Annotated in this window: 55 protein-coding genes (2 of these 55 cut by a window edge); 29 read left to right on the forward strand and 26 right to left on the reverse strand. The window is 72.8% G+C overall.

What is annotated here, in order from left to right:
• A protein-coding gene (gene soxR, locus ACFVZH_RS24205) for a redox-sensitive transcriptional activator SoxR (protein WP_384900161.1) crosses the window boundary here: on the reverse strand, nt 1–210 show its 5' portion. 270 nt of this gene lie to the left of the window's left edge; only the first 210 of its 480 coding nucleotides appear in the window; it begins with the start codon at nt 208–210; its stop codon lies beyond the left edge, outside the window.
• A 104-nt stretch (nt 211–314) separates the two neighbouring features.
• On the opposite strand from soxR, the gene ACFVZH_RS24210 reads away from it, so the two are divergent.
• A complete protein-coding gene (locus ACFVZH_RS24210) occupies nt 315–776 on the forward strand; it encodes a MaoC family dehydratase (RefSeq protein ID WP_384900163.1) in 462 nt (153 codons plus the stop codon).
• Here ACFVZH_RS24210 and ACFVZH_RS24215 read toward each other — a convergent pair.
• The 3 genes from ACFVZH_RS24215 to ACFVZH_RS24225 form a co-directional block, all read right to left on the reverse strand.
• On the reverse strand, nt 767–1,393 hold the full coding sequence (locus tag ACFVZH_RS24215) for a TetR/AcrR family transcriptional regulator (protein WP_384900165.1): 627 nt from the start codon (nt 1,391–1,393) through the stop codon (nt 767–769). The genes ACFVZH_RS24210 and ACFVZH_RS24215 overlap by 10 nt on opposite strands.
• A gap of 60 nt (nt 1,394–1,453) precedes the next feature.
• On the reverse strand, nt 1,454–1,741 hold the full coding sequence (locus ACFVZH_RS24220; protein WP_366303920.1) for a YiaA/YiaB family inner membrane protein: 288 nt from the start codon (nt 1,739–1,741) through the stop codon (nt 1,454–1,456).
• A 123-nt stretch (nt 1,742–1,864) separates the two neighbouring features.
• Nucleotides 1,865–3,022, reverse strand: coding sequence for an acyl-CoA dehydrogenase family protein (locus ACFVZH_RS24225; protein ID WP_384900167.1), 1,158 nt, complete (start codon nt 3,020–3,022; stop codon nt 1,865–1,867).
• A 69-nt stretch (nt 3,023–3,091) separates the two neighbouring features.
• On the opposite strand from ACFVZH_RS24225, the gene ACFVZH_RS24230 reads away from it, so the two are divergent.
• The 4 genes from ACFVZH_RS24230 (at nt 3,092) to ACFVZH_RS24245 (ending at nt 6,726) form a co-directional block, all read left to right on the forward strand.
• Complete coding sequence (locus ACFVZH_RS24230; protein WP_384900169.1) at nt 3,092–3,754, forward strand: TetR/AcrR family transcriptional regulator; 663 nt, start codon at nt 3,092–3,094, stop codon at nt 3,752–3,754.
• Nucleotides 3,755–3,855: 101 nt separating this feature from the next.
• Nucleotides 3,856–4,551 (forward strand): ArsR/SmtB family transcription factor, encoded by a 696-nt coding sequence (locus ACFVZH_RS24235; protein WP_384900172.1) that lies wholly within the window; start codon nt 3,856–3,858, stop codon nt 4,549–4,551.
• Nucleotides 4,552–4,745: 194 nt separating this feature from the next.
• Nucleotides 4,746–5,660: a DMT family transporter gene (locus ACFVZH_RS24240; RefSeq protein WP_384900174.1), complete on the forward strand. Its 915-nt coding sequence runs from the start codon at nt 4,746–4,748 to the stop codon at nt 5,658–5,660.
• Nucleotides 5,661–5,874: 214 nt separating this feature from the next.
• Nucleotides 5,875–6,726: a TetR family transcriptional regulator gene (locus tag ACFVZH_RS24245; RefSeq protein WP_384900176.1), complete on the forward strand. Its 852-nt coding sequence runs from the start codon at nt 5,875–5,877 to the stop codon at nt 6,724–6,726.
• Here ACFVZH_RS24245 and ACFVZH_RS24250 read toward each other — a convergent pair.
• Complete coding sequence (locus ACFVZH_RS24250; RefSeq protein WP_384900178.1) at nt 6,676–7,344, reverse strand: TetR/AcrR family transcriptional regulator; 669 nt, start codon at nt 7,342–7,344, stop codon at nt 6,676–6,678. The genes ACFVZH_RS24245 and ACFVZH_RS24250 overlap by 51 nt on opposite strands.
• 123 nt (nt 7,345–7,467) lie before the next feature.
• On the opposite strand from ACFVZH_RS24250, the gene ACFVZH_RS24255 reads away from it, so the two are divergent.
• The 10 genes from ACFVZH_RS24255 to ACFVZH_RS24300 all read left to right on the forward strand — a co-directional run bounded on the left by ACFVZH_RS24255 (nt 7,468) and on the right by ACFVZH_RS24300 (nt 16,395).
• A complete protein-coding gene (locus tag ACFVZH_RS24255; protein WP_384900180.1) occupies nt 7,468–8,406 on the forward strand; it encodes a DMT family transporter in 939 nt (312 codons plus the stop codon).
• A gap of 23 nt (nt 8,407–8,429) precedes the next feature.
• Nucleotides 8,430–9,230, forward strand: coding sequence for an MBL fold metallo-hydrolase (locus ACFVZH_RS24260; RefSeq protein ID WP_384900182.1), 801 nt, complete (start codon nt 8,430–8,432; stop codon nt 9,228–9,230).
• 32 nt (nt 9,231–9,262) lie between these two features.
• On the forward strand, nt 9,263–9,964 hold the full coding sequence (locus ACFVZH_RS24265) for a DsbA family protein (RefSeq protein ID WP_384900184.1): 702 nt from the start codon (nt 9,263–9,265) through the stop codon (nt 9,962–9,964).
• 244 nt (nt 9,965–10,208) lie between these two features.
• Nucleotides 10,209–11,387: an aminotransferase class I/II-fold pyridoxal phosphate-dependent enzyme gene (locus ACFVZH_RS24270; protein WP_384900187.1), complete on the forward strand. Its 1,179-nt coding sequence runs from the start codon at nt 10,209–10,211 to the stop codon at nt 11,385–11,387.
• Complete coding sequence (locus tag ACFVZH_RS24275; protein ID WP_384900189.1) at nt 11,377–11,910, forward strand: DUF6190 family protein; 534 nt, start codon at nt 11,377–11,379, stop codon at nt 11,908–11,910. The genes ACFVZH_RS24270 and ACFVZH_RS24275 overlap by 11 nt, the downstream gene beginning before the upstream one ends.
• A gap of 80 nt (nt 11,911–11,990) precedes the next feature.
• Nucleotides 11,991–12,797: a dihydrodipicolinate synthase family protein gene (locus tag ACFVZH_RS24280; RefSeq protein WP_384900191.1), complete on the forward strand. Its 807-nt coding sequence runs from the start codon at nt 11,991–11,993 to the stop codon at nt 12,795–12,797.
• Nucleotides 12,794–13,663, forward strand: a complete 870-nt coding sequence (locus ACFVZH_RS24285; RefSeq protein WP_384900192.1) for an iron-containing redox enzyme family protein — start codon at nt 12,794–12,796, stop codon at nt 13,661–13,663. The genes ACFVZH_RS24280 and ACFVZH_RS24285 overlap by 4 nt, the downstream gene beginning before the upstream one ends.
• The gene (locus ACFVZH_RS24290) at nt 13,660–13,974 is read left to right on the forward strand and encodes a Rieske (2Fe-2S) protein (RefSeq protein ID WP_384900194.1); all 315 of its coding nucleotides are present in this window, start codon (nt 13,660–13,662) and stop codon (nt 13,972–13,974) included. Before ACFVZH_RS24285 ends, ACFVZH_RS24290 begins: the two co-directional genes overlap by 4 nt.
• Entirely contained in the window at nt 13,971–15,416 is a 1,446-nt protein-coding gene (locus ACFVZH_RS24295) for a purine-cytosine permease family protein (protein ID WP_384900196.1), read from the forward strand. Before ACFVZH_RS24290 ends, ACFVZH_RS24295 begins: the two co-directional genes overlap by 4 nt.
• A 55-nt stretch (nt 15,417–15,471) precedes the next feature.
• Nucleotides 15,472–16,395, forward strand: a complete 924-nt coding sequence (locus tag ACFVZH_RS24300) for a PDR/VanB family oxidoreductase (RefSeq protein ID WP_384900198.1) — start codon at nt 15,472–15,474, stop codon at nt 16,393–16,395.
• Nucleotides 16,396–16,442: 47 nt separating this feature from the next.
• On the opposite strand, the gene ACFVZH_RS24305 is transcribed toward ACFVZH_RS24300, so the two are convergent.
• The 10 genes from ACFVZH_RS24305 to ACFVZH_RS24350 form a co-directional block, all read right to left on the reverse strand.
• The gene (locus ACFVZH_RS24305; protein ID WP_384900200.1) at nt 16,443–17,531 is read right to left on the reverse strand and encodes a Zn-dependent alcohol dehydrogenase; all 1,089 of its coding nucleotides are present in this window, start codon (nt 17,529–17,531) and stop codon (nt 16,443–16,445) included.
• 19 nt (nt 17,532–17,550) lie between these two features.
• On the reverse strand, nt 17,551–18,951 hold the full coding sequence (locus ACFVZH_RS24310) for an aldehyde dehydrogenase family protein (protein ID WP_384900202.1): 1,401 nt from the start codon (nt 18,949–18,951) through the stop codon (nt 17,551–17,553).
• A 338-nt stretch (nt 18,952–19,289) separates the two neighbouring features.
• Nucleotides 19,290–20,087 carry a class F sortase gene (locus ACFVZH_RS24315; RefSeq protein WP_384900204.1) on the reverse strand — a complete coding sequence of 266 codons (798 nt, stop codon included), beginning with the start codon at nt 20,085–20,087 and terminating at the stop codon, nt 19,290–19,292.
• The gene (locus ACFVZH_RS24320; protein ID WP_384900205.1) at nt 20,074–20,814 is read right to left on the reverse strand and encodes a hypothetical protein; all 741 of its coding nucleotides are present in this window, start codon (nt 20,812–20,814) and stop codon (nt 20,074–20,076) included. The genes ACFVZH_RS24315 and ACFVZH_RS24320 overlap by 14 nt, the downstream gene beginning before the upstream one ends.
• Before the next feature lie 218 nt (nt 20,815–21,032).
• Nucleotides 21,033–22,457 (reverse strand): CitMHS family transporter, encoded by a 1,425-nt coding sequence (locus ACFVZH_RS24325; protein WP_384900207.1) that lies wholly within the window; start codon nt 22,455–22,457, stop codon nt 21,033–21,035.
• A gap of 119 nt (nt 22,458–22,576) precedes the next feature.
• Nucleotides 22,577–24,778, reverse strand: a complete 2,202-nt coding sequence (locus tag ACFVZH_RS24330; protein WP_384900209.1) for a molybdopterin-dependent oxidoreductase — start codon at nt 24,776–24,778, stop codon at nt 22,577–22,579.
• 100 nt (nt 24,779–24,878) lie between these two features.
• Nucleotides 24,879–25,679, reverse strand: a complete 801-nt coding sequence (locus ACFVZH_RS24335; protein ID WP_384900211.1) for a TetR family transcriptional regulator — start codon at nt 25,677–25,679, stop codon at nt 24,879–24,881.
• 37 nt (nt 25,680–25,716) lie between these two features.
• Nucleotides 25,717–27,021 carry a hypothetical protein gene (locus ACFVZH_RS24340; protein WP_384900214.1) on the reverse strand — a complete coding sequence of 435 codons (1,305 nt, stop codon included), beginning with the start codon at nt 27,019–27,021 and terminating at the stop codon, nt 25,717–25,719.
• Nucleotides 27,018–27,815 carry a hypothetical protein gene (locus ACFVZH_RS24345; protein WP_384900216.1) on the reverse strand — a complete coding sequence of 266 codons (798 nt, stop codon included), beginning with the start codon at nt 27,813–27,815 and terminating at the stop codon, nt 27,018–27,020. The genes ACFVZH_RS24340 and ACFVZH_RS24345 overlap by 4 nt, the downstream gene beginning before the upstream one ends.
• Nucleotides 27,812–29,875, reverse strand: coding sequence for a right-handed parallel beta-helix repeat-containing protein (locus tag ACFVZH_RS24350; RefSeq protein ID WP_384900217.1), 2,064 nt, complete (start codon nt 29,873–29,875; stop codon nt 27,812–27,814). The genes ACFVZH_RS24345 and ACFVZH_RS24350 overlap by 4 nt, the downstream gene beginning before the upstream one ends.
• Before the next feature lie 213 nt (nt 29,876–30,088).
• Here ACFVZH_RS24350 and hmgA point away from each other — a divergent pair, with 213 nt between their 5' ends.
• From hmgA to ACFVZH_RS24365, 3 genes are read left to right on the forward strand one after another with little or no spacing between them, the layout of a single operon-like run.
• Complete coding sequence (hmgA, locus tag ACFVZH_RS24355) at nt 30,089–31,402, forward strand: homogentisate 1,2-dioxygenase (RefSeq protein WP_384900219.1); 1,314 nt, start codon at nt 30,089–30,091, stop codon at nt 31,400–31,402.
• Between the two features lie 40 nt (nt 31,403–31,442).
• Nucleotides 31,443–32,192, forward strand: coding sequence for a GntR family transcriptional regulator (locus tag ACFVZH_RS24360; RefSeq protein WP_384900221.1), 750 nt, complete (start codon nt 31,443–31,445; stop codon nt 32,190–32,192).
• Nucleotides 32,193–32,223: 31 nt separating this feature from the next.
• On the forward strand, nt 32,224–33,444 hold the full coding sequence (locus ACFVZH_RS24365; RefSeq protein ID WP_384900223.1) for a type ISP restriction/modification enzyme: 1,221 nt from the start codon (nt 32,224–32,226) through the stop codon (nt 33,442–33,444).
• 106 nt (nt 33,445–33,550) lie between these two features.
• Here ACFVZH_RS24365 and ACFVZH_RS24370 read toward each other — a convergent pair whose 3' ends face one another.
• The gene (locus ACFVZH_RS24370; RefSeq protein ID WP_384900225.1) at nt 33,551–34,273 is read right to left on the reverse strand and encodes a TetR/AcrR family transcriptional regulator; all 723 of its coding nucleotides are present in this window, start codon (nt 34,271–34,273) and stop codon (nt 33,551–33,553) included.
• A 63-nt stretch (nt 34,274–34,336) separates the two neighbouring features.
• On the opposite strand from ACFVZH_RS24370, the gene ACFVZH_RS24375 reads away from it, so the two are divergent.
• From ACFVZH_RS24375 to ACFVZH_RS24385, 3 genes are all read left to right on the forward strand, one after another.
• Nucleotides 34,337–35,275 carry an ATP-binding cassette domain-containing protein gene (locus ACFVZH_RS24375; protein ID WP_384900227.1) on the forward strand — a complete coding sequence of 313 codons (939 nt, stop codon included), beginning with the start codon at nt 34,337–34,339 and terminating at the stop codon, nt 35,273–35,275.
• Nucleotides 35,272–36,051, forward strand: a complete 780-nt coding sequence (locus ACFVZH_RS24380; RefSeq protein ID WP_384900228.1) for an ABC transporter permease — start codon at nt 35,272–35,274, stop codon at nt 36,049–36,051. The genes ACFVZH_RS24375 and ACFVZH_RS24380 overlap by 4 nt, the downstream gene beginning before the upstream one ends.
• 63 nt (nt 36,052–36,114) lie before the next feature.
• Complete coding sequence (locus tag ACFVZH_RS24385) at nt 36,115–37,311, forward strand: CaiB/BaiF CoA transferase family protein (RefSeq protein ID WP_384900230.1); 1,197 nt, start codon at nt 36,115–36,117, stop codon at nt 37,309–37,311.
• 168 nt (nt 37,312–37,479) lie between these two features.
• Here the strand turns inward: ACFVZH_RS24385 and ACFVZH_RS24390 are convergent, their stop codons facing one another.
• Nucleotides 37,480–37,752, reverse strand: a complete 273-nt coding sequence (locus tag ACFVZH_RS24390) for a hypothetical protein (RefSeq protein ID WP_384900232.1) — start codon at nt 37,750–37,752, stop codon at nt 37,480–37,482.
• Nucleotides 37,753–38,064: 312 nt separating this feature from the next.
• On the opposite strand from ACFVZH_RS24390, the gene ACFVZH_RS24395 reads away from it, so the two are divergent.
• Nucleotides 38,065–39,171, forward strand: a complete 1,107-nt coding sequence (locus ACFVZH_RS24395; RefSeq protein WP_384900234.1) for a serine/threonine-protein kinase — start codon at nt 38,065–38,067, stop codon at nt 39,169–39,171.
• Here ACFVZH_RS24395 and ACFVZH_RS24400 read toward each other — a convergent pair.
• Nucleotides 39,155–39,961: an SGNH/GDSL hydrolase family protein gene (locus ACFVZH_RS24400; protein WP_384900236.1), complete on the reverse strand. Its 807-nt coding sequence runs from the start codon at nt 39,959–39,961 to the stop codon at nt 39,155–39,157. The genes ACFVZH_RS24395 and ACFVZH_RS24400 overlap by 17 nt on opposite strands.
• Nucleotides 39,962–40,596: 635 nt before the next feature.
• Between ACFVZH_RS24400 and ACFVZH_RS24405 the strand changes: the two genes are divergently transcribed.
• From ACFVZH_RS24405 to ACFVZH_RS24420, 4 genes are all read left to right on the forward strand, one after another.
• Nucleotides 40,597–41,427 carry a glycosyltransferase family 2 protein gene (locus ACFVZH_RS24405; RefSeq protein WP_384900238.1) on the forward strand — a complete coding sequence of 277 codons (831 nt, stop codon included), beginning with the start codon at nt 40,597–40,599 and terminating at the stop codon, nt 41,425–41,427.
• The gene (locus ACFVZH_RS24410; protein ID WP_384900240.1) at nt 41,424–42,521 is read left to right on the forward strand and encodes a glycosyltransferase family 2 protein; all 1,098 of its coding nucleotides are present in this window, start codon (nt 41,424–41,426) and stop codon (nt 42,519–42,521) included. The genes ACFVZH_RS24405 and ACFVZH_RS24410 overlap by 4 nt, the downstream gene beginning before the upstream one ends.
• A gap of 80 nt (nt 42,522–42,601) precedes the next feature.
• The gene (locus ACFVZH_RS24415; RefSeq protein ID WP_384900351.1) at nt 42,602–43,366 is read left to right on the forward strand and encodes a polysaccharide deacetylase family protein; all 765 of its coding nucleotides are present in this window, start codon (nt 42,602–42,604) and stop codon (nt 43,364–43,366) included.
• A gap of 95 nt (nt 43,367–43,461) precedes the next feature.
• Nucleotides 43,462–44,580: a DUF5925 domain-containing protein gene (locus ACFVZH_RS24420; RefSeq protein ID WP_384900353.1), complete on the forward strand. Its 1,119-nt coding sequence runs from the start codon at nt 43,462–43,464 to the stop codon at nt 44,578–44,580.
• Nucleotides 44,581–44,651: 71 nt separating this feature from the next.
• On the opposite strand, the gene ACFVZH_RS24425 is transcribed toward ACFVZH_RS24420, so the two are convergent.
• Nucleotides 44,652–45,026, reverse strand: coding sequence for a GntR family transcriptional regulator (locus ACFVZH_RS24425; RefSeq protein ID WP_384900242.1), 375 nt, complete (start codon nt 45,024–45,026; stop codon nt 44,652–44,654).
• A 73-nt stretch (nt 45,027–45,099) separates the two neighbouring features.
• Between ACFVZH_RS24425 and ACFVZH_RS24430 the strand changes: the two genes are divergently transcribed.
• Nucleotides 45,100–46,023: a GNAT family N-acetyltransferase gene (locus ACFVZH_RS24430; RefSeq protein WP_384900244.1), complete on the forward strand. Its 924-nt coding sequence runs from the start codon at nt 45,100–45,102 to the stop codon at nt 46,021–46,023.
• The gene (locus ACFVZH_RS24435) at nt 46,004–46,483 is read left to right on the forward strand and encodes a DUF402 domain-containing protein (protein WP_384900246.1); all 480 of its coding nucleotides are present in this window, start codon (nt 46,004–46,006) and stop codon (nt 46,481–46,483) included. The genes ACFVZH_RS24430 and ACFVZH_RS24435 overlap by 20 nt, the downstream gene beginning before the upstream one ends.
• A 4-nt stretch (nt 46,484–46,487) precedes the next feature.
• Here ACFVZH_RS24435 and ACFVZH_RS24440 read toward each other — a convergent pair whose 3' ends face one another.
• The 4 genes from ACFVZH_RS24440 to ACFVZH_RS24455 all read right to left on the reverse strand — a co-directional run bounded on the left by ACFVZH_RS24440 (nt 46,488) and on the right by ACFVZH_RS24455 (nt 50,046).
• Entirely contained in the window at nt 46,488–46,913 is a 426-nt protein-coding gene (locus ACFVZH_RS24440) for a DUF6299 family protein (protein ID WP_384900248.1), read from the reverse strand.
• Between the two features lie 128 nt (nt 46,914–47,041).
• Complete coding sequence (locus tag ACFVZH_RS24445; RefSeq protein WP_384900249.1) at nt 47,042–48,532, reverse strand: tripartite tricarboxylate transporter permease; 1,491 nt, start codon at nt 48,530–48,532, stop codon at nt 47,042–47,044.
• A 3-nt stretch (nt 48,533–48,535) separates the two neighbouring features.
• Nucleotides 48,536–49,066, reverse strand: coding sequence for a tripartite tricarboxylate transporter TctB family protein (locus ACFVZH_RS24450; RefSeq protein ID WP_384900251.1), 531 nt, complete (start codon nt 49,064–49,066; stop codon nt 48,536–48,538).
• Nucleotides 49,063–50,046, reverse strand: a complete 984-nt coding sequence (locus ACFVZH_RS24455; protein WP_384900253.1) for a Bug family tripartite tricarboxylate transporter substrate binding protein — start codon at nt 50,044–50,046, stop codon at nt 49,063–49,065. Before ACFVZH_RS24455 ends, ACFVZH_RS24450 begins: the two co-directional genes overlap by 4 nt.
• Nucleotides 50,047–50,178: 132 nt before the next feature.
• Here ACFVZH_RS24455 and ACFVZH_RS24460 point away from each other — a divergent pair, with 132 nt between their 5' ends.
• Nucleotides 50,179–50,847 carry a response regulator gene (locus ACFVZH_RS24460; protein ID WP_384900255.1) on the forward strand — a complete coding sequence of 223 codons (669 nt, stop codon included), beginning with the start codon at nt 50,179–50,181 and terminating at the stop codon, nt 50,845–50,847.
• Between the two features lie 128 nt (nt 50,848–50,975).
• Here ACFVZH_RS24460 and xerC read toward each other — a convergent pair whose 3' ends face one another.
• The 3 genes from xerC to ACFVZH_RS24475 all read right to left on the reverse strand — a co-directional run.
• A complete protein-coding gene (gene xerC, locus ACFVZH_RS24465) occupies nt 50,976–52,151 on the reverse strand; it encodes a tyrosine recombinase XerC (protein ID WP_384900257.1) in 1,176 nt (391 codons plus the stop codon).
• Between the two features lie 59 nt (nt 52,152–52,210).
• The gene (locus ACFVZH_RS24470; RefSeq protein WP_384900259.1) at nt 52,211–52,438 is read right to left on the reverse strand and encodes a DNA-binding protein; all 228 of its coding nucleotides are present in this window, start codon (nt 52,436–52,438) and stop codon (nt 52,211–52,213) included.
• Between the two features lie 310 nt (nt 52,439–52,748).
• Nucleotides 52,749–54,287: the 3' portion of a YfjI family protein gene (locus ACFVZH_RS24475; protein ID WP_384900261.1), read on the reverse strand. Its footprint extends 6 nt past the window's final position; 1,539 of the gene's 1,545 nt are visible here — the last part of the coding sequence; its start codon lies beyond the right edge, outside the window — the gene reads right to left on this strand; it ends in the stop codon at nt 52,749–52,751.

Raw genomic sequence — 54,287 nt, forward strand, 5'->3', positions numbered from 1 at the left:
GGCGAGGGGGATGCCGACCCGCTGCGCGGCCCGGACGAACGCGACCCGGCGGAGGGTGTCGCGGCCGTAGCGGCGCTGGTTGCCGGTGGTGCGGCGGCTGCTGATGAGCCCCTTCGCCTCGTAGAAGTGCAGGGCGGAGACGGCGGCCCCACTGCGGGCGGCGAGCTGGCCGACGGTGAGTTCGTGGATCTTCTCGGGAATCTGCGGCACCCGCCGAACCCTACTGTCCGTTGACAGTGGCCCCCTCACCCCACATGCTGAGCAAGCGCTTAGATACCGACCGTTGGGTATGCCGTACCAGAGAGGGACACACCATGGCCGAGCCGAGGATCTTCACCTCCGCCGAGGAGCTGCGCGCGGGGGTCGGCGAGCAGCTGGGACACAGCGACTGGCTGGAGGTCGACCAGAAGCGGATCGACCTCTTCGCCGAGGCGACCGGGGACCACCAGTGGATCCACGTGGACCCCGAACGCGCCGCCACCGGGCCGTTCGGCACGACCATCGCGCACGGCTACCTGACGCTGTCGCTGCTGCCGCTGTTCGTGCCCCAGGTGCTGTCGGTCCAGGGCATGAGGATGGGCATCAACTACGGCACGGAGAAGGTCCGTTTCCCGGCCCCCGTACCGGTCGGATCGCGGCTGCGGGCCACCGCCGTCCTGACGAAGGTCGAGGAGGCGGGCGGCGGCGTGCAGGTGACGGCGGTGGTGACCGTCGAGCGCGAGGGCTCCGACAAGCCGGTCTGCGTCGCCGAGTCGGTCTCCCGCTACTACTTCTGAGCGCCGACCATCCTCAGGACGAGGTCGGCGTACAGCGCGCCGACCTCGTCGGGCGTCCGGCGTCCCTGCGCGTTGAACCAGCGCGAGACGTCGATGCAGAGGGAGAGCACGGCGACCGTGGTGCCGGGCACGTCGGGGACGTCGAACTCGCCCGCCGCCACGCCCTCGTCGATGATCTCGCGCACCGCCGCGTCGGATCGGCGGCGGAGCTCCACGATCTCGGCGCGGTGCTCGGGGCCGAGGGCGTCCAGCTCGTACTGGACGACCCGTGCGGTGGTGTGGCGCTCGGCGTGCCAGCGGACGAAGGAGCGCACGGCGTCGGCGAGGCGCTCGGCGGCCGTGCCGTCACCGGCGGCCGCGGCCCGGAGGATCTCCAGTGCCTTGTCGTGGCCTATGCGGCTGATCCGGTGGAGCAGCTCTTCCTTGGTCTTGTAGTGGATGTAGAGCGCGGCCGGGCTCATCCCGGCGCGGCCGGCGATGTCCCGGGTGGTGGTGGCGTGGTAGCCGCGCTCGGCGAACGCCTCCACGGCGGCCACCAGCAGTCGCCGGGCCGCTTCGGGCGTGACCTCGCCCCAGGGCATGTCCTCGCCCCCGGGCCTCTCCTCCGTCACGCTCATCCCACACTCCTTCTCGGACCCCGTCAGGACGAACACCATACAACGAGGGTGAGCAAGCGCTTAGAGCTTCTGGAAGGGGTCGTGCTCGGCGAGGAGCTTCTCCAGGCGGGCCTGGTCGACCCTGCTGACGATCTGGCCGGCCTCCTGGCGGTCGCGGACGACCTTGGCGAGCGTGAAGGCCGAGGTCGTGAGGTAGAGGACCGAGACGGCGAGGAAGGCACGGACCCAGGCGCTGGCGTCGAGCTGGTAGACGCCGATGGCCACGGCCGCGATCGCGATCCCGAAGGAGATGACGGCCTGCAGGTAGTAGGCCGCGGTGTTCTGCTGCTTGACCGGTGTGTCGCTCATGGGAAGAGCATCGGGCGGATGCGCCCCGTGCCGCATCCGCCCGCGTACTCATTCCCCGTACTCAGCCGGGTGGCCCGGGAGTGAGGTCCACGGCCCTCGGGCCCGATCCCGGGCCCCCGGGGGTCAGAAGGCCGAGACTCCCGTCAGCGCCCGCCCGATGATGAGCTTCTGGATCTGGCTGGTGCCTTCGTAGAGGGTCATGACGCGGGCGTCGCGGAGGAGTTTGCCGACCGGGTACTCGTCGATGTAGCCGTAGCCGCCGAAGACCTGGAGGGCGTTGTTGGCGGCGCGGACGGCGGCCTCGGAGGCGTACAGCTTCGCCTTGGAGGCGGCCGTGGCGAAGTCCTGGCCCCGGTCGACCAGGTCGGCGACCCGCCAGGTCAGGAGCCGGGCGGCGTCCACGTCGACGGCGATGTCGCTGATCAGTTCCTGCACGAGCTGGTACGAGGCGATGGGCTTGCCGAACTGCTCGCGCTCCCCGGCGTACCGCACGGCGGCGTCGAGCGCGGCCTGCGCGATGCCGACACAGCCCGCGGCGACCGACATCCGGCCCTTGGCCAGGGCGGACATGGCGACGGTGAAGCCCTTGCCCTCGGGGCCGAGCAGGGCGGCGGCCGGGACGCGGACGTCCTCCAGGACCAGCTCGGCGGTGGCCTGGCCCCGCAGGCCGAGCTTGCCGTGGACGGCCCGGCGGGTGAGGCCGGGGGTGTCGGTGGGGACGAGGAAGGCGGAGACGCCCCTGTGGCCGGGGGTGTCGTTCGTCCGGGCGAAGAGCAGGACGACGTCGGCCCAGGTGCCGTTGGTGATGAACATCTTGGTGCCGTTGACCACGTAGTCGCCGGAGTCGCCGTCCCGGACCGCCCGGGTGGCCAGGTTCCCCGCGTCGGAGCCGGTGCCCGGCTCGGTGAGGCCGAAGCAGCCGAGTGCCTCGCCGGAGGCGAGCCGGGGCAGCCACGCGTGCTTCTGCTCCTCGCTGCCCCAGGAGGCGATCGTCTTGGCGACCAGGCCGAGGGAGACGGAGACGATGCCGCGCACGGAGGAGTCGCCGCGCCCCAGCTCCTCGGTGACGAGGCAGTACGCGAGGTGGTCGCCGCCGGAGCCGCCGTACTCCTCCGGGATCGTGAGTCCGAGGAAGCCGACGGCGCCGAGCTTCTTCACGATCGCCCGGTCGACCTCCTCGGCGCGGTCCCACGCGACGACGTGCGGAGCGACCTCCCGCGCGACGAAGTCCTCGGCGAGCCGCCGCACGGCCTCCTGCTCCTCGCTCAGCGCCAGATCCACCGTGCACCACCTCGCCGATCCCTTTAATTACCACTGCTAGTTTTTGAGCGCACGCCTACTATGTGCGCCATGGCCCGACCGCGCAAGCCCCTGCTCAGCCGAGACCGGATCGTCGAGACGGCGGGAGCGCTGATCGACGCGGAGGGCCTCGCCGCCCTGTCGACCCGCAGGCTGGCCGCCGAACTCGGGGTCAGCGGACCCTCGCTCTACAACCACTTCCGGACGAAGGACGAGATCCTCGACGCGGTGGCGGACGCGGTGAGCGCCAAGATCGACCTGTCGATGTTCGCGGAGGACGACGTACGGGACTGGCGGACCGCGCTCCACGACTGGGCGGTCTCCTACCGCGCCGCCCTCGCCGACCACCCCCACATCGTCCCGGTCCTGGCCCAGGGCCCCGGCCGCCGGCCCGCGGGCCTCCGCGTCGCCGACGCCGTCTTCGGCGCGATGGTCCGCGCGGGCTGGCCTCCGGCGCAGGCCACCTCCATCGGCGCGCTGATGCGGTACTTCGTCACCGGCTCCGCCCTCGGCTCGTTCGCCCGCGGCTTCGTCGACGACGAGACGGCCTACGACCCCGCCGACTACCCCCACCTCGGCCGGGCCCACCTCCTCGCCGAACACCGCCAGAAGGTCGACGAGGGCGCCTTCGAGACCGGCCTGCGGGCCCTGCTCGACGGGCTGGCGCTCCAGTACGAGGCCATCCCGGCGGCCCGCCGGACGTCGGCCTCCTAGGGCCTGTCGCCCCATTCCCGTCGTGGGGCGGACGGGAAGGTGACGACAGGCCCCAGGACACTTCGGCCACCGCCGAACGGTGCGTCCGGCAGGCTGGGGGCATGGCAGCCAGAGACCTCGCCGCGCTCGCGGCGCTCTTCGCGGACGAGAGCCGTGCCGCGTTCCTGCTCGCCCTCCTCGACGGGCGGGCCTGGACGGCGGGCGAGCTCGCCCGGCACGCGGGGGTGGCTCCGTCCACCGCCAGCGAGCACCTCGGGAAGCTGGTCGCGGGCGGGGTCCTCGCCGAGGAACGGCAGGGCAGGCACCGGTACGTACGGCTCGCCGATCCCGGGATCGCGCACCTCGTCGAGGACCTGGCCGCCCGGTCCGAGCCCGCGGCGCCCGCGCCGCCCCGCTCGCTGCGGGAGGCCGGCGCCGGAGCGGCGATGGCCCGCGGCCGGACCTGCTACGACCATCTCGCCGGACGGCTCGGCATCGCGATCACGGAGGCGCTGACCGAGCGCGGACTGCTGCGCCAGGACACCGGGTTCGCGCTCACGGACTGGGGTCTGGCCTGGTTCGACGAGCGGGGCATCGCCCTCGTGCGCAAGGGGCGGCGGCCGGTGGCGCGCGGCTGCCTCGACTGGACCGAACGGCGGCCCCACCTCGCGGGGATCGCGGGCGCCGCCCTGTGCCGGCACGCACTCGACGCCGGCTGGTGCGTCCGGATCGGGTCCGAGCGGGCCGTGAAGGTGACCGAGGAGGGCGAGTCCGCCCTGTACGCGTCCCTGGGCATCGCGCCGACGGCGCTGCGGTGAGCCGGGCCGGGTGGTTCGGGGCCGGCCGCCGCCGCGAACAGCCCGCGCCCCGGCCCGCGAACCGCCCGCGTCCCCGGCCCGTCCCAGCCCGCGTCCCGGCCCTCGCTCCCGCTCCGCAGTGCGCCGTACGGCCCCGCTCCCGCCCCCGCGATATTGCGGTGAACGCCGAACGGTTCACGGCCTACGGTCGACCCATGCAGAAGCAATCCTCGCGCCTCGCGCTCGGCGCCGCCGGCGTGACCGTCGTCCTGTGGGCCTCCGCCTTCGTCTCGATCCGCAGCGCCGGGGCGGCCTACTCCCCCGGCGCGCTCGCGCTCGGCCGGCTGCTCGCCGGCTCCCTGGTCCTCGGCGCGGTCCTGCTGGCGCGGCGGGAGGGACTTCCGCCCCGGGCGGCCTGGCCGGGCATCGCGGTCTCGGGGCTGCTCTGGTTCGGGGTGTACATGGTGGTGCTCAACTGGGGCGAGCAGGAGGTCGACGCGGGCACCGCGGCGATGGTGGTGAACATCGGACCGATCCTGATCGCGCTCCTCGGCGCGCGGTTCCTCAAGGAGTCGCTGCCGCCCCGGCTGCTCGCCGGCATGGCGGTGTCCTTCGCGGGTGCGGTGGCCGTGGGCCTCTCGATGTCGGCGGGGTCCTCCGGCGGGCACGCCTCGGTGCTCGGGGTCCTGCTCTGCCTGCTGGCGGCGGTGGCGTACGCGGGCGGGGTCGTGGCGCAGAAGCCGGCGCTGGCGCACGGCAGCGCGCTCCAGGTGACGACGTTCGGGTGCCTGGTGGGCACGGTCGCCTGCCTGCCGTTCGCCGGGCAGCTGGTCGAGGAGGCGGGCCGGGCCCCGCTGTCGGCGACCCTGAACATGCTCTACCTCGGGGTGTTCCCGACCGCGCTCGCCTTCACGACCTGGGCGTACGCCCTGGCCCGTACGACCGCAGGCCGGATGGGCGCGACGACGTACGCGGTGCCCGCTCTCGTGGTGCTGCTCGCCTGGGTCCTCCTCGGCGAACTGCCGGGGCTCCTCACGCTCGCCGGAGGGGCGCTGTGCCTGGCCGGTGTGGCGGTGTCCCGCTCCCGGCTGCGGACCTCCGCCGCGGCCGGAACGGCCGAATCCACCTGACAGGCCATACCCAGGGTTCCGGTCACTTCACAGGCGGCCCGCGGCCCGCAGGCGGCCGCGACCTGGAGGGGAGATGCCCGTCAAGCCCCAGTTTCGGCCGGACGGGCGAGAAGGGGCGTTTCGTCGCCGCCCGGCCGGATAGTTTCGAGTCGGTCACAGGCGCGGGCCGCAACGTGACGGGCCGGCACCTTCCGGCAATCCGACGGGGGAGCTCATGGCGATTCAGCAGCGGGCGGAGCGGACGAGACAGGAGATCCTCTCGTCTGCGGCCCGGGTCTTCGACAGACTCGGCTACGAGCGCGCGTCGCTCGCCAGAATCGCCGGCGAGGCCCGGGTGACCACCGGCGCCCTCGTCTTCCACTTCGCGACGAAGGCGGACCTCGCGAGCGAGGTGCGCGGCCGGGCCCGTGCGGTCACCCGGATCACGGTCGAGTCGGCCTGCCTGTCCACGGAGGGCGTGGGCGGCACCGCGATCGACAAGCTGGTGATCACCACGCACGCGCTGATCCGGCTGTTCGAGACCGACCACCTGGCCCGGGCCGGCGAACGCCTGGCCCGCGAGCTCCAGTCGACCGGCCCCGTGCTGGACTGCCCGTGGCGGCGCGAGGTGGCGCGCCTCGCACGCTACGCCGCAGCGGAGAACGCCTTGCGCCCCGGCGTGGACGCGACCGCCGTCGCGGCGCTCATCGGCTACGTGATCACCGGCGTCGAGCTGGAGATGCGCTGCCCCAACGCCGCCCCCACCGACGCGCCCTGGCCGCCGGAGCGCGGCGCCGCCGACGGCGACGCCCCGGAGAGCATCCCGCCCCGCCGACCGACGGAGGCCGCCGCGGAGCGCCGCCCGGCGGAGAGCGGTGCGCTGTGGGGGCCGGCCGAGGAACGGCTCGGGCGGATCTGGGAGTTGATCCTGCCGGGCCTCGTGCACCCGGCCGGGCGGCCGCGCGAGGGCGCGGTCGGGCGCGAGGAGCCGGGCAGGGCGTCCGGTCCGGCCGCCCGCGGCCCGGCCGCCGGGCCGTCAGTCCCCGTCGCCGGCCTCAAGGAGTCGGCGGGCGAAGGCCGTCAGTGACCGGCCGATGCGCTCGGCCGACAGACCGAGCTCGTGCCGCTGGAACTGGAAGAGCTCGGGCGACAGCGGGCTGAGCGCGATGTCGATCAGCGGGTCCGGGTCGCGGACCCCGTGGGCGACCAGCAGGGTGCGGACGTGCACGCGCCAGAAGCCGTAGGCGCCCGTGCGGAAGCGCGCGGGGCCGGTCTCGGCCCCCAGCGCCAGCGGGAGATGACGCTCCAGCAGGTCGAGCATCGCCAGATAGAAGGCCGCGAGCCGCTCCCCCGCGGGCGCGCCGGGGCCGAGCGGCGGCGGGCCGTAGATGAGCTGCCCCTGGAGCCGGCGCTCGTGTTCGTCGAGCAGCGCCACGGCGACCGAGGGCGGGTCGGGGAAGCTCCGGTAGAGCGTGGCGCGGCCCACGCCGGCGGCCTTGGCGATCCGGTCCATGGTGACCGTCCGGGGGTCCTGCTCGGCGAAGAGCCGCTCGGCCGCGGCCAGGATCTGGGCACGGTTGCGTTCCGCGTCGGCCCGCCTCCGCGGGGCGACCGGCTGTTCGTCGACGGCCTGTAGATCTCCGAGGAGCCCGCCGACCCGGTGCACGGAGGAGGCTCCACGTCCGCGCTGCTCGTCGTCGCTCATGGATCAGACCTTACTTCCCTCGGGGCTAAGTGGACACCTTGTCCGTTTGCCATCCCGCGTGGCATGCTAAACGGACTCAGTGTCCACTTATCCGCTCGCCATCCCCGCCCCAGGGAGATCCAGATGCACACCGCGCTTCTCGCCGCGGCCCTGCTGGTCGGCTGCCTCCTGGCCGTCCAGGCCTCGGTGAACCTCCAGCTCAACTCGGCCGTCGGCACCCCGTACGGCGCTTCGACCATCCAGCTCGGCGTCGCGACCGGCCTGCTCGTCGTCCTGGCCGTGGCCGCCGGCGCGCTCGGCGCGCTCGGCAAGCTGCCCGACGTGGAGCCCTGGCAGCTGCTCGGCGGACTGGCCAGTCCGCTCTACATCACCAGCGGCATCCTGCTGTTCCCCCGGCTGGGCGCCCTCGCCGCCGTCGGACTGTTCGTGACCGGCCAGATGTTCGCCTCGCTCGCGCTCGACGTGTTCGGTCTCCTCGGGCTGGAGCAGAAGGACCTGAACGCCGGGATCGTCATCGGCGCCCTGGCCGTGCTCGCCGGCATCGTCGTGATCATCCGGGGCATGAAGGCGGCCGCCCCGCCCGGCGCCCCCAGGATGTCGAGCGCCGGCCGCGCGGGCTGGCTCGCCCTCGGCGTCGTCGCCGGCGGCGTCCTGCCCGTGCAGGGCGCGGTCAACGCCCAGCTGCGCGCGCAGCTGAAGGAGCCCATCACCGTCGCCGTGATCAGCTTCGCCGTCGCGACCTTCACCATCGCCGTCGTCCTGCTCGTGCTGTACGCGACCCGGCGCACCCCGAAGCCCAAGATCGCCCCGCTGAAGAAGATGCCCTGGTGGGGCTGGCTGGGAGGCGCGTGCGCCGCCGCCTACGTCACCGGCACCTTCCTGCTCATCCCCTCGATCGGCGCGGCCGTGACGATCGCGCTCACCGTGACCGGACAGCAGCTCACCTCGGCACTGATCGACCACAAGGGCCTCTTCAAGCTCCCCCAGCGCTCCCTGACGAAGCCGCGCGCCCTGGGTCTCGCCCTGCTGATCGCCGGCTCCCTGACCATCCAGCTCGTCTGAAGACCCGTCACGAGAGGTGCGGCATGAAACCCTCCTACACGGCCGGGCCGGACATCCACGTCCTGCCCTCCGCGCTGCCCATACCGGGCCTCGGCGACCAGCCGGTGAACGCCTTCCTCCTGCGGTCCGGACAGCCGGTCCTCGTGGACACCGGCATGCCCGTCGACCGGGAGGGGTTCCTCGACTCCCTCTGGTCCCTGATCGACCCGGCCGATCTGCGCTGGGTGGTCGTCACGCACGACGACCGCGACCACACCGGCGCCCTGGCCCGGATCCTGGCCGACGCCCCGCACGCGAAGGTGCTCGCGAACGCGATATCACTGACGCGAATATCAGAAGAGTTCGACATTCCCGGGGACCGGGTAGTAACAGCGAACCCGGGAAGCCGGGTGAAAATCGGCGACCGTGAGCTGAGTTTTCACCGGCCGCCCACCTTCGATTCACCCGGCACCCTCGCCGTGTTCGACCATTCCGATGGAACGCTCTACAGCTCCGACAGCTTCGGCACCGTCGTCGAAGAGATCACCCAGGAATTCGCCGACCTTTCCGAGGAGGAGTTCTTCCGCGGATTCGACGTACTGAACCGGGCGATAGCCCCGTGGACCGCGCTGGTCGACGAGGCGAAGTTCGTCCGGCCCGTGCGCGAACTGGCCGCGCTGCGCCCCGCACGACTGCTGAGCGCCCACGGGCCGACCGTCCGCGAGGCCGCCGTACCGCGGCTCTTCGACGCGATGGCCCGCATCCCCTCCCTGCCCGCCTGGCTGCCCGACGCCGAGCTCGACCTCGAGGCGGCCCTGGACGCCCACGAGTCCCCCGCCGGCTGACACCCCCGCCCGCGACCCGAACGAGGAGAACCATGCCCGACCCGACCACCGCCGACCTGACCCCGCCGCGCGGAGTCGTCACCGTCTTCTCCGACATCTGGTGTTCCTTCGCGCACATCGCCGTCCACCGGCTGCACACCACCCGGGCCCGGCTGGGCCTGGAGGAGCAGGTCTCCTTCGACCTGCGGGCCTTCCCGCTGGAACTGTTGAACGACGCCCCCAGCCCGCGCCCCGGCACGGACAGCGAGGTCGCCCGGATGGGCAGCCTGGAGCCGGCCGCCGGCTGGCAGCTGTGGCAGGCCAAGGACTGGCTCTACCCCTCGACGACGCTGCCCGCCCTGGAGGCCGTCCTCGCGGCGAAGGAGCAGAGCCTCAACGCCTCGGAGCAGCTCGACCTCGGGCTGCGCCGGGCGTTCTGGGCCGAGTCGCGCTGCATCAGCCACCGCAAGGTGATCCTGGACGTGGCGGCCGACACCGGCGTGGTCGACGTGGCGGCGCTCACCGAGGCGCTGGACGACGGCCGGGCCCGCCGCACCCTCGCCGACCAGGCCGCCCTGTCCGCGACCGACCGCGTGAACTGCAGTCCGCACCTCTTCCTGCCCGACGGCTCCGACCACGCCAACCCGGGCATCGACGTGGGCTGGGAGGGCGCGTACGGCATCGGCTGGCCCGTGATCGCCTCGGACGACCCGAAGGTGTTCGAGGACATTCTGCTGCGGGCCGCCACCGAATAGCCGGAGAAAGCCGCCGGAGGCGGCCACGACAGGGAACGACGGCCAGGCATTCCAATTCACGGAATGCCTGGCCGTCGTTCCTTTTTTTCGTCCGCAGAACATCGCGGTGATTATTAATTGCGTGACCCGGCCGTTATTCGCAAGCCCGGTCGCACCTCATACAGTCGTTCCCGCCGGCCGGAATTCCGGACGCAGATTCCAAGCAGCATTCGCATCGGCATTCGTATCGACAGCGGGAGTTCTCATGTCGTTGACCGACAAGGCAGACGTCAGCACCTTCGTCGACCTCACCCAGCACGAGATCGAAGCTCTGAAGACCCGGTTCAACCTCGCCGACGCGCACACCCACCAGCGCCAGTCCGCTTCCCAGGAGCAGATCGTCTCGCGGCTGCCCGAGCTCTGGCACGAGTCCGAGTCGAAGCAGCAGGCCCACTTCGAGCGGCAGTTCCTCGACGCGTTCTTCCGGCTGCACCAGCAGCCCACCGCCCGGGCGATGGACCGCACGCTCCTCTCGTACTCCGCCAGCGTCTCCACCATGGTCGCCGGCATGTTCCTCAAGCAGCGCGGCAAGTCCGTGCAGCTGGTCGAGCCCTGCTTCGACAACCTCGTGGACCTGCTCCGCAACATGCAGGTGCCGATCTCGCCGCTCGCCGAGTCCGCGCTGCACGACCGGGACGCGATCTACGACCGGCTGGTCGAGCAGGTCGACGCGGACGCGATCTACCTCGTCGACCCCAACAACCCCACCGGGTTCACCCTGCTCGCGGAGAAGCTGGAGGGCTTCCGCGAGGTCGTCCGCTACTGCGTGGACCACGGCAAGGTCCTGGTGATGGACTTCTGCTTCGCCTCCTTCGCGCTCTGCGACGAGGGCGTCGGCCGGGTCGACATCTACCGGCTCCTGGAGGAGTCCGGCGTCACGTACATGGTCATGGAGGACACCGGCAAGACCTGGCCGATCCAGGACGCCAAGTGCGCCATGATCACGGCCAGCCGGGACATCCAGGAGGAGGTGTACAACCTCCACACCAGCGTCCTGCTCAACGTCTCGCCGTTCGTCCTCAACATGGTGACCCAGTACGTCGAGGACTCCATCACCGACGGCTTCGCCTCCGTGCGCGACATCATCACGACCAACGGCGAGGCGGCCCGCGCCGCGCTCGGCGGCACCATCCTGGAGTTCCAGGAGCCGGTCGTCGGCACCAGCGTCGCCTGGTTCCGGATCAAGCCGGAGCACCTGACCGCCACCCAGCTCCAGGCCGTCCTGTTCGACGAGGAGGTCTACGTCCTGCCGGGCACGTTCTTCTACTGGAACACCAAGGAGAAGGGCGAGCGCTTCCTCCGCCTGGCCCTGGCCCGCGAGCCCGAGCTGTTCGCCGGCGCGATGGAGCGGATGCGGAAGGTGCTCGAGCGCTATGCGGCCTGACCCCACCCCCGCGGTGTTCATCGACGCCACCCTCTTCATGGGCATGCACAGCAAGGACGACGCCGTCCGGATCGCCGCCAAGTCCTTCTTCGCGGACCGGCTGGCCGCCGGGGACACCGGCCGGATCTTCATGAGCTGGGAGCAGGTCGGCCGCTGCGACGACCTCGTGTGGGGCTACGAGCGGGGAGTGCAGGACGAGTACTACCCCTTCATGGACGTCCTCCACACCGACCTGGCGATCGACCGGGTCGGCTACGACGGGGAGGACGTCCGCCGGGCCCTCACCGCACCCGGGCTCGACGGACTGCCCACCCATGAACGGCTCGTCCTCGCGCAGGTCATCGGCAAGGGGGGCCTGCTCCGCACCGCGAGCCCCCGGTTGCTCCGTACGCCCGGACTTCCCGTCGAACCGATCGTGCGGGAGGGCGCTCGCAGCGCGGTCGAGGAGCCCTCGTTCCCCGCGTACCTGGAGGAGCTGTACCAGCGGTCGCTGGTCCTGAAGGTCGCCTCCGAGAACCTCTGAACGGCCCCGGTACCTCCGTGCACGACCTCGGTACCCGCTCCGAACCACCTCTGGACCCATTTCCGAAGGGCACCCCACTCATGCCTGGCACCTACTCCGGGACCATCGTCCCGCTGATCACCCCGCTCGACGAGCACGGCACCGTCGACGAGCGGAGCGTCGCCCGCCTCGTCGACCACGTCCGCGCCGAGGTCTCCGGCCTCATGCCGGCCCTGACCTCCGGCGAGGGCTGGGCGCTGGACGCCCGGCAGTGGCACGACGTCGTGGCGTACACCGTCGAGCACGCGGACGGCCTGCCCGTGCTCGCCGGCATCCAGCTCCCCGACACCGACGCGGTGATCGACCGGGCCCGCACGGCCGCCGCACTCGGCGCCGACGCGGTCGTCGTGACCACGCCGTTCGGCGCGGACGTGACGCAGGACGCGATCGTCGCCCACTACCGGTCGATCCGCGCGGCCCTCGACATACCGGTCTTCCTCTACAACGAGGAGGCGCTGTCCGGCAATCGCATCGCGTTCGACACCCTCGTCCGGATCTGCAAGGAGATCCCCGGGATCGTCGGCATCAAGGAGTCGAGCGGCGACGCCGCCTTCACCCGCGAGATGGCGGAGGCCGGCACCGGCATCCCCGTCTTCGAGGGCTGGGAGAACCTCCTCGTCGACGCCCGCGGCATCCAGGGCTTCATCGGCCCGCTGGCCAACCTCGAACCCGGGCTGTGCAACGCCATGCTGGTCGACCCGACCCCCGACCGGCAGACGGAGATCAACACTGTCTGCGAGCGGTACGGAGTCTTCCGCGACGACTGGTACCGGTGGGTGAAGAGGGAGCTGCACCGGCGCGGCGTGATCAGCTCCCCCACCACCCACGAGGAGGCGAAGGCGGCATGAGCACCACCCCCGCCTCGCCCGTCCCGGTGGCCGCGCACTCCGTCGCGGCCCCGGCCGCGACCGCCCAGCGCGAGCTGCACGACCTCTACCGCCGGGTCCCCAACCTCGGCGACTACGGCTCGATGACGGCGATCGAGGAGCGCTGGATCCTGCCGAAGGCGCGCGCCTACGAGACCTCCGCCCCGCGCTTCGGCTCGGCCGGCGAACTGCTCCAGGCCCTGAAGGAGTTCCTCGCCGAGGAGGAGGCCGCACTCCCCGAGAGCGCGACCTTCCTCGCCGAGCACGCGACGCTCGAACAGTTCAAGGTCGTGGTGCGGCAGTTCGCCCTCGACGGCCTCACCGAGTCGGAGTCGCTGCTCCCGGTGGTCCCCCGGCTGCCGTACCGCTCGGCGATGGCGGTCTTCCGGGTCCTCATCGACGAACTGGGCTGCGGCAACGAGGAGAAGGCGCACTCCCAGCTGTACCGGGACCTGCTCACCGAGCTCGGTCTGAGCCTCCGGCTCGACGACTACCTCGACGACACGTCGCCGGAGTGCTTCGCCTACGTCAACATGTTCCACTGGCTGGCGAGCCGGGCACCCTCGCCCCAGTACTTCCTGGGCGCGTACGCCTACTTCGAGACGAGCGTGCTCTACGCCTTCCAGAGTTTCGCCCGGGCGGCGCGGCGCCTCGGAATCGTCCACGACGCCTACTACACCGAGCACCTCTACATCGACGCCTACCACAGCAACCACATGCGGACGGCGATCCGCGCCCTGGAGGAGCCCGACCTGGCGAAGATCTGGGCGGGCGTGCGGCTGGCCTCCGACATCGTCGGCGAGGCGACCGAGACGGCGATCGCCCGGGCGCGGGGGGCCGTCGCATGACGGCCGTGCCCGCCGGGCGGCGCCGCGAGGGCGGTGAGCCCGTCGTCCGCCAGGTGACCGAGGACCTGGTCCTGGTCGAGGTCGGCGGCCGCAAGGTCCTCGCGGCCGCCCTCTGCCCGCACCGCGGGGGCCGGCTCAAGTACGGCAGGGTCGACGGGGACAGGCTGCGCATCACCTGCCCCCTGCACCACACGACCTTCGACCTGACGAGCGGCGAGCGGACCTCGGGGGCGGCCTGCGCCGCCCTCCGGGTGGTCGACGTGCTGCCCGGCGACCCCGGCGTACAGGACCGGGCCGGGGGCGCCCCGTGACCACCACACCGACCGGGGCGGCGTCCACCGTGACGCCGCCCCGTGCGGCGGCCGGCCACGACGGCGTCGCGCCGGTGCCGGCGGCCGAACGGACCTCGACACCGGCCGCGTTCGGCTGGATCTGGCCGTCCGCGCAGTTCTCGTTCGGCACGGTCGTCCTCGGCGCGCTGCCCGTGGTCTTCGGTCTGGGCTGGTGGGCCTCGGCGAGCGCGATCGCGGTGGGCGTCGCCGTCGGCACGGTGCTGCTCGCGCCGCTGGCCCGGTTCGGCGTCCGCACCGGGACCAACGACCCCGTGGCGAGCGGAGCGCACTTCGGCGTACGGGGCAGGGTCGTCGGCAACGCCCTCACGGTGGTCACGGCGCTCGGCTTCTTCGCGATCGCCGTGTGGACCGGTGGCACCGCGGTCATGGTGGCCGGCCACCGGCTGCTGTCCACGCCGACGGGGCCGGGCGCGCTGACGGCCGCGATGGCCGTGACGGCGGCGGCGGTCGCGCTGGTCGCCGTGCGCGGTCACGAGACGCTGGTCCGCACGTACCGGATCACCGCCGTCACCGGCGGGGCGGTGCTGCTCGGCACCGTGCTCGTGCTCGCCCCCCGGTTCGACGCGGGATACGCCGGCGGGACGCCGGTGCTCGGCAGCGGTCCGCACACCTGGCTGCTCGCGGCGACCGCGTCCGCGACCGTTCCCCTCTCGTACGCCACCTTCCAGGGCGACTACACGCGCTTCATGCCCGCCTCCACCCCCACCGGGCGGGTGGTGCGGGCCAGCGGCACCGCGATGTTCCTCAGCAGTCTCGCCGCGCTGCTCACCGGCGCGTACGTGACGACGCTCTTCCCGGTCCCCGACGATCCCTGGCTCCAGGGCCTGACGGACGCGGTGCCCGGCTGGTTCGCCGTCGCGGTCGTGGTCTTCGGCTTCGCGGGCACCCTGCCGCAGGCCGGCCTCTGCCTGTACGCGGCCGGGCTCTCCGCCAACTCGGTCTTCTGGCGCTCCTCGCGGGCCTCCGTCACCGCGGTGGTCGCGCTGCTCGCGGCGGCCGTGCTGTACCTCGGGGCGGTGGTGTACGACGCCATGGACGCGATGTCGGCGTTCGTGACGCTGCTGCTGACCGTCGTCGCCCCGTGGGCGGCCGTCCTCTCCGTCGGGTACGTGCTCCACCGGGGCCGGTACGACGCGGAGGCGCTGCGTACCTTCACCGGCGGCGGGGGCGGACGGTACTGGTACGCGGGCGGCATCAACCCGCGGGCCGCCGCGGCCTTCGCGACCGGCGCGGCCGTCGGCGTGCTGTGGGTCAACAACCCGCTGTACACCGGCCCGTTGACCGGCCTGACGGGCGGGATCGACCTGAGCCTGCCGGCGTCGTTCGCGGTCGCGGCGGCGCTGTACGGGGTGCTGTGCCGGATCTGGCCGGAGCCGCCGCCGCTCCCCGAGAGCCGTTGACCCCGCTCGCGGACGCTCCCGCCCACCGACCCGAGATTGCCGAGGTGACCCCCTCATGTCCCTGTTCCGACTCACCGTCCGGTCGGTCGTCGAGGAGGCGGAGGGCGTCCGCGGGCTGCTCCTCGCCGATCCCGAGGGGGCCGAACTGGCGCCGTGGGAGCCCGGCGCGCACCTGCAGGTGACGCTCCCGTCCGGGACGGTCCGGCACTACTCGCTCTGCGGCGACCCGGCCGACCGGAGCGTCTACCGGCTCGGGGTGCTGCGCGAGCCGGCGGGCCGGGGCGGTTCGGAGGAGGTCCACACGGCCGTCGGGGAGGGCACCCTCCTCGGCGTCCGGGGGCCGTTCCAGCGGTTCCCGCTGGTGCCCGCCGAGCGGTATCTGTTCGTCGCGGGCGGCATCGGCATCACCCCGCTGCTGCCGATGATCCGCTCCCTTCCGCCGGGTTCGTGGTCCCTGCTGTACGGCGGGCGGAGCCTGGCGTCGATGGCGTACCGCGAGGAGCTGTCCGCACTCCCCGGGGTCACGCTCGTCCCCCGGGACACGGCGGGGCCGCCCGACCTGGACGCCGCCCTCGCCGGGCTCCCCGCCGGGACGGCCGTGTACTGCTGCGGCCCGGAAGGGCTTCTGCGGGCGGTGGAGGACCGGTGGCCGGGTCCGCTCCACACGGAGCGGTTCGGTGCGGCCGGCCCGGAACCCGCGCCGTCCGGCGGGGGCGGCTTCGAGGTCGAACTGCGCCGCAGCGGGCGGACCCTGCGGGTGGAGCCGGGCCGGAGCCTGCTCGACGCCGTGCGCGAGGTGCTGCCCGGGGTCGCGTACTCCTGCGAGGAGGGCTGGTGCGGCACCTGCGAGACGAAGGTGCTCGCCGGGACGCCCGAGCACCACGACTCCGTCCTCGGCGCGGACGAGAGGGCCTCGGGGGCGACCATGATGATCTGCGTGGGCCGCTCGCGCGGCGCGCGCCTCACGCTGGACCTGTGACCGGCGGACCCGCACCGCCCTGGGGGTGGCGCGGGTCCGTCACCGTGTCAGGGGAAGATCACCAGGGCCCGGCCGCCCTTGCCCGCGAGCATGTTGTCGAAGGCGCCCGGGATGCCGTCCAGGGTGATCCGCTCGGTGACGAGGGCGCCGAGGTCCAGCCGGCCGGCCCTGATGTGCTCGGCGAGGACCGGCAGGTCCTCGGCCGGGTTCGAGTTGCCGTAGACGCAACCGGCCAGGGTGCGGCCCCAGTGGAACAGCTCCAGGGCGTTGAAGGTGACCTGCTGGTCCCTGCCGCCGATGCCGACGACCGTGGTGCGGCCGCCGCGGCGGGTGGAATCCCACGCGGTACGGATGGTGACGGCGCGGCCGACGCACTCGACGGCCACGTCGACGCCGTTGCCCCCCGTGAGCTTCCGGATGTCCTTCGCCGTGGTGTCCGAGGCGACGACGTACTCGGTCGCCCCGGCCGCCCGGGCCAGTCCCTCCTTCTCCGGGGAGACGTCGACCGCGACGATCGTCGAGGCGCCCGCGATCCGGGCGGCCTGGAGGGTGGCGAGGCCGACCCCGCCGACGCCGAACACGGCGACGGTCTCGCCCGCCCGGACCCGGGCGGAGTGGTGGACCGCGCCCCAGCCGGTGAGGACGGCGCAGCCGAGCAGGGCCGCGTCGGCGAGCGGCACGCCGTCGGGGACGGGCAGCACGCAGTTGGCGGCGACGACCGTCTCCTCGGCGAAGGCGGCGACGTTGAGGCCGGGGTGGAGGGCGGTGCCGTCCGCGGTGTGGGCGTGCACGTTCCCCGCCCCGGTCAGCGCGTCGGCGCAGAGCCACACCTCGCCCAGCGAGCAGGGGTGGCAGCTGCCGCAGGACGGCGCCCAGTTGAGGACGACGGCGTCGCCGGGAGCCACGTGGGCGACCCCGTCGCCGACGGAGACGACCGTGCCGGCGCCCTCGTGGCCGAGGACGGCCGGGACCGGCACGCGCATGGTGCCGTGGGAGAGCGACAGGTCGGAGTGGCAGACCCCGGCGGCGGCGAGCCGGACCCGGACCTGGCCGGGACCGGGCTCGGGGAGTTCGATGTCGGTGATCTCCAGGGGGGAGCCGACGGCGGGCAGGACGGCGGCGCGGATCGTGCTCACGGGGACTGCTCCTCGGGGCTCAGAACTGGAGGGACTTGGTCTGGAGGTACTCGGCGAGGCCGTGCGCGCCGAGTTCCCGGCCCACACCGGACTGCTTGTACCCGCCGAAGGGGGCCAGCGGGTTGAAGCGGCCGCCGTTGATGTCGACCTGGCCGGTCTCCATGCGGCGGGCGAAGGCGACGGCCTCGGCCTGCTCGCCCCAGACGGCGCCGGCGAGTCCGTAGACGGTGCCGTTGGCGATGGCGAGGGCCTCGTCCTCGTCCTCGTACCGGAGGAGCGAGACGACGGGTCCGAAGATCTCCTCCTGGGCGATGGTCATCTCCGGGGTGACGTCGGCGAAGACGGTCGGCGCGACGTAGTAGCCGGTCTCGCGCGGGGCGTCGGGGCCGCCGGCGACCAGGCGGGCGCCCTCGGCGACGCCCTGCTCGATGTAGCCGCGGACGCGGTCCCGCTGCTTCGCGTTGACCAGGGGGCCGACGCGCTCGCCGGGGACGTACTTGGCGACGGCCTCGGCGGCGAGCGCCACGGCCTCCTCGTACCGGTCGGCGGGGATCAGCATCCGGGTCCAGGCGCTGCACGTCTGGCCGGAGTTGGACATGACGTTGGCGACGCCGACGGCGACGGCCTTGGGGAGGTCGGCGCTCGGGAGGATGACGTTGGCGGACTTGCCGCCGAGTTCGAGGGCGACCCGCTTGACGGCGCCGCCCGCGAGGGCGCCGATGCGGCGGCCGACGGCGGTGGAGCCGGTGAAGGAGACGAGGTCGACGTCCGGGTGTTCGGCGAGCGCCTGTCCGGCGACCGGACCGAGGCCGGTGACCAGGTTGAAGACGCCGGCGGGCAGGCCGGCCTCGTGGACGGCCTCGGCGAAGAGCTGGGCGGTGAGCGGGGTGTCCTCGGCGGGCTTGAGGACGGTGGTGCAGCCGGCGGCGAGGGCGGGGGCGACCTTGGCGACGATCTGGTGGAGCGGGTAGTTCCACGGTGTGATCGCGGCGACCACGCCGACCGGCTCGGCGTAGACGGTGGAGTTGCCGACCTTCTCCTCGAAGGGGTGGGTGGCGGCGAGTTCGGCGTACGAGCCGGCGACGGCGATCGGCAGGCCCGCGTGCACGGCGGCGGCGAACTGCGGCGGGGCGCCGAGTTCGGCGGTGACGGTGGCGGCTATCTCCTCCGCGCGGGCGGCGAGCGCGTCGCGCAGGGCGGCGATACGTGCTCCGCGCTCGGCGGGCGCGGTGGCGGCCCAGCCGGGGAGCGCGGCGCGGGCGGCGCGTACGGCGGCGTCGACGTCCTCCGCGGTGCCCGCCGGGACGTGGCCGATGATCTGCTCGTCGGCCGGGTTGATCACCGGGATCGTGTCCGCGGAGGAGGCGGGGCGCCACTCCCCGCCGATGTACATCGCGTCGTGCGCGTCGTGGGCCTTCATGCGCTTCCCTCTCGTCACCCGGCCGACCGGTGCGGCGGCACCGACCCAAACTAGCGCTGTTAGTTTTCTGGCGCCAGGGTCCGCCGGAGTGCCCCCGGTCTCACCCGGCGACGCCCCGCCGCCGACCGATCGTGCCGCCCCCGAGCACCCGCTGTCCACGCCGGTCCCGACAGCCCTACGCCCCCGGAACTGGCGGATGCCTCCTTGCCGGGCCCGGCAAGGAGGCCGGCCCGCCGACCGCGCGGCGGCCCGGGCACAGGGACACGCCCCGACCGACGGAGCGGCTGGGTCCGTCGGTCGGGGCGTGGCTTGGGGGGCCGGGTGCGCGGACCCGGGGGTCAGATCTTCTGGGCGAGGTCGGTGAGATGGGCGAAGACGACGATGTTCGCCTCGTAGCCCGTACTGCGGTCGAAGACCCCACCGCAGGTGAGCAGCCTGAGTTCGGGCCGCCCGGTGGCGCCGTACACCTCCTTGTCGGGGAACTCCGCCTTGGCGTACGTGCGCACACGGTCGACCGTGAAGACGGCGACCCTGCCGTCGGCGCGGGCGACCCGGACGGTGTTCCCGGCGCTGAGCGAGTCGAGGTTGAGGAAGACGGCGGGCCCGGTCCGGGTGTCACGGTGGCCGACGACGACGGCCGTGCCGCGTTCACCGGGGGTGACGCCCTTGGCGTACCAGCCGACGACATGGGGGTTGTCGACGGGCGGGGTCGCGAGCCGCCCGGTGGCGTCGACGTCGAGGTCGGTCACCGGGGCCTCGATGGTGATCGCCGGGACGGCCAGGGCGGTGGGGCGTGAGCGGGGCAGCGGCGCGGGCGGGGGCGCCGGCCGGGGCGTCGCCTTCGGCCGGGGCGCGGGTGTCGCCTTCCGGGGCGCGGGTGTCCCCTTCGGCCGGACCCCGGGCTTCGCCTTGTGGTCCAGGGCGGCGGGCGCTCCGGCCGCCGCGTGCGCGGCCCCGGCCGCCTGCCCGGTCCCGCCGGGGGCGGCCGGGCCGGCGGCGAGCGGCGGGTCGGCCGGTTCGTCGTCACCGGCCCACCAGACACCCCCGGTCACCAGGACCGTGGTCACCGCCACGGTCCTGGTGAGCCGGAGGATCCGGCGCCGCCTGCGCGAGATGCGGGACCTACGCGGCGCCATTGTCGCGGCGGCGCGAGCGGCGGATCAGGACCAGTCCGGCCGTACCGGCGAGGCCGGCCGCGACGGCCGCCCCGACGCCGAAGGCGGAGGAGCCCTCGGCGGCGATCTCCGCGCTGCCGCCGCCACCCGCGCCGACCGGGCCGTGCGGGGGCTTGCCGTGGCCGTGGCCGTAACCACCGGAGCCGCCGTTCGATCCGCCCGGACCGCCGTTCGATCCGCCGGGACCGCCGTTGGGGCCGCCCGGACCGCCGCTGGGCCCGCCCGGACCGCCACTGGGGCCGCCGTTCGGCGGGCTGCTGGGGTTGGTGATGACGTCACCGGGGCACTCGACCTGGAACACCTTCTGCTTGCCGGCCCCGGTCTGGCCCTCGAAGGTCCAGACGAGCTTGTACTGACCGCTGGGCAGCGACAGGGGACCGGTGTGGCCCGTGCCGGTCGCCAGGGCGATGTGACCGCTGAGGTTCGGATCGTCGGCCTTGGGTGGCTGCGGCGCGATCTCCCAGTCCACTTCCTGGAGCGTGTCGAAGTTGAAGGCCGCCAGGTAGAACCTGCAGACCTTCGGCTCGTTGCGCTGGTCGTCGAAGGGCGTGCCGAGCTTGTGGATCTTGACGTCGCCGTTGTCGCCGGGGGCGGCGTACGCGGACGGCGCCCCCGCGAGGACGAGGCTGCCGAGAGCGAGTGCGGCGGCGGCGGTGGCGGCGAGGGGCCGGGCGGTACGAGCGGTCATGCGGGGTTCCTCCGGAAGGAGTTCGTCGGACGGATTTACCGATAATCCGACTATCTGTCACCACATGACTGCGGAGGGTGGCGACATGCGCACGCCACCCTCCGAAGTCGCCCGTCCGGCGCAGACCCCGCCCTGACCTGGCCCGACTTGGCCCGGCCCGGCCCGGCTTGGCCTGGCTTGGCTCGGCTCGGCTCGGCTCGGCTCGGCTCGGCTCGGCGTCAGATGATCCCGAAGAGGATTCCCGCCGCCAGGACGACCAGCGAGGTCAGCGCGGCCCACTTCACGGTGAACCGGGTGTGGTCGCCGAACTCCACCTTCGCCATGCCGACGAGCACGTACACCGCGGGCACCAGCGGGCTCGACATGTGCAGCGCCTGGCCGACCAACGACGCCCGGGCGATCTCCAGGGGCGACACCCCGTGGGCGGCGCCCGCCTCGGCGAGGACCGGCACGACGCCGAAGTAGAAGCCGTCGTTCGACATGAAGTAGGTGAGCGGGATGCTCAGCACGCCGGTGACCAGGCCCATGTGCGGGCCCATGCCCTCGGGGATGGCGCCGACGAGCCAGTCGGCCATGTGCTTGACCATGCCCGTACCGGTGAGGACACCGGTGAACACCGCGGCGGCGAAGACCATGCCGGAGACGTTGAGGACGTTGTCGGCGTGCGCGGCGACACGCGCCTTCTGCTCGGCCATGTTCGGGTAGTTGACGGTGAGCGCGAGTGCGGCGCCGAGGAGGAACAGGACCGGGATCGGCAGCAGCTCCATGATCATCGCGGCGAGGAGCACGACGGTCAGACCGGCGTTGAACCAGTAGAGCCGGGGGCGGAGCGTCGCACGGTTCGGGTCGAGCCCCTGGAAACCCTCGGCCGCGGCGGCGCCATCTCCGGCGCCGGAGCCCGTGGACTTGTCCAGCGTGACCTTGCCGGAGTCGGTGCCGGAGCCGGTCGCGGTGCCGCCGACGCCCGGGCCGCCCGCCCCGACAAGGACGGTCTCGGTCTCGGTCACCAGGGCCTCGTCGAGGGTGAGGTACCCGATCCGCTTCCGCTCGCGGCGCCCGAGGACGTACGCGAGGGCGAAGACGAAGAGCAGCCCCATGCCCAGCGCGGGGATCATCGGCACGAAGATGTCGGCGGCGTCGAGCTTCAGCGCGGTCGCGGCGCGGGCCGTGGGGCCGCCCCAGGGCAGGGTGTTCATGACGCCGTTGGCGGTGGCGGCGACACCGGTCATGACGACCAGGCTCATACCGAGCCGCTTGTAGAGCGGATACATCGCCGAGACGGTGATCATGAAGGTGGTGGAGCCGTCGCCGTCCAGGGAGACGATCGCGGCGAGCAGCGCGGTCCCCACGACGACGCGCATCGGGTCGGCCTTGCAGAAGCGCAGGATGCCCCGGACGATCGGGTCGAAGAGGCCGACGTCGATCATCACGCCGAAGTAGACGATCGCGAACATCAGCATCGCGGCGGTCGGCGCCAGCTTGCCGACGCCTTCGATGACGTAGTCGCCGAGCTGGGCCCCCTGCCCGACCGCGACGCAGAAGAGCGCGGGGATCAGCACGAGCGCCGCGATCGGCGACATCTTTTTCATCATGATCAGCACCAGGAAGGTCGCGATCATGGCGAAACCGAGGACGGTCAGCATGGAGGACACCTCACGTTCACCCTTGAACTGCCGCCGAGCGGCGGTCCGGATGACGGTAGGTGCCCTCTTCTGCCGTTAACAAGACGTTGACGCGTGAGCAATACGAGCAAAACCCCAGGTCACGGCAGGGGTGACACCTCGACGGGGAATCCGTTCAGGACGGCGGTGCCGGACAGCGGGTCGAGTCGGGACCCGTCGAGGAGCTGGTTGACGTTGACCCCGGGACGGGCGGACGCCACGCCCAGCCGGGTGCCCGGCCGGTCGTGTCCCCAGCCGTGCGGGAGGCTCACCACCCCGGGCCGCACCCCCTCGGTGACCTCCACCGGCACCTCCAGCTCCCCGCCCTCGCCCTTGATCCGGGCGAGTCCGCCGTCGGTGAGCCGCAGCCGGTCCGCGTCCCGGGGGTGCACCTGGAGGGTGCAGCGGTTCGATCCGCCGCCGAGCGCGGGGGCGTTGTGCAGCCAGCTGTTGTTCGAGCGCAGGTGCCGGCGCCCGACGAGCTGGAGGGTGCCGGGCTCCGGCACGGCGTGGAGCGCGGCCCGCAGCCGGGGCAGGTCCGCGGCGAGGGGCGCGGGGAACAGTTCGATCCGTCCGCTGCGGGTCTTGAGGAGCCCCGGGATCCGCGGCTTCAGCGGCCCGAGGTCCATGCCGTGCGGGTGGGCCTTCACCTCGTCGAGGGTGAGTCCGTACGGGCCGAGGCGCAGCATCAGGTCGAGCCGCCGCTCGGGTCCGGTGGCGCCGGTGAGCCGGGCCGCGAACTCCGCGGGGTCGGCGCCGTACGCCGGTGAGTGCTCCTGGGTGACCGCCTTGGCGAGGGTGGTGTCGATGGCGAGCCGGTCGACCGCGGACGGCGGGGCTCCGTGCATCCCGGAGACGGCGAGGACGAGCCGGGCGTGGATCTCGCACTCGTCCATGCGGTCCGCTTCGAGGGGGATGACGGCGGGGCTGTAGCGGACCTGGTCGCGGACGGCGAAGCCGTTGAACGCGAAGTCGAAGTGGGCGCTGCGGGTGGGCGGCGGCGGGGGGAGCAGGACGTCGGCGTGGCGGGTGGTCTCGTTGAGGTACGGGTCGACGGCGATCATGAGGTCGAGGGAGGCGAGGGCCGCGTCGAGGCGGTTCCCGTCGGGCGCGGACAGGACGGGGTTGGCGGCGACGGTGATCACCGCCCGGATCCGTCCCTCTCCCGGCGTCTCGATCTCCTCGGCGAGCGCGGCCAGCGGCAGTTCGCCCTTGACCTCGGGGTGACGGGAGACCCTGCTGTGCCGCCGGCCCAGGGCGAAGCCCTTCCCGGGGCCGGCCGGGCGCGGGGCGGGCGCGGTGGCGGAGAGTGGGAAGAGGGCGCCCCCGGGCCGGTCGAGGTTGCCGGTGAGGACGTTGAGGACGTCGACGAGCCAGTTGGCGAGGGTGCCGTGCGCCACGGTGGAGCTGCCCATCCGCCCGTACACGGCGGCGGTGGGCGCGGCGGCGAGTTCGCGGGCGAGGGCGCGGATGGTCTCCGCGTCCACGTCGCAGGCGGCGGCGACCGCCTCGGGGCCGAACTCCCCCACCGCGGCCCGGACCTCCTCGACGCCTTCGACGTGGGCGGCGAGCGGGCCGAGGTCGGTGAGGCCCTCCTCGAAGAGGGTGTGGACGAGCGCGGCGAGGAGGAGGGCGTCGGCGCCGGGGCGGATGGCGACGTGCCGGTCGGCGAGGCGGGCGGTGCGGGTGCGCCGGGGGTCGACGACGGTGAGGGTGCCGCCGCGCCGGCGCAGCGCCTTGAGCCGGCCGGGGAAGTCGGGGGCGGTGCAGAGACTTCCGTTGGAGTCCAGCGGGTTGGCGCCCAGGATCAGCAGGTGGTCGGTGCGGTCCAGGTCCGGCACGGGGACGGCGAAGGGGTCCCCGAAGAGCAGGCCGCTGGAGACGTGCTTGGGCATCTGGTCGAGTGTGGACGCGGTGAAGAGGTTCCGCGTCCGCAAGGCGCCGATCAGCAGGGGCGGGTAGAGGGCGCCGGCGATCGTGTGCGCGTTGGGGTTACCGAGGACGATACCCACGGCGTCCGGCCCGTACTCCTCGATCAGCGGCCGGATTCGGGCGGCGATCGTGTCGAACGCCTCGGTCCAGGTGGCCTCCTGGAGCCTGCCGTCCTTCCGGACCAGGGGGCCGCGGAGCCGGTCCGGGTCGGCGTCGACCTCGGGGAAGGCGGCGCCCTTGGGGCAGATGAACCCCTGGCTGAAGACGTCGTCGCGGTCCCCGCGGGCCCCGGTGACCCGGGTTCCGTCGAGTGTCAGGGTCAGTCCGCAGGTCGCTTCGCAGAGGGGGCAGATGCGCAGGGCGGTGGACATGGCGTCTCCCTGGGGGCGTCGGGTGGCGCCGAGCATACCGACCGGTAGGCACGTACGGGAGGGGCCTGCGTGAGCTTGTGCGGGAGGGCCCTGCGGGGCCCTACGACAGCGAGGGCGCCAGGTAGGCGTGGAGCAGGTGGCGCGTCTCGTCGACCAGGGCCGGGTCGCCGTCCGGGTCGGTACGGAAGGCGAGCCGGACGAGGGCGTCGGCGGTCTCGACCCCGACGAGGACCTTGCGGCGCAGGTCGTCGTCGGCGGTACGGCCCAGGTGCGCGGCGAGGAGCAGGCAGATCCGGTCGGCCACCAGGCGGTTGGGGTCCTCGGCCGGCCCGTCGGCCCCCTCCTCGCCGGCGTCGCGGGGGCTCCCGTCCGCCCCCTCGTCCTCGTCCGCCCCTTCGCTCCCGTCCGCCGCGTCGCTTCCGCTCCCGCCCTCGCCCTCGCCCTCCCCGTCACGCTCGCCGCGACGTTCGCTCTCGCCCTCACCCTCGCCGGCGCCCCCTCCGGGCGCCGTGGCGGGCACTCCGAAGTCGACGAGGGCGAAGCCCGGGACGGTCCGCTTCATGGCGATGAACTCGTCGAGGACGCCGTCGATCGCCCCGTGGGCGTCGAGGAGCGGAGTCGCCGAGAAGCGGGTGGAGATCCGCTCGGCGTACTCGTCGAGGTTGCGGTGGGCGAGGGCGGAGACCATCGCCCGCTTGTTTCCGAAGAAGCGGTAGACGGAGCCGATGGGGACGCCGGCGCGGACGGCGACGGCACGGGTGCTCAGCTGCTCGTAACCGGTCTCGTCGAGGAGCGCGGCACAGGCGTCGAGGATCCGCGCGAGCCGCTCGGCGCTGCGCTGCTGCACGGGGGTGCGACGGAGTACCGGGGGTGTCTGGCTGATCTGGGGCACGGGGACCATGATGCCGCTCCCGTCGGGGATCGGGCGAAGCCGGGGTTCAGGCGATGAGGAGGCCGATGCCTCCGAGGGTGTAGGCGATCATCAGCACGAACAGCGGGAGTTGGCCGGCGACCGCCCGGGCGGGCGGGAAGAGACGCACGGACCGGTCGTGGGCGGCGACGACACCGAGGACGTGACCGGTGACGATCGCGACGACCTGGAGGGTCGCGAGGCCGCCGGGGCCCAGTGGTGGGGCGGGCGCGAGGGCGTTGTCAGTGCCCGCTGCCATGATGACGGTGCGTGGTCCTTCCGTGACGATGAGCGAGAAGTAGTGCGCGACGAGATAGCCGAGGGCGATGGGGAGCAGCGAGTGGGCGAAGGAGGTGAGGGGGGTGGTGAGGTCACGGCTCATCAGACGCAGGGCGCCCGCGCAGAGGCCGTAGCAGGCGGCGGCGAGGGCGACGGCGGCGAGGAGGCCGAGCGTGGCGGTGGCGGTGGGGCCGAGGGGTGAGGTCTGGAGGGTGGTGATCCAGCGGGGGTTGTCGGAGAGGCCGTCGTAGGCGGTGGAGCCGAGGAGGACGCAGACGGTGGCGACGAGGCCGGGGGTCTGCGGGGTGGAGTCGAGGCCGTGGAAGGGGGAGCGCAGGACGAGTCGGCCGTCGGCGCGGCGGCCGAGCGGCGAGAGGCGGGCGAGAAGGGAGGAGTAGACCTCGAAGGGGTCGGCGTGGGCGAACCAGCGCTCGCCGTGGCGGGCGGCGCCGAGGAGCTGGACGGCGGTGTACGTGGCGAGGGCGACGAGGAGGGTGGTGCGGGAGGTGTTGTCGGGCGCGACGAGTTCGAGCCAGGTGAAGAGGAGGAGCCCGGCCGCGGCGGGGCGGATGCCGAGGGCGGCGGGCAGCGGGCGGGGGTGCCGGGGCGGCCGGAGCGCGTGGACGGCGCGCAGGGGGTTGAGGAGGCGCCAGACGGGGCCGAGGAGGAGGGAGGCGGGGACCAGGCCGACCCAGAGGAGGACGTAGAGGGCGCCGGGTGCGGGGTTGCGGTCCGGGTCGTCGGGTCCGAGGAGGAGGTGGAGGACGAAGAGCAGGGCGGCGGCGGCTCCGAGCAGGCGGAGGGCGGTACGGGTGGCCGGGGCGTCGGCCACCCGCTGGAGGGCGGCGGGCAGCGGGCGTCCGGCCAGGTCGCCGCGGAAGCGGGAGGAGGACCAGAGGAGTCCGAGGGCGAGGAAGGAGACGAGGAGGGCGGTGAAGGCGCCGGCGTAGGCGTAGAAGGGGGAGAGGGGGAGGTCGTGCCGGGAGCCCACGCCGTGGGCGAGCGGGAGACCGAACGTCTCGGCGTGGGCGTGGGCGGCGGGGACGGCGGTCATCGGACGACGAGTTGGGTCAGCACGAGTCCGGACTCGTGCGTCTCGACCTCGAAGAGACCGGTGCGGTCGGCGGTGAGGGTGAGGGTGGCGGGGGTGCCGGGAGAGAGGGGAAGTTCACGGTCGTAGCCGTGCACGTGGAGGGTGTCGGCGCGGTCGCTGGTGACCCGGAGGGTGAGGCGTTCGCCCTTCTTCAACTCGATGCGGGAGGGGGGTGGCGAGACGGTCGTCCCGGTGATGGTGAGGGTGACGGTCCGGCCGGTGTCGGCCGGCCGGGAGCTCGTCGGTACGGGGGTGGCGGGGGCGCCGTCCAGGCGGACGGTGGTCTGGACGGGGGCGCCGGCGACGGCCCAGGCCGTGTGGTCGTCCGCGTGGAGCCGGACGGTCAGGGTGTGGGCGCCGGGCGGCACGTACCCCCAGGGGCCGTACAGCCGGGCGGTCTCCCGGCCGTCGACCAGCAGGCGGGCGTGGCCGCGGCCCGGGAGGGCGGCGCCGCCGGTGCTCTCGGGGGTGAAGCGGAACCTCTCCACGGTGAGGTGGACGTTCCAGCCGCCCTCCGGGTCGGGGCGGGCCTCGGCCCTGACGGTGGGCGCGTCGGCCGCGGGGAGCTCCCGGAGGCGGTGGCCGCCCTCGTCCTTGGCCGAGAGCAGGGTGCCGCTGCTTCCGGTCGCCTCCTGGTGGGTGGTGCCGGGCTTGTGGTGGGTGGTGGCCCGGCCGCCGCAGCCCGCGAGGGTCAGGGCGGCGGCCAGGACGAGGGCGAGCGGGACGAGGGGGGTCACCCGGCGCGGCGGTGTCATGCCTTCTCCTCCGCGAGTTGCCCGGCGGGGGAATCCGCGGGGTGGTCGGGGGTGGGGGCCGGGCGGGCGCCGGCGGCGATGACGGCCCACAGGACCCAGACGACCCCGAGGAGGAGGCGGAACCAGGCGGGGCTGAGGGGGATGCCCGGGATCATGAGGACCGCCTTGTCGAAGGCGTCCAGGAGGGTGAGGGCACCGAGGACCAGGGTGGTCCAGGCGAAGACGGGACGGGTCGGCCGCAGGGCGAGGCCGAGGAGGGTCCACCAGACTCCGATGAGGAGCAGCGCGAGGGCCGGGACGACGGTCGGGGTGAGGGCGAGGGTCGAGCCCACGACGTCGAGCGTGAGGCCCGCGAGGCCGATGAGGGTGGCCGCGCCGGCGAGCCGGTTGCCGCGCAGTCGGCGCCACCACAGGGCGAAGCCGGCGAGGGCGAGGACGAGGGCGCTGCCGAGGGCGAGTTGGGTCTCGACGCGCTGGAGGCCGCGGGCGCCGTACCAGTCGCAGCCGGCCGGGAGGCGGCGTGCCTGGACGTTGTAGTCGGCGCAGACGAGGAGCTGGGCGAGCTTGACGGGTTCGCCGGCGAGCCGGTCGGTGTTTCCGGAGACGTCGCCGCGGCGGGCGCCGCATTCGGGCAGGGAACCGGGGGTGGCGGCGCCGGCGTCGGACTGCCAGCAGTTGCCGCTGCCCTGGCCGTCCCACCAGACCTCGGTGCGGTTGGGGCGGGAGTTGCCGGCCTTGTCGACGCCGAGGTGGTTGGCGGCGTAGCGGTTGTGGTGGGAGGTGTCGGTCTGCTTGCCCCAGGCGGACTCTCCGCGGATGAAGGCGGGGACGGCGCTGAGGAAGAAGGCGGCGCGCTGGTGGCCGTAGACCCAGTTGTCCTCGTAGAGGTTCCAGTTGCCGCCGGCGGTGATGATGCCGGTGCCGGGCGGCATGGAGATCTGGGGGCAGACGACGCCCTGTTCGTAGCCGCGCTCGACGGGCGGCTTGGCGCAGGTGCCGTCGGCGACGTACGGGTAGTAGTTCTGGTTGTTGTCGTGGATCAGGTTGCGTTCGAAGCGGGCGTGGTTCTGGGGCAGTCCGGGGTGGCCGGGGAAGGCGGAGTCCATGGAGGCGCCGCCCATGTTGTGGTCGAGCTCGTTGTCGTGGACGTAGACGGAGTCCCCGGCGGTGCCGGAGTAGCCGACCATGTTGTGGTGGCTGCGGCAGCCGGTGATCTCGATGGAGTAGCGGGGGACGTCGTAGCCGTAGCCGTCGTTGATGTTCGAGGCCGAGCCGGGGTAGATGCCGGAGTCGCCGTTCCCGTAGGACTCGCAGTTCTTGTAGAGGCCGTGGTCGGAGGCGAAGGTGAGGAAGCCGTACTCGTCGTTCCAGCGGGTGAGGACGTCGTCGATGACGAAGCCGTCGGCGGCGAGGACGTACAGCGAGTTGAAGGTGGTGCGCTGGGCGGTGAAGTTGCGGAAGTAGATGCCGTCGGAGCCGTCGGCCCGGAGGGCGTTGAGCTTCTGGTACTTGGCGTCGATGACGACGTCCTGGCGGGAGGCGCCGGTGCCTTCGATCTGGAGGTTCTTCTTGCCGAGGATGGCGACGAGGTTCTGGTTGTGGGGGCAGCGGAGCTGCTGCTCGTAGCTGAGGATCTGGTAGCCGAGCGAGGAATTGGGGGCCTTGAGGGTGGCGCATGCCCCGGTGGGCTGCGGCAGGGAGGGCTCCTCCTCGTAGAGGCCGGGGAGGATCGCGATGGTGAGGTTCGGCCGGTCGACGGCGTCGACGGCCTGCTGGAGGTGGCGGTAGCCGCCGCGTGCGCAGCGGTCGTAGAGGGTGAGGTTGCGGGCCTTGAGGGCGGACGGATAGGCGGCGATCCGGCGCTCGAAGTCGGCCCGGTCGGTCTTGCAGACGAGGAGGTCGGGTTCGCCCGTGCGGAGTTTCGGCACGCTGCCGGAGCCGTCGGGCAGGGTGATGGGCCGCTCCTCGTGGGCCTGGGCCCCCGGTGCGGTGAGCAGGGCCGCGGCGAGTGCCGTGAGCACGACCGAGAGCGCGAGAACGAGTCTTCGGGTCCAGGACATGCGCGTGAGAGTAGAGCATTGTTCATCTTTTCTGACCCCCTCGCGCAAAGACTCGTACGAAGATCCGCGCGGAGGCCCCCCCCGGGACCGCGAGGAGGCCGCCCGAAGGCCGCACGGAGATCCACCGGAGGACCGTGCCCCGTTGACGGGAGGCGCGCGGAATCCTACGGTCATCCATAGGATTCCCTTGTGGGCTCAGGACAGGAGCGGGCGATGACCACGGAGCAGGCCAGAAAGACGGCCGAGGCGCTCACCTACAGCACCGGTTTCGGCAACGAGCACAGCTCGGAGGCGGTCCCCGGGGCTCTGCCGGACGGCCGTAACTCGCCGCAGCGCGCACCCCTCGGCCTCTACGCCGAGCAGCTCAGCGGCAGCGCCTTCACCGAGCCGCGGGCCCACAACCGGCGCTCCTGGCTCTACCGGATCCGTCCCTCGGCCGCGCATCCGCCGTTCACCCGCACCGGCAACGGCGCACTGCGCGGCGCTCCCTTCACCGAGACCGTGCCCGACCCCAACCGGCTGCGCTGGAACCCGCTGCCCGACCCCGCCCCCGGCACCGACTGGCTGGCCGGCCTGTGGACCCTCGGCGGCAACGGCGACGCGGCCCAGCGGACCGGCATGGCCGTGCACCTCTACCACGCCAACGCCTCCATGGAGCGGGTCTTCGGCGACGCGGACGGCGAGCTGCTGATCGTCCCGGAGCGCGGCGGCCTGCTGCTCCGCACCGAGCTGGGCCTGCTCGCCGCCCACCCGGGCGAGGTCGCGCTGATCCCGCGCGGGGTCCGCTTCCGCGTCGAGCTCCTCGACGAGACGGCCCGCGGCTACGTCTGCGAGAACTACGGGGCCCCGTTCCAGCTCCCCGACCTCGGCCCGATCGGCGCCAACGGCCTCGCCAACGCCCGCGACTTCCGGGCCCCGGTCGCCGCGTACGAGGACGTCGAGGGCCCCGTCGAGGTGGTCAACAAGTACTGCGGCAACCTCTGGTCGGCGACGTACGGCCACTCCCCGCTGGACGTCGTCGCCTGGCACGGCAACCACACCCCGTACGTCTACGACCTGCGGCGCTTCAACGTCATCGGGACGATCTCCTACGACCACCCCGACCCGTCGATCTTCACGGTCCTCACCTCGCCCTCCGACACCCCGGGGCTCGCGGGCGTGGACTTCGTGGTCTTCGCCCCGCGCTGGCTGGTCGGCGAGGACACGTTCCGCCCGCCGTACTTCCACCGCAACGTGATGAGCGAGTACATGGGCCTGATCGAGGGCGCCTACGACGCCAAGGCGGAGGGCTTCGTCCCGGGCGGCGGCTCGCTGCACAACATGATGTCCGCGCACGGCCCCGACCGGGAGACCTTCGACAAGGCCAGCGCCGCCGAGCTGAAGCCCCACAAGATCGACGACGGCCTTGCCTTCATGTTCGAGACCCGCTGGCCGATGACCGCGACCCCGCAGGCCGCGGACGCCGACCACCTGCAGAAGGGATACGACGACGTATGGCAGGGTCTGGAGCGCCACTTCCGGCCGTAGTGTCTCGGCCGTAAGCCCGTAGCCTTCGTACGGAGAACCCGTGACCGCCTTCGCACCCGACTCGCTGGTCCTGAACCGCAAGCTGCCGCTCTGGTATCAGGTCTCGCAGTCGCTGCGCGCCTCGATACTCGGCCGCACACCCGACGCCTCGCTGCGGCTGCCCACCGAGGAGCAGCTCGCCGCCCACTACGGCGTGAGCGTGCTGACCATGCGCCAGGCCCTCAAGGAGCTGGAGGAGGAGGGCCTGATCAGCCGGCACCGGCGGCGCGGCACGTTCATCGAGCCGGGCGCCCGGCGGTCCACCCCGCGCCGGCTGCTGGGCTCGATCGACGCGATCGTGGCCCAGCAGTCGGGCGAGCGGACGACGGTCCTCGGACACGGCCCCGCGCCGGTGCCGGGCGAACTCGCCGAGTACTTCCCGGACCTGCCGGAGATCGTGGCCTACCGGCGGCTGCGCCGCGACGGGGAGAGCGGCGAGCCGACGAACTGGGCGGAGAACGCGGTGCTCCCCGAGCTCGCCGCCGCCGTCGACCCGGCCGATCTGGAGCGCTGGCCGATGACGAAGGTGCTGCGGGACGTGGTCGGGGTGCGGATCAGCCGCATCACGGACACCGTCGAGGCCCGCCTCGCCGACCCGGAGACGGCGGGGCTGCTCCAGGTCCCGCTGCTCTCGCCGATCCTCCACTACACGGGCGTGACCTACGACGAGGACGGCAGGGTCGTCGACGTGGCCCGCATCCGCTACCGCGGCGACCGCTTCTCGTTCACGGTCACGGTGGAGGCCCACTGACCCTGGAGTGGCACGGAGGGCTCTCGTTAGCATGCGGGGCGTGACGAACGCGCCCGGAGCGGACGACGCCCCGCCCCTCCTCGACGAGCTCATGCCCTGGTCCGTCGCGCCGCTGCGGTTCGGGCGCGGCTGGATCGTGGCGCCGGACGTGCGGACGCTGCGGGCCCGCTGGGAGCGACTGACGGCCGCCGAGGGCGCCGAGCGGGAGGCGCTCTTCCGGCCGAGCCGGGCACGGACCCCGGTGACCGCGGTGGCCGCGCTGCCCGGGCAGCGGACCGGGACCGTGCGGTTCGCCCGCGAGTCCGGCCCGTGCCCGGCGCCGGTGCGGGTGGCGCACGGGCCGTTCGACGAGCAGTGGCTGCTGCCCGACCACCGTCTGATCGACACCGCCCGCCCGGAGCTGTGGCGGGTCGCCGGGGAGCCGCAGCTCTTCGCCGTCGAGCAGGGGTACGTGCCGGGGGCGGCGGGCCCCGCGCTCCTGGTGACCGCCGCGCTCCCCGAGGGCCGCTCCCCCGCCGGCCGCCCGGGCCGCATCCGCCCGCTCTTCCGCCGCCCCGGAGGGCTTGAGCCCAACCTCGCCCCGGGGCTGCTCGACTTCCTCGGCCGGCGGTACGGGCACGAGGTCGACGCCCGGGACTGGCTCGCGTGGACCGTGGCGGCGGCCGTCCCCTCCCCCGCCGGGTGCCGGGTGCCGCTGCCCGGGGACCCGGAGCTGTGGGCGGCCGGTGTGGCGCTCGGCCGGGAGCTCGTCGACGTACAGGCGCGCGGCGCCCTCAGCGGGACGAAGCCGCGGCTGCCGGGCGGGCGCCGCCCCTATGTGCGGGCCGCGGTGCCCGCCCGGCCCGGGACGATGACGTACGACTCCGGGGACGAGGAGCTGTGTCTCGGCGCCGGCCGGATCTCCCCCGTACCGGTGGAGGCATGGGAGTTCCGGGTCGGCGGGGTGCGGGTCCTGGAGCAGTGGTTCGCGCACCGGACTGCGCCGGCGGAGCCGGGTTCCCTGGAGGCGATCGGGCCCGCTGGGTGGCCGAAGGAGTGGACCTCGGAGCTGCTCGACCTGATCACCGTGCTCGCGCTGCTCGGTGCGCGGGAGCCGGAGCGGGCGGCCTTCACGGCGGAGGCGGCGGGTCCGCAGGTGACGGCCGGGCTGCGGGCGGCCGGGGTGCTCCCGCCACCGGCCCGGGCCCGCCGGCCCGCGTCCGTACTGGACCATCAGGAGGAGGGGCCGGAGGGCCAGTTCATGCTGCTGTGACCGTCCCCCGGGCCCCGCCCGCCACGAAGGACCGAGCCCCCCTCCCCTCGGGGCACCCGCCGCACAGGACCGAGCACCCGTCGGACGCCCGCCACGCCGGACCGGCTCAGCCGGCGCCCGGCGCGAAGGAGTCCAGGAGGCGGGCGATGGTCATGCCGAAGATCTCGTCGGGGTCGACGGGGGCGGCGGGCGCCTCGGACAGCAGCCCGGCGAGGTGCGGGTACCGTCCGCTCGCCACCTGTCCCATGAGGTAGGCGCCGCGCACGGCCTGTTCCTCGGCCTCGGACCAGGGCAGTCCGCGGGCCCGTTCCGCGATGGCCTGCTCGTTGGCGACGGTCGCCATGACCGTGCCGTTGACCATGGCGATGAGCTGCATCTTCAGTCCGGCGGGCGTGTCCAGGGGCGCGAGGCAGCCGAGGCACCACTCCAGGAAGCGCAGGGCGTTGGGGCTGAAGCCGTAGGCGGTGGTCATCACCCGGGGCAGCCAGGGGTGGCGGTACACGATCGCGCGGCTCTGGTGGGCGATCCCGGTCATGTCGGCGCGCCAGTCGCCGCTGGGCTCCTCGGGGAGCTCGTACTCCCCGCTGACCGCGTCGACCATCAGCTCGTACAGGTCCTCCTTGCGGGGGACGTAGTTGTAGAGCGACATGGTGCCGCAGCCGAGTTCGGCGGCGACGCGGCGCATGGAGACCGCGTCGATGCCGTCGGCGTCGGCGATGCGGACGGCCGCGGCCACGATGTCCCGCCGGCTGTAAGCCGGTTTCGGGCCCCGGCCCGTGCGCTCGGGGCGCGCCCAGATCACTTCCGGTTCGGCCGCTCGGCCCGCCATGGATCATCACCTCGCTCCCCATCGTAGTTACGTACGCCGTACGTAGTGGGGTATGGTCCCGCCATGACTACTACGTACGCTGTACTTAGTGAAGGTCTGCGGAAGCGCTACGGCGATGTCCACGCCCTGCGCGGCCTCGACCTCGCCGTCCCCGAGGGCTCGGTCTGCGGCCTCCTCGGCCCCAACGGCGCCGGCAAGACCACCGCAGTCCGGGTCCTCACCACCCTCGTCCCACCCGACGCGGGGAGCGCGCGCGTCGCGGGGCACGACGTGGTGCGGGACCCCACGGGGGTACGCCGGCGGATCGCGGTCACCGGGCAGTACGCCTCCGTCGACGGTGACCTCACCGGCGCCGAGAACCTGCGCCTCTTCGCCCGGCTCCTGCGCGCCCCGCGCTCCCGCGCCGACGAACTCCTGGAGCGGTTCGGCCTGACCGCGGCGGCCGGACGGCCCGCCCGCACCTACTCCGGCGGCATGCGGCGCCGGCTCGACCTGGCCGCGAGCCTCATCGTGCCGCCGCGGGTGCTCTTCCTCGACGAGCCGACGACCGGCCTCGACCCGCACAGCCGCAACGGGATCTGGGACGCCGTCCGGGAACTGGCGTCCCAGGGCACGACCGTGCTGCTGACCACGCAGTACCTGGAGGAGGCCGACCGGCTCGCCGACGACATCGTCCTCGTCGACGAGGGGCGGGTCGCCGAGCGCGGCACCCCGGCCGAACTGAAGGCACTCGTCGGCGGCTACGCCGAGGTCGTCGTCGCCGACCCGTCGTCCCTCGAAGCGGCCGCCGCCGTCCTCGACCGGCTGACCGGCTCCGCGCCGGTCCTGGACGCCGAGCGGCACGCGGTCGGCGCGTCGACCACGGACCCCACGCTCACCCTTCCCCGGCTCGTCCGCGAGATCGACGCGGCCGGCGTCCTCGTCGTCGACGCGTCGCTGCGCCCGCCCACCCTCGACGAGGTGTTCCTGCGCCTCACCGGCCGAAAGGAGCTCGCCGCGTGAGCACCGCCCTCGTCCACGACGGCACGGCCATCCTCGGCCGTCACCTCCGGCGCGTCCGGCACGCGCCCGCGATCACCGTCATGACGCAGACGATGCCGATCGTCTTCCTGCTCTTCTTCGGGTACGTCTTCGGGAGCGCGCTCGCCATGCCGGGCGCCGAGTACCGGTCCCATCTGGTGCCGGGCCTGCTCGTGGCGACGGCCGCCGGCGGTCTGATGACCGGCATGTTCCACGCCGCCCAGGACTCCCACCGGGGGGTCATGGACCGCTTCAGGACCATGCCCGTGAGCCGGGCGGCCGTCCCTCTCGGGCAGGCCCTCGCCGACCTCGTGACCAGCGCCGTCGGCACGGTCCCGCTCGTCCTGGTCGGACTCGCCATGGGCTGGCGGATCGAGGGCACGGCACCGCGGGCCCTGGGCGCCTTCGGTCTGCTGCTGCTCTTCCGCTTCGCGACGACCTGGGTGGGCATCCTGCTCGGCCTGGCCTCGAAGAGCGAGGAGGCGGCGGGGCAGCTCGGCAGCGCCACGTTCATGCTGCCGCTGCTGTCCAACGCCTACATCCCGACCGACGGCATGCCGGACTGGCTGCGCACGGTCGCCGAGTGGAACCCGATCTCGGCGGTCACGACGGCGGTGCGGGTCCTCTTCGGCAACGCGCCCGTCCCGGCCGACGCCGCCTGGCCGGTGGCCCACCCGGTCGCCGGGGCGCTCCTCTGGTCGCTCGGCCTCATCGCCGTCTTCGCCCCGCTCGCGGTCCGCCGCCACAGCCGGGGCTGAACCGTGCGCGGTGACATACGCCCTGGTGACAAGGGCCCGCCGGGCAGGGTAGGCAGGGTTTCCATGAGCACCCAGCCACTCCCCCTCGACGGGATCACGGTCGTCGCCGTCGAGCAGGCCGTCGCCGCCCCCTTCGCCACCCGGCAGCTCGCCGACCTCGGCGCGCGCGTCGTCAAGATCGAGCGCCCCGACGGCGGGGACTTCGCCCGCGGTTACGACACGGCGGCCCGCGGTCTCGCCTCCCACTTCGTGTGGTGCAACCGCGGCAAGGAGTCCGTGGCGGTCGACCTGAAGGATCCGAGGGGCCTCGCCCTCGTCCGGCGGCTGGTGGCCGGCGCCGACGTGTTCGTGCAGAACCTCGCGCAGGGCGCGGCGGCCCGCCTCGGTCTCGACGCCGCCACCCTGTGCGCCGCGCATCCGCGGCTGATCGCCGTGGACGTCTCCGGGTACGGGGCGACGGGGCCGTACGCGCACAAGCGGGCGTACGACATGCTCGTCCAGTGCGAGGCCGGCCTGGTGTCGGTGACCGGCACCCCGGAGCAGCCGGTCAAGTCCGGGATCCCGGCCGCCGACATCGCGGCCGGGATGTACGCCTTCTCGGGCGTCCTGGCCGCCCTGGTCCGGCGCGGCGCGACCGGCCGGGGCGGTCCGGTGGAGGTCTCCCTGCTCGACTCGCTGGCCGAGTGGATGGGGCATCCGCTGCACCACGGGGCGCACGGGGGCTCCGCCCCGGCGCGAACAGGGCTCGCGCACGCGGTCATCGCCCCCTACGACGCCTATCCGACCGCCGACGGGGGTCTGGTGCTGCTCTCCGTCCAGAACGACCGGGAGTGGCGGCGGCTCGCCGAGCAGGTCCTCGGCCGGCCCGGCCTCGCCGACGACCCGGCCTTCGCCACCAACACGGCCCGGGTGGCGGGGCGGGCGGCGACGGACGCCGCGGTCGCGGCGGCGCTGGCCCCGCTGACGACGGCCGAGGCGCTGGCCCGGCTCGACGCGGCGGGGATCGCCTGCGCCCGCCTCAACTCGGTCGCGGAGCTCGCGGACCACCCCCAGCTGGCGGCCCGTGACCGCTGGCGGGACGTGGAGTCCGCGGTCGGCCCGCTGCGTTCGCTGCTGCCGCCGATCGTCTTCCCGGACGCCCCGGAACCGCGGATGGACCGCATCCCGGCCCACGGACAGGACACGGACGCCGTCCTCGCCGCACTCGGGCTGACGGAGGCGGAGCTCAAGGAGCTGCGGAGCAGCGGAGTGATCGCCTGACGGGGAACCCGGCGCGGGCCGTGCGGGCGGGGGCCCGGCGCGGCCCGTACGGGCGAGCCGGCCGTGCGGGCCGCCCGTGCGGGTGCTCCGGACACGACTGAACGCCGGACGGGCGGGGACACGTCCGGCGGAGTCGCGGTCGGGGCCGTACGGGCGGCCCGGGGGTCGCTAGTGGCGCGCGCCGAAGAGCGAGCGGCGCAGTCGGCGGAGCGGGGCGAAGAGCGAGACCCGCGCACTGCGGCTGCGGTGGCTGTGCACCGGCGGCTCGTGCGTACGCGCCGTCAGCTCCCGCATCAGCAGCGTCGCCTCGGCCACCTCTCGCTGGGGCACGGCGGGGCCGCCGAGCACCGCGAGATGGCGGTCCAGTCGCGAACTCGTCGCGCTGCTCCCGCAGGTGATGGCAGGCACTCGCGGCCTGCTGCGCATTGCTATCTGTTCCATGTCACTCCCCACCCGTACAAGGGCACCCGGCCCGGGCAGGTTAACCCTATCGCTCCACCGTCACACCCGTGTATCCCGCCGACGGGATTCACCGCACTCGTACGGGGGTTGACGGTCACCGTCCGAATCCATCTGATTCCAGGGCGAGTTGGACAGCACTCGAACACCTGCCGAACCGTCACGAACCATCCTGCACTCCGGACCGCCCGCAGCGGACACGCGGGCCGGTGTGATCTCCGACACCAAGATCGCGACGAGCCTCCCGCCGACCGGACGGGGGCAGGACGGCACCCCTCGGGCTACCGTGGATCCATGACGGTGATCGCGGGTCGTTACCGGCTTCTGGACGTCCTCGCCGAGGGGGCGACGGGCACCGTCTGGCGCGCCCTGGACGAGACGCGCCTCCACGAGGTGGCCCTCAAGGAACTGCGGCTCCCCGACGGCGTCCCCGCCGACGACATCCCCCTCCTGTACGCCCGCCGCGAGCGCGAGGCCCGGGCCGCCGCGCGGCTCTCCCACCCGGCGGTGGTGAAGGTCCACGGGGTCGCCACCGAGGACGGCCGCCCCTGGATCGTCATGGAACTGGTCCGCGGCCTCACTCTCGCCGAGACCCTCGAAGCGGGCGGCGCCCTCCCCCCGCGCGAGGCGGCCCGCGTCGGCGCCGAGGTCCTCGGCGCGCTGCGGGCGGCCCGGGACGCGGGCGTCCCGCACCGCGGCGTCACCCCGGGGCACGTCCTCCTCGGAAACGACGGACGCGTCGTCGTCACGGGCTTCGGCGCCGGCACACCCCAGGCGGGTGCCCGCGGCGGCTCTGGCTCCGCGTCCGAGGACACGGCGGACCTGCGCTCCCTCGGCGCCCTGCTCGACGCGGCGGCGGGAGGCCGGACCGGACCCCTGGGCGCCCTGATCGACGAGCTGTTGGACACCGGTGCGGACACTCCTCCCGCGGCGGAGCGGGTCGAAGGGGAGCTGCGTCGGCTGGCCGGGCGGACGGCGTCACCTCTCCCACCCGGCCGGCCGGGGAGCGGCGCCACCGGCGACGGCCGTACAGGGAGGAGCGGTCGCACGGAACACTCGGCGGGAGGCGGGCCGGGGCGCGGGGCGGCCGGGGCGTCGACGAACGGGCCGGGCCGGGAGGCGGTCGGCGATTCGGGCCGGGAGGCGGTGGGCGATTCGGGCCGGCGGGCGCCGCGGGCCGGGGCCGGTCGCGGCGGGACCCGTGCGGGTGGACCGCGCCGGGGCCCCGTGCTGGTGGCCGGGCTCGTCGGGGCGCTGCTGATCGCGGGGGCGCTGACGTATCACGCGGTACGGGACGACGGGCCGGGGGCCGGGCCGGGTCCGGGCGGGGTGACGGGCACCGCGCCGGCCGGGCCCGGCGTCACGGGCGCGGGCGGGGGCTCGGCTACACCGCGTTCCTGAAGGAGGGCAGGTAGCCGCCCGACTGACCGGCGGCGGTCGGGTGGTACGACTCGCCGATGTTGAGCCAGTTGAGGCTGTGCAGCCAGGCGGAGCCGGAACAGATCTCGTGGCCGGTGAAGGGCGGGACGACGCTGGCGAAGGCGAAGCCGTGGTCGGCCGCGCGCTTGGCGACGGCCGCGTTGAGGTAGTCGGAGGCGCCGTTGATGGCGGTGCGCTCGCCCTCGCTGAGGCCGGCGATGCAGCTGCCGTTCAGCTGGTAGAAGCGCGGGTAGCCGAGGACGACCACGCGGGCGGCGGGGGCCTTGCTGCTGATGGCGTTGTAGACGGAGTCGAGCTTGCCGGGAAGCGTGGTGTCCACGTAGCTCCTGGCCTGATTCACGCGGTTGATGCAGGTGGCCTCGGACTGAAGCACACAGGTCGTCATGACGTCGGCGAACCCGGCGTCATTTCCCCCGATCGTGATCGAGACCAGGTCGGTGGCGGCCGAGAGGGGTCCGAGCTGATTGGCGGTCACATCACCCGTTCGGGCGCCCGAGCAGGCGGTGAAGGCGAACGAGGAGGGGGCGTTCGCGTTCTTCCACAGCACCGGGTACGCCTTCGTGGAGCGCTTGCAGTCGCCGCTGGCGCTGTCGTAGCTGCCGGCGCCGACCCCCGAGGAGTACGAGTCGCCCAGCGCCACGTAGTCGAGTGCGGCGGTTTCGGCGGCCTGGGCGGCACTCGCACCGGTGAGGGCGAGGACGGCACCAAGCAGGAGCGAGGACGAGAGCGCGGTGAATCGGGACAGTCTCATGGAACCTCCTGTAGCAGGGTCTCTGCGTTACCAGGTAGTAGCATCGGATCCGCCGTACCGGAAGTGTTCATGTCAAAAGTGAGGGTGAACGGACGCCGATCCTCCGTCAGCGACCGTCGAGATCAGGCCACTCCGGGAAGCGGAACTCCCGCTCCCGCTCCCTGACCGAACGAGACCGCGACACGTTCGCACAACAATGCACAGGAGTACGGCCCCATCCCAGCGCTCTCTGCAGGTAAACGGATTGATCGAATCCGACCGGGACGCTTGCACATCTGACCATCGAAGCTTCACCAAACCGCGGAAAGCGGGGCCACAGATCCGGGACTTGCCCTACAGTCCCATTCATCAATACCGTCGTACATCTCACCCGCACTCATCCGTCGACAAGGCTGCCCAGGGGAGGGCCGCAATGTCCTGATGGAGCCGGTGCGGGGGCGCGGTAGGGGGGTGCCGTGCTCGGTGTCCGAACGTGCGCCGAGTCACGGGTACCGCGCGGCCAGTCATGCCAACTCGCCGATCCCGCAAGGAGATCGTTTCCGTGCGGGCGGGCGGGAACCCCCCTTTCGAACCGGATACACCACCGGGCCGCCCAAGGGGTGGGCGGCCCACCGGACGAGAGGGAAACCGGACCCATGAGCTCGTTCCTGCGCCCGTCCATCACGGGCCAAGAAATGACCGAGCCGAGTCGAATAGCCTCCCAATACCGGGCCATCACCTCGCATCTGGCGATCACTCCGCCGGTCAGCGTCGTCATTCCCGCAATGAACGAGGCAGAAAATCTTCCGTACGTCTTCAAGACGCTGCCGGAATGGATTCACGAAGTCGTCCTCGTCGACGGAAATTCCACCGACAACACCGTCGACGTCGCACGCGAACTCCGGCCGGACGTGAAGGTCGTGAAGCAGGTCGGCAAGGGCAAGGGCGACGCGCTGATCAGCGGCTTCGCCGCCTGCACCGGCGACATCATCGTGATGGTCGACGCGGACGGCTCCGCCGACGGCCAGGAGATCGTCTCCTACGTCTCCGCCCTCGTCGGCGGCGCCGACTTCGCCAAGGGCTCCCGTTTCGCCAACGGCGGCGGCACGGACGACATGACGACCATTCGCAGACTCGGCAACTGGGCCCTCTGCACGCTCGTCAACCGCAAGTTCGGCGCCCGCTACACCGACCTCTGCTACGGCTACAACGCCTTCTGGCGCCACTGCCTCGACAAGATCACCCTCGACTGCACCGGATTCGAGATCGAGACCCTCATCAACATCCGGGTCGTCAAGGCCGGCCTCAAGGTGCAGGAGGTGCCGAGCCACGAATACAACCGCATTCACGGCGTCAGCAACCTCAACGCCGTGCGCGACGGCATCCGGGTCCTGAAGGTCATCCTCAGGGAGAAGTCCCTCGCCAAGGCGGCCCGCCGCCGCCCCGCCCCGTTCTCGGTCAACGTCCCCCGGGGAGAGGCGTCTTGAGCGACGGCACGTCCCCGCACGGCTTCTCGGTGGTGATCTGCGTCTACACGGAGGACCGCTGGGAGGACATCCTCGCCGCCGTCGACTCCGTCCGGAAGCAGTCGCTGCCGCCGCTGGAGACGCTGCTCGTGGTCGACCACAACGAGCGGCTGCTCTCCCGGCTCGCCGAGGAGTACGCGAACGAGCGGCTCCACGGGAAGGTGCGGGTGCTCGCCAACGCGGGCCCCCGCGGCCTCTCCGCCGGCCGCAACACCGGAATCGCCGTCTCCCGCGGCGAGTTCGTCGCCTTCCTCGACGACGACGCCGTCGCCGAGCGGGACTGGCTCCACCACTTCGCCGCCGCCTACGACGACCCGCACGTGATGGCCGTCGGCGGCCGCACCCTGCCCGTCTGGGCCTCCGGCCGCCGCCCCGCCTGGTTCCCGGAGGAGTTCGACTGGGTCGTCGGCTGTACGTACCGGGGCCTGCCCCCGGGCCGCGTCCCGGTGCGCAACGTCCTCGGCGGCAACGCCTCCTTCCGCCGTACGGCCTTCGACGCGGCGGGCGGCTTCGCCACCGGCATCGGCCGGGACGGCGACCGGCGGCCCCTCGGCTGCGAGGAGACCGAGCTCTGCATCCGGCTCTCCAAGGCGCTGCCCCGCGCGATCCTGCTCATCGACGACCGGGCGGTCATCCACCACAAGGTGCCCACCGCCCGCGAGCGCTTCGACTACTTCCGCACCCGGGTCTACGCCGAGGGGCTCTCCAAGGCCCTGGTCGCGCGGAGTGTCGGCGCGCAGAAGGGCCTGGAGTCCGAACGCCGCTACACCACGCGGGTGTTGCCCGCCGGGATACTCCGCGGCATGGGCGACGCGCTGCGCGGCCGCTCCGGTGGCGCGGGCCGCGCCGGCGCCATCGTGACCGGCGTGACGCTCGCGGCCGGCGGCTACGCGCTCGGCCAGCTGCGGGCCCGGCGGGGCGGGACCACGTTCTCGTGGGGCCCGATCGAGCGGGCCGAGGACCGGACGCCCGACCGCCACGCGGAGGCCGAGGAGCGGACCCCCGACGTCACCCGCTCCCCCGACACGCTCGCCGCCGAGGGAGCGGCGTCGTGACCGGAGCCGTACCCGCCGGGGCGACGCCCCCCGGAGCCGTACCCGCCGCCGAGGCCGCGCACCCGGCGGTGCCCATCCTCATGTACCACGCCGTCGACCGGGACCCGGCGCCCGCCACCCTGGGGCTCTCGGTCACCCCCGAAGCCTTCGCGGCGCAGATGGAGGTGGTGGCCGAACGCGGCTTCACGCCGCTGACCACCGCGCGGCTCGCGGCGGCCTGGCGCACCGGCGGCCCGCTGCCCGCCCGGCCGCTCCTCGTCACCTTCGACGACGGCTACGAGGGCGTGCACCGGCACGCGCTGCCGGTGCTCGCGAAGCACGCGTTCGCGAGCACCGTCTTCGTCTCCACCGGCTGGCTTCGCGGGAAGCACGACGCCGGCGGCGCGCTCGACACCATGCTCGACTGGGCGCAGGTACGCGAACTCGCCGACGCGGGAACGGAGATCGGCGGGCACAGCCACACCCACCCGCAGCTCGACCAGCTCGACGCGCGGCGGCTGCGCTTCGAGGCGCTGCGCTGCCACGAGATCGTCGGCGAGGAACTCGGGACCGCCCCGGCCTCCTTCGCCTATCCCTACGGGTACTCCAGCCGCCGGGTCCGCCGGGCGGTCCGGGAGGCCGGGTTCGCGCAGGCGCTCGCCGTCGGCAACGCACTGGCCCGCCGCCGCCAGGGGCCGTACGCCCTGGAGCGGGTGACCGTGCGCCGGTCCACCGGCATCGAGGAGTTCACCCGGCTCGTGGAGGGACGGTCGATCGCGCGGAACTTCGCGGCGGACCGGGCCATGACGAAGGGGTACGCGCTCGCGCGGCGCGCCAGGGGCGCGGTGCGGGGTCACTGGATCTGACACGGCGCCGGCCGGATCCGGCGTACCGCCATGTCGGCGATCTGCGGGATCGTCCCGTTCAAAACACGATGCGCGACATGCCCGGTTGCCGGATCATGGGCGCCATGGCTGACACCCCACCGGTACCGTCCGAGCCGCAGCGGTCGCTGCCGATCCGGCTCAACCTCGACGACAGCGACTCGCCCTCGGACGTCGTCGACGCGCTGTTCCTCGGCCGCTTCGCGACCGGCGAGCAGCCCCACTCGCACAGCACCACCGTGGACCGGGTCAAGCCCGAGGCGACGCTCCTCCCGGCCGGCGCGCGGGTGCTGCGGGCCGCGAAGGACGACGACCGCAGCGCCCTGCTCGCCGAGGGCGACGGCTGGACGCTGCTGGTCTCCCGCTGGAACCGGGGCGCGGACGTCACCGTGACGGCCGCCGACGCGGAGCTGGCGGAGCGGATCCTCAAGGAGGCCACCGACGGCGCGAAGGACGAGCCCGAGCCACAGCCCGAGAACGTGACGATGGGCTTCTGGTACGTCTCGCCCCGGCGCGGACCGCACCGGACCACCCGGCAGATCAGCGCCGGCACGTGGGACGAGGTCCGGCCCAACTACTCGGCGCCGGTGGCCGATTCGATGGACCGCCTGATGAAGGTGACCCCGGACTCCATCGCCGGCCGGCTCCTGCTGCTGCACGGCCCGCCGGGGACGGGCAAGACGTCCGCGCTGCGGACCCTGGCCCGGTCCTGGCGGGACTGGTGCCAGGTGGACTGCGTGCTCGACCCGGAGCGGCTCTTCAACGACGTCGGCTACCTGATGGACATCGCCATCGGCGAGGACGAGGGCACCGCGAAGGGGCGCTGGCGGCTGCTGCTCCTGGAGGACTGCGACGAGCTGATCCGGGGCGAGGCGAAGCACACGGCGGGGCAGGCCCTGTCCCGGCTGCTCAACCTGACGGACGGTCTGCTCGGGCAGGGGCGCAACGTCCTGGTCGGCGTCACCACCAACGAGGACCTGGAGCGGCTCCACCCGGCCGTGGTCCGGCCGGGCCGCTGCCTGGCCCGTATCGAGGTCGGGCCGCTGACCCGGTCGGAGTCGGTGGCGTGGCTCGGCCGCGAGGAGGACGTGCCGCGCGAGGGCGCGACGCTGGCGGAGCTGTTCGCGCTGCGCCGCGGCACGCCCCCGGCGGAACTCCCGGAGCCCCGCACGGCGGGGGCGGGCCTCTACCTGTAGAGCCCGCCGGGGCCTGTCGTCACATTCCGGGGCAGACGGGAATGTGACGACAGGCCCCAGGGGCGGAGGGGTCAGTCGTCGTACGCCGCGCGCAGGGCCTCGCCCATCGCCGCCTCCGCGGCCTCGCGGCTGAGACCGAGGCGGCGGGCCTCCTCGGCGTACTGGGCGGCGGCGGTGGCGGCCCTGCGGGTGGCGGCGTCGCCGGCGGCCGCGACGAAGGTGCCGTGGCGGCCGCGGGTCTCGATGACCCCGTCCGCCTCCAGTGCCTTGTACGCCTTCGCGACCGTGTTCGCGGCGAGGCCCAGCTGCTCCGCGAGCCCGCGCACCGTCGGCAGCTTGTAACCGACCGGGAGTCTGCCCGACCGGGCCCGCTCCGAGATCTGGGCACGCAGCTGTTCGTACGGAGCGGTGGTGGATTCGTGGTCCACGGCGATGGTGAGTGTCACCCCGCCGATTCTGCCCCCACCCCGCCGGAAAATGGGAGGCGGCTGCGCCCCTCCCCCCGTAGCGTGCGGCCACATGACTGTGATCGTCCGTGATGTGACGCCCGAGGACGCCGCGGGTTTCGCCCGGGTCCGCCGGGCCGCCCTCCCCTTCATGCTCGCGACGGCCGAGCAGCTCGTCTTCGACTGGGCGCACGCCCATCCGGAGAGCCGCTACCGCCTGCTGGTCGCCGTGGCCGAGGACGGCGGGATCGTCGGGACCGCCCAGGTGGGGATCGCCCATGACGCCCCGGAGCCGGGCATCGGCTACGTGAACGTGTACGTGGACCCCGCGTACCTGGGACGCGGTGCCGGGACGCTGCTGCTGCGCACCGCCGAGGAGTACCTCGCCGAGCGGGGCGCGCACACCCTGTACAGCTGGGTCCTGGACGCGCCGGAGAACCGCGCCTGGGCCGAGCGGCACGGCTACGCGCCGAGCCGTTCCGCGCACTTCCTCCGCCTCGACCTGACCACGGCCGAACTGCCGCCGCTCCAGGCCCCGCCGGCCGGTGTCGAGCTGCGCACCGCCGAGGACTTCGCGGCCGATCCCCGGCCCCTGTTCGAGCTGGACGCGGTGACGACCGCCGACGAGCCGGGGGACGTGGGCACCGAGCTCGCCGACTACGCGCACTGGCGGGAGACCACCTGGGACCACCCCCATCTCGACCGGGCGCTGACGACGGTCGTGCTGGTGGACGGGGTTCCGGCGGCGTTCAGCGCGGCGCAGACGGACGGACTCGGCAGGTACTGCTCGGGCATGACGGGGACCGCTCCCGCCTTCCGCGGCCGCGGTCTGGCCAAGCTCGCCAAGAACACGTCCCTGCACCGGGCCCGCGCCGCGGGCTGCACGGAGGCGTTCACGGGGAACGACGCGGGCAACGGCCCGATGCTGGCGATCAACGCGTGGTTCGGCTACGAGATCGGCGCGACGGAGGTACGGCATGTCCGGACGATCGGTTGAGGTGACCCTCACGAAGGGCGGCCGGACGAAGATCCGCTACCCGGCCGAGGTCCTCACGGAGGAGACCGCCCGGCTCTCGGTGCGGGCCCCGTGGGCGGCCGAGGGGGTACGGGACTTCGGGTTCGTGCGGTTCGAGCCGGGTGACGTCTTCGTGGAGCACTACTGGAGGGACCGCTGGTTCACGGTCAAGGAGGTGTGGTCCGCCGACGGCGCCCTCAAGGGCTGGTACTGCGACATCACCCGGCCGGCCGTCATCGACGGCTCCGGGGTGCTGGTCGAGGACCTCGACCTGGACCTGTGGGTGTCGGCCGACGGCAGCGAGGTACTGCGCCTGGACGAGGACGAGTTCGCGGCCAGTGGCCTCGCCTCGTCCGATCCCGAGGCGGCGGCCCGCGCGGTCGTGGCCCTCGACGAGCTCGAAGCCCTCGGCCGCGAGGGCCTGATCGACCTGCTGCGCTAGCAGATCAGCCCTCGTACAGCTCGACGTCCGAGGTCTCGGTGGCGAGGAAGCCCGGTGTCGGCAGGCCCGTCTCGCCGGTGGTGAGCTGCATGAGGGTGGCCCGGACGTGGGCGGTGCCTGGCTGGTAGGCCGGGTCCTTCACGACGGAGGTGTTGACCCAGGTGTGGAGGCGGCCGTCGCAGACGGCCCGGGTGCCGCCGATCCCGGCGGAACGGCTGCCCTGGACGAGGGTGGAGCCGACGAGGACGGGTCCGGCACTGTCGTCGAGACAGCGGTACGTGCCGGAGAGGGTCACCGTGCTGTCGGCGGCGACGAGGCCGAATCCGTCGACGGACAGGCCGTCGGCCCCTCCCGCGTGAGCGAGAGGGGCCGTGGCGGCGGTGACGGCGGCCAGCAGGCCGGCGGCGGTGAGGGCGAGGCGGACGCGCATGAGGCGGGGTCCCTTCGGGGTGGGGGGATGGTGCTGCCCGCCAGGGATACCGGATCAAGCCGCCCGGTGTCCGAAACTCACCCCATCGGGGGCGAGTTGGACAGCGGGCCGCGCATACCGTCGTACGGTCAGTGCGGGGTTCGCCGGGCGGTCGCCCTCCTCAGCAGCGGCCAGGCCAGCAGGATCGCGACGACCGCGTACACCGTGATCGAGAACGGCGTGTTCACCAGTCCCGTCAGGGATCCGTCGCTGATCTGGAGGGCGCGGCGCAGCTGCTGTTCGGCGGCCGGGCCGAGGATCACACCGATCACGGCCGGCAGCACCGGCAGGCCGTAGCGCCGCATCCCGAGGCCGAGCAGCCCGATGACGAGCAGGATGACCAGGTCGAGCGCCTCCCCGCCCACCGCGTACGCGCCGACGGCGGCGAAGAAGAGGATCCCGGCGTACAGGTACGGGCGCGGGATGCGCAGCAGCTTGGCCCAGACGGGCGCGAGCGGCAGGTTGAGCGCGAGCAGCAGCACCATGCCGACGAACAGCGAGGCGATCAGGCCCCAGACCAGCTCCGGTTCCCGCTCGAAGAGCAGCGGACCCGGCTGGATGCCGTACTGCTGGAACGCGGCCAGCATCACGGCGGCGACGGCCGTCGTCGGCAGGCCCAGGGTCAGCATCGAGACCAGCGTCCCGGCCGCGGACGCCGAGGCCGCCGACTCGGGACCGGCGACGCCCTCGATGGCGCCCTTGCCGAACTGGTCCCCGTGCTTCGAGAGCCGCTTCTCCGTGACGTACGACAGGAAGGTCGGGATCTCGGCGCCGCCGGCCGGGATCGCGCCGAACGGGAATCCGATCAGCGGCCCGCGCAGCCACGACTTCCAGGTCCTCCTCACGTCGTCCCGGCCCAGCCACGGGCGGCCGACCGGGATGGCCTCCCCCGTCGTACGGCGCAGGTGCGCGGCGACCCACAGGGCCTCGCCGATGGCGAAGAGGCCGACCGCGACGATGACGACGTCGACACCGTCGGCGAGCTGGAGCGAACCGAAGGTGAGGCGCTGCTGCCCGGTCATCTGGTCGAGGCCGACCAGGCCGATCGTCAGACCGATCAGGAGCGAGGCGAGACCCCGGATCCGGGACGAACCGAGGACCGAGGTCACCGCGATGAAGGCGAGGACCATCAGCGCGAGGTAGTCGGGGGCGCCGATGTCGACGGCCAGCGCGGCGACGGTCGGGGCCAGGACGACGAGCAGGATCGTGCCGATCATGCCGCCGGCGAAGTGGCCGACGGCGGCCGCGGCGAGCGCCTGCGCGCCCCGCCCCGCCTTCGCCATCGGATTGCCCTCGATGGCGGCGACCACGGCGGCGCTCTCGCCCGGGGTGTTGAGCAGGATCGAGGTGGTGGAGCCGCCGAACATGGCTCCGTAGTAGATGCCGGCGAACATGATGAAGGCGCCGGTCGGTTCGAGACCGTACGTCACCGGGAGGAGCAGGGCGACGGCCATGGCGGGGCCGATGCCGGGCAGGACGCCGATGGCCGTGCCGAGGAGCACGCCGATCGCGGCCCACATCAGGTTCATCGGGGTGAGGGCGGTCCCGAAGCCGTCGATCAGGGAGTTCAGGGAATCCACGGGTCAGATCACTCCCATCAGCGGGCCGCCGGGCAGCGGGACGCCGAGCAGCTTGTCGAAGACGACGTAGGTGAGGAGCGACAGGCCGGCCGCGATCAGCGGGTCGCGGTGGAGATGGCGGCTGCCCAGCGCGTAGGCCGCGCCCCAGAAGAGGAGGGCGCCGGCGACGGGGAAGCCGACCGGGCCGATGAGGACGGCGAAGGCCAGGAAGACGCCGGCGAGCAGCAGGACCGTACGCCAGTCGGCGGGCTCGGACAGGTCGACGTCCTCGCCGGTCTCGGACTCGCCGCGGCCGCCGCGCAGGACGTCGACGGTGAGCAGGACGGCGACGACGAGGAGGCCGCAGCCGACCACGAGGGGGACGGTCGCCGGGCCGACCGGGCCGCGGCCGGTGACGTCGGTGTCGAGGGTGACGGCGTCGGTGAGGACGAGGACGCCGAGGAGGAAGAGGAGGACGCCGACGCCGAGCTCGGACCGGCCGCGCAGCCGGTTCCGCACGGTGGTGTTCACGGTGGTGTTCACGGTGGTGTTCACAGTCCGAGCTCCTTCAGGACGGAGCCGACCCGCCGGTCCTGCTCGGCGAGGAAGGTGCCGAACTCCTCGCCGGGCAGGAAGGCGTCGTTCCAGCCGTGGGTCTTCAGCGACTCGCGCCACTGCGGCGAGGCGTGCAGCCTCGTCACCAGGCCGACGAGCTTCTCGCGCTCGGCGTCGGAGAGGCCGGGCGGGGCCACGACGCCGCGCCAGTTGGTGAACTCGGTGTCGAGACCCGCCTCGCGGAGCGTGGGGGCGTCGAGGCCGGGAACCCGCTGCGGTCCGGTGACGGCGAGGAGGCGCAGCTCCCCGGCCTTGATCTGGTCGAGGTACTCGCCGACGCCGGAGACGCCGAAGCCCACCTTGTCGCCGAGGATCGAGGCGAGGAGTTCGCCGCCTCCGTCGAAGGGGACGTAGTTGACGTCCTTGGGGGCGATGCCGGCGGCCTGCGCCATCAGCATCGGGGCGAGGTGGTCGGGGCCGCCGGGCGAGGAGCCGCCGCCGACGGGCACCTTGCCGGGGTCCTTCCGCCAGGCGGCCAGGAGGTCCTGGATCGTCCGGTACGGGGAGTCCTTGCCGACCACGACGATGTCCTGCTCCTCCGTGAGCCGGGCGATCGGGGTGGTGTCGGCGAGGGTCCTGGGTGTCTTGTTGGTGTGGACGGCGCCGACGACACCGAGGCCCATGGACATCGCGAGGCGGCCGTTGCCGCGTTCGCCGACGAGCCGCGTGAGGCCGACGGTGCCGCCCGCGCCGGGCAGGTTGAAGACCTCGATGTCGCCGGTGAGGCCCGCCTCCTCGGCGTTCTTCGCCGCGGTGCGGGCGGTGATGTCGTATCCGCCGCCGGGGGTGTTGGGGACCATGAAGCGCAGGCCGGGTATCTGCGTGCCGGTGTCGGAGCCGCTGCCGTGACCGAGCAGCGGGGGACCCACCAGCACGAGCAGCGCCGCCCCGAGGAGGGCGAAGGGGGTGCGCAACCGCACGTGTGCCGCCTCTCAGGTAGAGGAACAAGGGGGTGTGAGGTGGCCCACATGTTGCCGGTACGTGAAGAAGCTGTCTCTCTTCCGCAATCAACGGACGTTGTGGTCCTTGTGGTCGGGACCTAGCGTGTCCGCGTGACGAATGTGCTGGTGGTGGACGACGACTTCATGGTCGCCAAGCTGCACTGCCGCTATGTGTCGGCCGTGCCGGGCTTCCGGGTGTCCGGAGTCGCGCACAGCGGCGCCGAGGCGCTGCGCGCGGCCGAACGGCTCCGGCCCGACCTCGTCCTCCTCGACGTCTTCCTGCCCGACATGGACGGCATCCAGGTGCTGCGCGAGCTGCGCGCCGCCGGTCTCGGCATGGACGCGCTCTTCATCACCGCCGCACGGGACGTCGGCACGATCCGCTCCGCCCTGCGCGCCGGAGCCCTGCACTACCTCATCAAGCCCTTCAGCCAGGCCGCCCTCCACGAGCAGCTGCGCCACGTCGCCTCGCTCCGCACCCGCCTCGACGAGCTCGACGAGGCCCGCCAGGAGGACGTCGACCAGATCTTCGGCACCCGCCCCCGCGGCTCCCGCGAACTCCCCAAGGGCCTCGCCCCCCACACCGCCGACCTCGTCGAATCCGTCCTCCGCGCCCACCCCGACGGCCTCTCCGCCACCGAGTGCGCCCAGGCCGGCTCCCTCTCCCGCGTCAGCGCCCGCCGCTACCTCGAATACTTCGCCCAGACCGGCCGCGCCGAGATCACCCTCCGCTACGGCGGCACAGGCCGCCCGGAACGCCGCTACCGACGGCTGGGCTGACTTTTCTCAGCCGCCTCTTACCTGTGCCGTAAGCAGCATCCGAGAGAACCGTGCTGGTGGAGCACCATGCCGAATTCCAATGACGTCTCAAGGGAGCCAAAGCGGGAGCCACGCCATTGAGAACGGGCCTACTCCCCCGGGTTGTCAGCCTCCGGGAAGATCTCGTCCATCGCCTCGGCCCCCTGCGTGATGACTGGGCGAATCTGCTTCCGGTACACCTGCTCCGTAATTTGCGTGGTGCTGTGGCCTGCCACGCGGGCGATCACCTCGATCGGGATCCCGTGGTCGGAGAGGACGGAGACGAAACTCGTCCGGAGTTCCCTCGGAGTCCACGCTCCGGGGTTCTCGAACCCAGCTTCCTTGAGCAGGGTGCGGAACGCCCGGCGGACAGCCTCGGCTGTCCGCTGCTGGCTGCTGTCCGTACCGAAGACGAAGTCTTCATCACTCCATGCAAGCCCCAGCTTGCCTCTCTGCACCTGCTGAGCCGTCCGCAGGGAACCCAAAATGGCGACCAGTTGCTGCGGCATGGCGAGGGTGCGCCGGCTCTTCCGCGTCTTGGTCTCCCCCTGTCGTCGCACGGAGCGCCACACCTCGATGTGCGGCGTGGTGCCGTCCGGCACATCCAGCCTGACGTGATTCCACGTGAGGGGCCGTACTTCCTCGGTCCGGATACCCACCAGCAGGGAGACGGCGAGGTAGGCATGGATCCAGGAACCGGGCATCGCAGTGAGCGCTGCCTTGGCCTGCGGCAGGGTCAGGGACTTGCTCGTCCGTCCCGACTGGCCGGCAGGCGTCTCCACCAGTTCGGCCACGTTGCGGAGCACCTTCCCCCGCCGTTGCGCTTGAGTGATGGAGCGCCTCAGGATCGAGAGCACCATCTGAAGAGAGCTGGTGGCGAGGACCATGGACTTCTCTTCCAACCAGTGGTCGAGTGCATCTGCATCAAGGTCACGCAGTTTCGCTCTGCCCAGGTCGGCCACGACGTGGTTCTTGGCAAGGCTTCTGTACGTGTCGATGCTCGCGGAATCGCGCCCCTTGAGGCCGTTCTTGAGCCAGTCCTCAACGGCTTGCTCGACGGTGTAGGTGGCGGACTGCTTGACCCCCGCATCCAGCTCCTTCTTGAGTTCCCTCAGCTTGAGCCGGACCTCGGTCTTGGTCTTCCCGGATACCTTCGGCCGGTGCCGCTTCCCCGAAGGGGTGTATCCGAGGGAGACAGCTCCGATGTAGCGGTTCTTGGACTTGTCCCAGTAGATCGAGTCTTCTCCGTTGCCAGCCTTGTGCGACCGGTCGGGCGGGTTGGACATCTATACCTTCCAATGACGAAGGGCCGCGCCACAGATCGGCGCGGCCCACGGGAAACGGGTCAGGCGGCTTCGGCTTCGCGCTTGAGGAGTTCGACGTAGTCGTCGATGTACTCGGTCGGGACGAGGCGTCGACGCCCCACGCGCACGGTTCGGAGTCGGCCCAGGCGGATCTCCTGCCAGGCCGTGGTGCGTTCGAAGCCGAGTACGTAGGCGGCGTCTTCGACCGGGTGGAGGCGCCGCGCGAGCTGTGCTGCGGTGGGGCGGGGCGCCGGGTCGGGGTTGGCCATCGGGCTCCTTACAGCTCGGTCCGGGGCGCGGAAACCCCGGGAAGTGCTGACAGAACTGACAGAACCTCGCCGTATGGCCTCTGACCTGCGTGTTTGGTCGCTTCGGCAGTTGTGACAAAACCTCAAAAAACTCTGACAGAACCTCGAAAACCCAGGTTCCGTCAGACCGGCCCGAGTGCCCGGGGCCGAGGTTTTTGGAGTTCTGTCAGAGTTTTCGGAGGTTTTGTCAGAGCCCCGAAAGTGCTCGTTTTCGCAGGTCAGGTGGCTGGTCGGGGGGTTCTGTCAGTTCTGTCAGTGGATTGGGGGGTTTTCAGGCACCGGGGGTGGCGCGGGGGTGGGTCTCGTAGCGGGGGGAGGGCGGCCGGCCACCGCGGGTGGTGCGGGGAGGCGGGGGCTGCTGGCGGACCCAGCCGTGGTCCTCCAGGAGGTTCAGTGCGGGGTCCAGGTCGCTCATCGTCGGGAACTCGCTGCGGGGCATGGCGCGGAAGAGGTCGCGGCGGGTGAAGGCGGTGGTGCGGGTGTCGGCCAGGTGGGTCAGAACGGTGTGGGCGGCCTCCTGGGCAGGGTCGGCCTTCATGGCGTTGAAGACGTCCAGGGCGTGGGCGGTGAAGTAGTCCCCGAGCTGGGTGGCCGCCGCCATCGTCTGGGCGGCGATCGGGCGGGTCCAGGCGTCGTCGGGGTGGGTGGCGAGGTGGAGGAGCCCGGCGATGCGGGCGACCGCTCCGTCGCGTTTGCTGGCCCAGTTCACGATCGGCGCGAGGGTGCCGTCTTTACGGAGGCGGGATTCGGTGACGCGCTGGTAGGCCAGCAGGACGGCATCGGCCTCGGGGCTGAGGGTGAGTTCCGCGGGATGGGTCCAGGACGCGAGGGTGAGGGCCAGGCGGCCGAGCTTGAGGGCGTAGGTGTCGGCCGTGTCGGCGCTGAGAAGTTCGGGGGTGAGGTTGCGGTAGCCGACGAGGGACTGGGGCTTGGAGTAGAGGAACCGGGCGAGCAGGCCGCGCCCGTCGGCGCCCTTGATTTGCCCGATGGAGTCAAAAACGTCGGGCTGTACGGCCAGGCCCATGGTGATGGCGGGGTTCTCGATGTACTGGGCGTCCCGGGCCTGGCGGTTGACGCGGGCCATGTCGCCGGCGTGGCCCTTGAGGAAGATCCCCATGTTCGGGACCCCGGAGTAGCGCCCGGCGATGATCTCGAAGATCTCCCCCTCCGGGGAAAGGATCGAGATCCGCCCGTCCTGCTGGGCGAGGAGAGTGGTCAGGCTCTCGGCGGTGACGTCATCGGCGACGAGTTGCGGCTCGGCCGGAACGCTCGCCCGCTCCGCCGCCTCGGACAGGGCAACGGCCTGCGCGGTCAGGTCGGCCAGCTTGTCGACCTCGGCATGGGCCGCGAGTTTCTCGGCCTTCTCGGCCGCCACCTTCGCGATCCGCGCCGAGGCCGCGGCCTCGGCCCGCTGCGGGGCGGTCAGCTCGATGAGCGCCTTCTCGGCGGCCAGGAGCGGCTTGGTCATGAGGCCGAACACGGCGCTCTTGCGGTTCCCGGGCGGCAGGGCGACGGCGGTGTAGAGGTTCACGGGCTCGCTCCACTGCCCGCGCACGGTGACGGTGAGCCGTCCGCCGGCGGCGGTGCCGATCACGGCGAGCGCGAGGCACCCGGCGAGGTCGACGGGGGTTTGGGTCTCCTCGGCGACACCGGCCGTCATCGCACCCAGCCAGTCGGGCAGCGCGTCCACGGGGAAACTCGGGAGCTGTCCGCGCGGGTTGAGGGGGACGGGCTCGTCCCACACGGGCCCGGCGATGATCTCGGCGGTCATCTCCTCGTCGAACCCGGCCCACAGGTCCGGCTCGTGCAC

Origin of the sequence: Streptomyces sp. NPDC059534 (genome assembly GCF_042743475.1) — a bacterium.
Classification (GTDB): Bacteria; Actinomycetota; Actinomycetes; order Streptomycetales; family Streptomycetaceae; genus Streptomyces.

Bases quoted from the DNA above. Each gene is read 5' to 3' on its own strand.
- ACFVZH_RS24210 (WP_384900163.1), top strand. From the start codon at position 315: ATGGCCGAGCCGAGGATCTTCACCTCCGCCGAGGAGCTGCGCGCGGGG.
- ACFVZH_RS24215 (WP_384900165.1), bottom strand. From the start codon at position 1,393: ATGAGCGTGACGGAGGAGAGGCCCGGGGGCGAGGACATGCCCTGGGGC.
- ACFVZH_RS24220 (WP_366303920.1), bottom strand. From the start codon at position 1,741: ATGAGCGACACACCGGTCAAGCAGCAGAACACCGCGGCCTACTACCTG.
- ACFVZH_RS24230 (WP_384900169.1), top strand. From the start codon at position 3,092: ATGGCCCGACCGCGCAAGCCCCTGCTCAGCCGAGACCGGATCGTCGAG.
- ACFVZH_RS24235 (WP_384900172.1), top strand. From the start codon at position 3,856: ATGGCAGCCAGAGACCTCGCCGCGCTCGCGGCGCTCTTCGCGGACGAG.
- ACFVZH_RS24240 (WP_384900174.1), top strand. From the start codon at position 4,746: ATGCAGAAGCAATCCTCGCGCCTCGCGCTCGGCGCCGCCGGCGTGACC.
- ACFVZH_RS24245 (WP_384900176.1), top strand. From the start codon at position 5,875: ATGGCGATTCAGCAGCGGGCGGAGCGGACGAGACAGGAGATCCTCTCG.
- ACFVZH_RS24250 (WP_384900178.1), bottom strand. From the start codon at position 7,344: ATGAGCGACGACGAGCAGCGCGGACGTGGAGCCTCCTCCGTGCACCGG.
- ACFVZH_RS24255 (WP_384900180.1), top strand. From the start codon at position 7,468: ATGCACACCGCGCTTCTCGCCGCGGCCCTGCTGGTCGGCTGCCTCCTG.
- ACFVZH_RS24260 (WP_384900182.1), top strand. From the start codon at position 8,430: ATGAAACCCTCCTACACGGCCGGGCCGGACATCCACGTCCTGCCCTCC.
- ACFVZH_RS24265 (WP_384900184.1), top strand. From the start codon at position 9,263: ATGCCCGACCCGACCACCGCCGACCTGACCCCGCCGCGCGGAGTCGTC.
- ACFVZH_RS24270 (WP_384900187.1), top strand. From the start codon at position 10,209: ATGTCGTTGACCGACAAGGCAGACGTCAGCACCTTCGTCGACCTCACC.
- ACFVZH_RS24275 (WP_384900189.1), top strand. From the start codon at position 11,377: ATGCGGCCTGACCCCACCCCCGCGGTGTTCATCGACGCCACCCTCTTC.
- ACFVZH_RS24280 (WP_384900191.1), top strand. From the start codon at position 11,991: ATGCCTGGCACCTACTCCGGGACCATCGTCCCGCTGATCACCCCGCTC.
- ACFVZH_RS24285 (WP_384900192.1), top strand. From the start codon at position 12,794: ATGAGCACCACCCCCGCCTCGCCCGTCCCGGTGGCCGCGCACTCCGTC.
- ACFVZH_RS24290 (WP_384900194.1), top strand. From the start codon at position 13,660: ATGACGGCCGTGCCCGCCGGGCGGCGCCGCGAGGGCGGTGAGCCCGTC.
- ACFVZH_RS24300 (WP_384900198.1), top strand. From the start codon at position 15,472: ATGTCCCTGTTCCGACTCACCGTCCGGTCGGTCGTCGAGGAGGCGGAG.
- ACFVZH_RS24310 (WP_384900202.1), bottom strand. From the start codon at position 18,951: ATGAAGGCCCACGACGCGCACGACGCGATGTACATCGGCGGGGAGTGG.
- ACFVZH_RS24315 (WP_384900204.1), bottom strand. From the start codon at position 20,087: ATGGCGCCGCGTAGGTCCCGCATCTCGCGCAGGCGGCGCCGGATCCTC.
- ACFVZH_RS24320 (WP_384900205.1), bottom strand. From the start codon at position 20,814: ATGACCGCTCGTACCGCCCGGCCCCTCGCCGCCACCGCCGCCGCCGCA.
- ACFVZH_RS24325 (WP_384900207.1), bottom strand. From the start codon at position 22,457: ATGCTGACCGTCCTCGGTTTCGCCATGATCGCGACCTTCCTGGTGCTG.
- ACFVZH_RS24330 (WP_384900209.1), bottom strand. From the start codon at position 24,778: ATGTCCACCGCCCTGCGCATCTGCCCCCTCTGCGAAGCGACCTGCGGA.
- ACFVZH_RS24335 (WP_384900211.1), bottom strand. From the start codon at position 25,679: ATGGTCCCCGTGCCCCAGATCAGCCAGACACCCCCGGTACTCCGTCGC.
- ACFVZH_RS24340 (WP_384900214.1), bottom strand. From the start codon at position 27,021: ATGACCGCCGTCCCCGCCGCCCACGCCCACGCCGAGACGTTCGGTCTC.
- ACFVZH_RS24345 (WP_384900216.1), bottom strand. From the start codon at position 27,815: ATGACACCGCCGCGCCGGGTGACCCCCCTCGTCCCGCTCGCCCTCGTC.
- ACFVZH_RS24350 (WP_384900217.1), bottom strand. From the start codon at position 29,875: ATGTCCTGGACCCGAAGACTCGTTCTCGCGCTCTCGGTCGTGCTCACG.
- hmgA (WP_384900219.1), top strand. From the start codon at position 30,089: ATGACCACGGAGCAGGCCAGAAAGACGGCCGAGGCGCTCACCTACAGC.
- ACFVZH_RS24365 (WP_384900223.1), top strand. From the start codon at position 32,224: ATGCGGGGCGTGACGAACGCGCCCGGAGCGGACGACGCCCCGCCCCTC.
- ACFVZH_RS24370 (WP_384900225.1), bottom strand. From the start codon at position 34,273: ATGGCGGGCCGAGCGGCCGAACCGGAAGTGATCTGGGCGCGCCCCGAG.
- ACFVZH_RS24375 (WP_384900227.1), top strand. From the start codon at position 34,337: ATGACTACTACGTACGCTGTACTTAGTGAAGGTCTGCGGAAGCGCTAC.
- ACFVZH_RS24385 (WP_384900230.1), top strand. From the start codon at position 36,115: ATGAGCACCCAGCCACTCCCCCTCGACGGGATCACGGTCGTCGCCGTC.
- ACFVZH_RS24390 (WP_384900232.1), bottom strand. From the start codon at position 37,752: ATGGAACAGATAGCAATGCGCAGCAGGCCGCGAGTGCCTGCCATCACC.
- ACFVZH_RS24395 (WP_384900234.1), top strand. From the start codon at position 38,065: ATGACGGTGATCGCGGGTCGTTACCGGCTTCTGGACGTCCTCGCCGAG.
- ACFVZH_RS24400 (WP_384900236.1), bottom strand. From the start codon at position 39,961: ATGAGACTGTCCCGATTCACCGCGCTCTCGTCCTCGCTCCTGCTTGGT.
- ACFVZH_RS24405 (WP_384900238.1), top strand. From the start codon at position 40,597: ATGAGCTCGTTCCTGCGCCCGTCCATCACGGGCCAAGAAATGACCGAG.
- ACFVZH_RS24415 (WP_384900351.1), top strand. From the start codon at position 42,602: ATGTACCACGCCGTCGACCGGGACCCGGCGCCCGCCACCCTGGGGCTC.
- ACFVZH_RS24420 (WP_384900353.1), top strand. From the start codon at position 43,462: ATGGGCGCCATGGCTGACACCCCACCGGTACCGTCCGAGCCGCAGCGG.
- ACFVZH_RS24430 (WP_384900244.1), top strand. From the start codon at position 45,100: ATGACTGTGATCGTCCGTGATGTGACGCCCGAGGACGCCGCGGGTTTC.
- ACFVZH_RS24435 (WP_384900246.1), top strand. From the start codon at position 46,004: ATGTCCGGACGATCGGTTGAGGTGACCCTCACGAAGGGCGGCCGGACG.
- ACFVZH_RS24440 (WP_384900248.1), bottom strand. From the start codon at position 46,913: ATGCGCGTCCGCCTCGCCCTCACCGCCGCCGGCCTGCTGGCCGCCGTC.
- xerC (WP_384900257.1), bottom strand. From the start codon at position 52,151: ATGTCCAACCCGCCCGACCGGTCGCACAAGGCTGGCAACGGAGAAGAC.
- ACFVZH_RS24470 (WP_384900259.1), bottom strand. From the start codon at position 52,438: ATGGCCAACCCCGACCCGGCGCCCCGCCCCACCGCAGCACAGCTCGCG.